The 57,500-nt window shown below is 35.2% G+C and carries 48 protein-coding genes, 5 tRNA genes, 1 other RNA gene, 2 pseudogenes, 2 riboswitches and 2 other annotated features (1 of these 60 running past the window's edge); of the genes and pseudogenes, 44 read left to right on the plus strand and 12 right to left on the minus strand.

All coding sequences use genetic code 11. The features are described 5' to 3' along the window. The first annotated feature begins 100 nt into the window (after nucleotides 1-100). From dnaA to remB, 5 genes are all read left to right on the plus strand, one after another. The gene (gene dnaA, locus TKV_RS00005) at nucleotides 101-1,432 is read left to right on the plus strand and encodes a chromosomal replication initiator protein DnaA (RefSeq protein WP_049684237.1); all 1,332 of its coding nucleotides are present in this window, start codon (nucleotides 101-103) and stop codon (nucleotides 1,430-1,432) included. A gap of 234 nt (nucleotides 1,433-1,666) precedes the next feature. Next, nucleotides 1,667-2,779, plus strand: a complete 1,113-nt coding sequence (dnaN, locus tag TKV_RS00010) for a DNA polymerase III subunit beta (RefSeq protein ID WP_049684238.1) — start codon at nucleotides 1,667-1,669, stop codon at nucleotides 2,777-2,779. Between the two features lie 17 nt (nucleotides 2,780-2,796). After that, entirely contained in the window at nucleotides 2,797-3,003 is a 207-nt protein-coding gene (gene yaaA / locus TKV_RS00015) for a S4 domain-containing protein YaaA (protein WP_049684239.1), read from the plus strand. Nucleotides 3,004-3,013: 10 nt separating this feature from the next. Next, the gene (gene recF / locus TKV_RS00020; RefSeq protein WP_049684240.1) at nucleotides 3,014-4,102 is read left to right on the plus strand and encodes a DNA replication/repair protein RecF; all 1,089 of its coding nucleotides are present in this window, start codon (nucleotides 3,014-3,016) and stop codon (nucleotides 4,100-4,102) included. 11 nt (nucleotides 4,103-4,113) lie between these two features. Further along, entirely contained in the window at nucleotides 4,114-4,371 is a 258-nt protein-coding gene (gene remB, locus TKV_RS00025; RefSeq protein WP_049684241.1) for an extracellular matrix regulator RemB, read from the plus strand. A 19-nt stretch (nucleotides 4,372-4,390) separates the two neighbouring features. Here the strand turns inward: remB and TKV_RS00030 are convergent, their stop codons facing one another. Genes TKV_RS00030 through TKV_RS00040 form a run of 3 tightly spaced genes read right to left on the minus strand, consistent with a single transcriptional unit; the run spans nucleotide 4,391 to nucleotide 6,820 of the window. Next, a complete protein-coding gene (locus TKV_RS00030) occupies nucleotides 4,391-5,122 on the minus strand; it encodes a type 1 glutamine amidotransferase (protein WP_049684242.1) in 732 nt (243 codons plus the stop codon). After that, nucleotides 5,119-6,477, minus strand: a complete 1,359-nt coding sequence (locus TKV_RS00035) for a Mur ligase family protein (RefSeq protein WP_049684243.1) — start codon at nucleotides 6,475-6,477, stop codon at nucleotides 5,119-5,121. Before TKV_RS00035 ends, TKV_RS00030 begins: the two co-directional genes overlap by 4 nt. A 13-nt stretch (nucleotides 6,478-6,490) precedes the next feature. After that, a complete protein-coding gene (locus tag TKV_RS00040) occupies nucleotides 6,491-6,820 on the minus strand; it encodes a tRNA-binding protein (protein WP_049684244.1) in 330 nt (109 codons plus the stop codon). Between the two features lie 217 nt (nucleotides 6,821-7,037). Here TKV_RS00040 and gyrB point away from each other — a divergent pair, with 217 nt between their 5' ends. Beyond that, nucleotides 7,038-8,939 carry a DNA topoisomerase (ATP-hydrolyzing) subunit B gene (gene gyrB, locus TKV_RS00045; protein ID WP_049684245.1) on the plus strand — a complete coding sequence of 634 codons (1,902 nt, stop codon included), beginning with the start codon at nucleotides 7,038-7,040 and terminating at the stop codon, nucleotides 8,937-8,939. A 14-nt stretch (nucleotides 8,940-8,953) separates the two neighbouring features. Further along, nucleotides 8,954-11,380 (plus strand): DNA gyrase subunit A, encoded by a 2,427-nt coding sequence (gene gyrA / locus TKV_RS00050; protein ID WP_049684246.1) that lies wholly within the window; start codon nucleotides 8,954-8,956, stop codon nucleotides 11,378-11,380. Between the two features lie 85 nt (nucleotides 11,381-11,465). On the opposite strand, the gene TKV_RS00055 is transcribed toward gyrA, so the two are convergent. Next, nucleotides 11,466-13,532, minus strand: a complete 2,067-nt coding sequence (locus TKV_RS00055) for a biotin/lipoyl-containing protein (protein ID WP_049684247.1) — start codon at nucleotides 13,530-13,532, stop codon at nucleotides 11,466-11,468. Between the two features lie 19 nt (nucleotides 13,533-13,551). Beyond that, the gene (locus tag TKV_RS00060; protein ID WP_049684248.1) at nucleotides 13,552-15,009 is read right to left on the minus strand and encodes an acetyl-CoA carboxylase biotin carboxylase subunit; all 1,458 of its coding nucleotides are present in this window, start codon (nucleotides 15,007-15,009) and stop codon (nucleotides 13,552-13,554) included. Nucleotides 15,010-15,584: 575 nt separating this feature from the next. Beyond that, nucleotides 15,585-15,823 (plus strand) — a binding site (T-box leader). A 38-nt stretch (nucleotides 15,824-15,861) separates the two neighbouring features. Between TKV_RS00060 and ilvN the strand changes: the two genes are divergently transcribed. The 12 genes from ilvN to ribH all read left to right on the plus strand — a co-directional run bounded on the left by ilvN (nucleotide 15,862) and on the right by ribH (nucleotide 28,388). Beyond that, nucleotides 15,862-16,365, plus strand: a complete 504-nt coding sequence (ilvN, locus tag TKV_RS00065) for an acetolactate synthase small subunit (RefSeq protein ID WP_029687583.1) — start codon at nucleotides 15,862-15,864, stop codon at nucleotides 16,363-16,365. Next, nucleotides 16,365-17,360, plus strand: coding sequence for a ketol-acid reductoisomerase (gene ilvC / locus TKV_RS00070; RefSeq protein ID WP_049684249.1), 996 nt, complete (start codon nucleotides 16,365-16,367; stop codon nucleotides 17,358-17,360). The genes ilvN and ilvC overlap by 1 nt, the downstream gene beginning before the upstream one ends. Before the next feature lie 19 nt (nucleotides 17,361-17,379). After that, the gene (locus TKV_RS00075) at nucleotides 17,380-18,573 is read left to right on the plus strand and encodes a 2-isopropylmalate synthase (protein ID WP_049684250.1); all 1,194 of its coding nucleotides are present in this window, start codon (nucleotides 17,380-17,382) and stop codon (nucleotides 18,571-18,573) included. Next, nucleotides 18,564-19,817, plus strand: coding sequence for a 3-isopropylmalate dehydratase large subunit (leuC, locus tag TKV_RS00080; RefSeq protein ID WP_049684251.1), 1,254 nt, complete (start codon nucleotides 18,564-18,566; stop codon nucleotides 19,815-19,817). The genes TKV_RS00075 and leuC overlap by 10 nt, the downstream gene beginning before the upstream one ends. Continuing rightward, nucleotides 19,817-20,299: a 3-isopropylmalate dehydratase small subunit gene (leuD, locus tag TKV_RS00085; RefSeq protein WP_049684252.1), complete on the plus strand. Its 483-nt coding sequence runs from the start codon at nucleotides 19,817-19,819 to the stop codon at nucleotides 20,297-20,299. The genes leuC and leuD overlap by 1 nt, the downstream gene beginning before the upstream one ends. 2 nt (nucleotides 20,300-20,301) lie before the next feature. Then, entirely contained in the window at nucleotides 20,302-21,369 is a 1,068-nt protein-coding gene (gene leuB, locus TKV_RS00090) for a 3-isopropylmalate dehydrogenase (RefSeq protein WP_049684253.1), read from the plus strand. Nucleotides 21,370-21,374: 5 nt separating this feature from the next. After that, entirely contained in the window at nucleotides 21,375-23,045 is a 1,671-nt protein-coding gene (ilvD, locus tag TKV_RS00095; protein WP_049684254.1) for a dihydroxy-acid dehydratase, read from the plus strand. Then, the gene (ilvB, locus tag TKV_RS00100) at nucleotides 23,042-24,706 is read left to right on the plus strand and encodes a biosynthetic-type acetolactate synthase large subunit (RefSeq protein ID WP_049684255.1); all 1,665 of its coding nucleotides are present in this window, start codon (nucleotides 23,042-23,044) and stop codon (nucleotides 24,704-24,706) included. Before ilvD ends, ilvB begins: the two co-directional genes overlap by 4 nt. Continuing rightward, a riboswitch (FMN riboswitch) is annotated at nucleotides 24,704-24,818 on the plus strand. (Overlaps the previous gene by 3 nt.) A gap of 83 nt (nucleotides 24,819-24,901) precedes the next feature. Next, nucleotides 24,902-25,984 carry a bifunctional diaminohydroxyphosphoribosylaminopyrimidine deaminase/5-amino-6-(5-phosphoribosylamino)uracil reductase RibD gene (gene ribD, locus TKV_RS00105; RefSeq protein WP_049684256.1) on the plus strand — a complete coding sequence of 361 codons (1,083 nt, stop codon included), beginning with the start codon at nucleotides 24,902-24,904 and terminating at the stop codon, nucleotides 25,982-25,984. A 10-nt stretch (nucleotides 25,985-25,994) separates the two neighbouring features. Beyond that, complete coding sequence (locus TKV_RS00110) at nucleotides 25,995-26,618, plus strand: riboflavin synthase (protein ID WP_049684257.1); 624 nt, start codon at nucleotides 25,995-25,997, stop codon at nucleotides 26,616-26,618. A 37-nt stretch (nucleotides 26,619-26,655) separates the two neighbouring features. Beyond that, nucleotides 26,656-27,846, plus strand: coding sequence for a bifunctional 3,4-dihydroxy-2-butanone-4-phosphate synthase/GTP cyclohydrolase II (locus TKV_RS00115; protein WP_049684258.1), 1,191 nt, complete (start codon nucleotides 26,656-26,658; stop codon nucleotides 27,844-27,846). A gap of 77 nt (nucleotides 27,847-27,923) precedes the next feature. Next, nucleotides 27,924-28,388, plus strand: a complete 465-nt coding sequence (gene ribH, locus TKV_RS00120; protein WP_049684259.1) for a 6,7-dimethyl-8-ribityllumazine synthase — start codon at nucleotides 27,924-27,926, stop codon at nucleotides 28,386-28,388. An 18-nt stretch (nucleotides 28,389-28,406) separates the two neighbouring features. Here the strand turns inward: ribH and ytvI are convergent, their stop codons facing one another. After that, a complete protein-coding gene (gene ytvI / locus TKV_RS00125) occupies nucleotides 28,407-29,471 on the minus strand; it encodes a sporulation integral membrane protein YtvI (RefSeq protein WP_049684260.1) in 1,065 nt (354 codons plus the stop codon). A gap of 410 nt (nucleotides 29,472-29,881) precedes the next feature. Between ytvI and lepB the strand changes: the two genes are divergently transcribed. The 4 genes from lepB to TKV_RS00145 all read left to right on the plus strand — a co-directional run bounded on the left by lepB (nucleotide 29,882) and on the right by TKV_RS00145 (nucleotide 32,257). Further along, complete coding sequence (gene lepB / locus TKV_RS00130) at nucleotides 29,882-30,412, plus strand: signal peptidase I (protein ID WP_049684261.1); 531 nt, start codon at nucleotides 29,882-29,884, stop codon at nucleotides 30,410-30,412. Between the two features lie 49 nt (nucleotides 30,413-30,461). Further along, nucleotides 30,462-30,653: a binding site (T-box leader), on the plus strand. A gap of 35 nt (nucleotides 30,654-30,688) precedes the next feature. Further along, nucleotides 30,689-31,960, plus strand: a complete 1,272-nt coding sequence (serS, locus tag TKV_RS00135) for a serine--tRNA ligase (protein ID WP_049684262.1) — start codon at nucleotides 30,689-30,691, stop codon at nucleotides 31,958-31,960. Nucleotides 31,961-32,042: 82 nt separating this feature from the next. Next, nucleotides 32,043-32,131 (plus strand) — tRNA-Ser (locus TKV_RS00140). A 32-nt stretch (nucleotides 32,132-32,163) separates the two neighbouring features. Next, nucleotides 32,164-32,257 (plus strand) — tRNA-Ser (locus tag TKV_RS00145). Nucleotides 32,258-32,283: 26 nt separating this feature from the next. On the opposite strand, the gene TKV_RS00150 is transcribed toward TKV_RS00145, so the two are convergent. Further along, entirely contained in the window at nucleotides 32,284-33,507 is a 1,224-nt protein-coding gene (locus TKV_RS00150) for an LCP family protein (protein ID WP_049684263.1), read from the minus strand. Nucleotides 33,508-33,710: 203 nt separating this feature from the next. On the opposite strand from TKV_RS00150, the gene TKV_RS00155 reads away from it, so the two are divergent. Both TKV_RS00155 and TKV_RS00160 read left to right on the plus strand, forming a co-directional pair. Next, complete coding sequence (locus TKV_RS00155; RefSeq protein WP_049684264.1) at nucleotides 33,711-36,440, plus strand: UPF0182 family membrane protein; 2,730 nt, start codon at nucleotides 33,711-33,713, stop codon at nucleotides 36,438-36,440. Nucleotides 36,441-36,507: 67 nt separating this feature from the next. Beyond that, nucleotides 36,508-36,584 (plus strand) — tRNA-Arg (locus tag TKV_RS00160). Nucleotides 36,585-36,936: 352 nt separating this feature from the next. Here the strand turns inward: TKV_RS00160 and TKV_RS00170 are convergent. Next, the gene (locus TKV_RS00170) at nucleotides 36,937-37,713 is read right to left on the minus strand and encodes an enoyl-CoA hydratase (protein ID WP_049684266.1); all 777 of its coding nucleotides are present in this window, start codon (nucleotides 37,711-37,713) and stop codon (nucleotides 36,937-36,939) included. A gap of 381 nt (nucleotides 37,714-38,094) precedes the next feature. On the opposite strand from TKV_RS00170, the gene TKV_RS00175 reads away from it, so the two are divergent. Then, nucleotides 38,095-38,406, plus strand: coding sequence for a hypothetical protein (locus tag TKV_RS00175; protein WP_236617283.1), 312 nt, complete (start codon nucleotides 38,095-38,097; stop codon nucleotides 38,404-38,406). 60 nt (nucleotides 38,407-38,466) lie between these two features. On the opposite strand, the gene TKV_RS00180 is transcribed toward TKV_RS00175, so the two are convergent. The 3 genes from TKV_RS00180 to TKV_RS00190 form a co-directional block, all read right to left on the minus strand. After that, nucleotides 38,467-39,777: a histone deacetylase family protein gene (locus TKV_RS00180; protein WP_049684268.1), complete on the minus strand. Its 1,311-nt coding sequence runs from the start codon at nucleotides 39,775-39,777 to the stop codon at nucleotides 38,467-38,469. Next, complete coding sequence (locus tag TKV_RS00185) at nucleotides 39,764-41,437, minus strand: hydantoinase/oxoprolinase family protein (protein ID WP_236617447.1); 1,674 nt, start codon at nucleotides 41,435-41,437, stop codon at nucleotides 39,764-39,766. Before TKV_RS00185 ends, TKV_RS00180 begins: the two co-directional genes overlap by 14 nt. 606 nt (nucleotides 41,438-42,043) lie before the next feature. Continuing rightward, nucleotides 42,044-43,552, minus strand: coding sequence for an alkaline phosphatase (locus TKV_RS00190; RefSeq protein ID WP_049684270.1), 1,509 nt, complete (start codon nucleotides 43,550-43,552; stop codon nucleotides 42,044-42,046). A 386-nt stretch (nucleotides 43,553-43,938) separates the two neighbouring features. On the opposite strand from TKV_RS00190, the pseudogene TKV_RS14025 reads away from it, so the two are divergent. The 5 genes and pseudogenes from TKV_RS14025 to TKV_RS00210 all read left to right on the plus strand — a co-directional run. Beyond that, a pseudogene (locus TKV_RS14025) lies at nucleotides 43,939-44,307 on the plus strand (UPF0236 family transposase-like protein); the annotation flags it as partial. Nucleotides 44,308-44,481: 174 nt separating this feature from the next. Next, nucleotides 44,482-44,928 carry a tRNA adenosine(34) deaminase TadA gene (gene tadA, locus TKV_RS00195; RefSeq protein WP_049684271.1) on the plus strand — a complete coding sequence of 149 codons (447 nt, stop codon included), beginning with the start codon at nucleotides 44,482-44,484 and terminating at the stop codon, nucleotides 44,926-44,928. Nucleotides 44,929-44,932: 4 nt separating this feature from the next. Further along, a tRNA-Ser gene (locus TKV_RS00200) sits at nucleotides 44,933-45,023 on the plus strand. 55 nt (nucleotides 45,024-45,078) lie between these two features. After that, nucleotides 45,079-45,172, plus strand: a tRNA-Ser gene (locus TKV_RS00205). A 264-nt stretch (nucleotides 45,173-45,436) separates the two neighbouring features. Beyond that, complete coding sequence (locus TKV_RS00210; RefSeq protein WP_268870109.1) at nucleotides 45,437-45,676, plus strand: transposase; 240 nt, start codon at nucleotides 45,437-45,439, stop codon at nucleotides 45,674-45,676. Nucleotides 45,677-45,720: 44 nt separating this feature from the next. Here TKV_RS00210 and TKV_RS00215 read toward each other — a convergent pair. Further along, nucleotides 45,721-46,868: pseudogene (locus tag TKV_RS00215) on the minus strand (transposase). 258 nt (nucleotides 46,869-47,126) lie between these two features. Between TKV_RS00215 and TKV_RS00220 the strand changes: the two are divergent. The 13 genes from TKV_RS00220 to TKV_RS00275 form a co-directional block, all read left to right on the plus strand. Next, the gene (locus TKV_RS00220; RefSeq protein WP_049684272.1) at nucleotides 47,127-47,726 is read left to right on the plus strand and encodes an MFS transporter; all 600 of its coding nucleotides are present in this window, start codon (nucleotides 47,127-47,129) and stop codon (nucleotides 47,724-47,726) included. An 87-nt stretch (nucleotides 47,727-47,813) separates the two neighbouring features. Then, nucleotides 47,814-49,217, plus strand: a complete 1,404-nt coding sequence (locus tag TKV_RS00225; protein WP_049686150.1) for an ISLre2 family transposase — start codon at nucleotides 47,814-47,816, stop codon at nucleotides 49,215-49,217. A 155-nt stretch (nucleotides 49,218-49,372) separates the two neighbouring features. After that, nucleotides 49,373-49,639: signal recognition particle sRNA large type (ffs, locus tag TKV_RS12175), an RNA gene on the plus strand. A gap of 137 nt (nucleotides 49,640-49,776) precedes the next feature. Beyond that, a complete protein-coding gene (locus TKV_RS00230) occupies nucleotides 49,777-51,672 on the plus strand; it encodes an HD domain-containing phosphohydrolase (RefSeq protein WP_049684273.1) in 1,896 nt (631 codons plus the stop codon). Between the two features lie 265 nt (nucleotides 51,673-51,937). Then, on the plus strand, nucleotides 51,938-53,503 hold the full coding sequence (dnaX, locus tag TKV_RS00235; RefSeq protein ID WP_049684274.1) for a DNA polymerase III subunit gamma/tau: 1,566 nt from the start codon (nucleotides 51,938-51,940) through the stop codon (nucleotides 53,501-53,503). A gap of 78 nt (nucleotides 53,504-53,581) precedes the next feature. Further along, nucleotides 53,582-53,917: a YbaB/EbfC family nucleoid-associated protein gene (locus TKV_RS00240; protein WP_049684275.1), complete on the plus strand. Its 336-nt coding sequence runs from the start codon at nucleotides 53,582-53,584 to the stop codon at nucleotides 53,915-53,917. Nucleotides 53,918-53,926: 9 nt separating this feature from the next. Further along, on the plus strand, nucleotides 53,927-54,526 hold the full coding sequence (gene recR, locus TKV_RS00245; protein ID WP_049684276.1) for a recombination mediator RecR: 600 nt from the start codon (nucleotides 53,927-53,929) through the stop codon (nucleotides 54,524-54,526). A gap of 38 nt (nucleotides 54,527-54,564) precedes the next feature. Next, a riboswitch (Fluoride riboswitch) is annotated at nucleotides 54,565-54,624 on the plus strand. 64 nt (nucleotides 54,625-54,688) lie between these two features. Next, nucleotides 54,689-55,093, plus strand: a complete 405-nt coding sequence (crcB, locus tag TKV_RS00250) for a fluoride efflux transporter CrcB (protein WP_049684277.1) — start codon at nucleotides 54,689-54,691, stop codon at nucleotides 55,091-55,093. Beyond that, a complete protein-coding gene (gene crcB, locus TKV_RS00255) occupies nucleotides 55,090-55,473 on the plus strand; it encodes a fluoride efflux transporter CrcB (protein ID WP_049684278.1) in 384 nt (127 codons plus the stop codon). The genes crcB (TKV_RS00250) and crcB (TKV_RS00255) overlap by 4 nt, the downstream gene beginning before the upstream one ends. A 54-nt stretch (nucleotides 55,474-55,527) precedes the next feature. Next, nucleotides 55,528-56,700 carry an HD-GYP domain-containing protein gene (locus tag TKV_RS00260; RefSeq protein ID WP_049684279.1) on the plus strand — a complete coding sequence of 391 codons (1,173 nt, stop codon included), beginning with the start codon at nucleotides 55,528-55,530 and terminating at the stop codon, nucleotides 56,698-56,700. 49 nt (nucleotides 56,701-56,749) lie between these two features. Beyond that, complete coding sequence (locus TKV_RS00265) at nucleotides 56,750-57,025, plus strand: DUF2508 family protein (protein WP_049684280.1); 276 nt, start codon at nucleotides 56,750-56,752, stop codon at nucleotides 57,023-57,025. A 53-nt stretch (nucleotides 57,026-57,078) separates the two neighbouring features. Then, the gene (locus TKV_RS00270; protein WP_003869941.1) at nucleotides 57,079-57,351 is read left to right on the plus strand and encodes a pro-sigmaK processing inhibitor BofA family protein; all 273 of its coding nucleotides are present in this window, start codon (nucleotides 57,079-57,081) and stop codon (nucleotides 57,349-57,351) included. Nucleotides 57,352-57,432: 81 nt separating this feature from the next. Further along, a protein-coding gene (locus tag TKV_RS00275; RefSeq protein ID WP_049684281.1) for a DUF1657 domain-containing protein crosses the window boundary here: on the plus strand, nucleotides 57,433-57,500 show its 5' portion. It continues 196 nt past the right edge of the window; only the first 68 of its 264 coding nucleotides appear in the window; the start codon lies at nucleotides 57,433-57,435; its stop codon lies off the right edge, out of view.

Here is a 57,500-nt window from a genome sequence, read left to right on the forward strand (position 1 = left end):
ATTAACTTATCAATAATTAACTTATACCAGATAACATACTATGCCACCCTTTTTCGTAAGTTATCCACATTTCTTATTGAATGTCTTAGGAGGTCATACAATGTATGGAGATCATCGTCAAGTATGGGAGAGAATAGTGGAGGTCATCAAAAGTAAACTTACCCCCACCAGTTACAACACTTGGCTAGTTCATATAAAGCCACTAGCAATCATTGATAATGTACTTTTTTTAAGCACTCCAAACAGTTTTACAAAAAATATAATAAATGGAAGATATATAAACATAATTCACGACGCTGCATCAAAAGCCACTAACAAACTCTATAACATAAAAATACTGTCTGAAGACGAAGAAGAATACAGAGAAATCAAGGAATCAGTAGAAAAAGAAATATTAAACGAATCAACAACCCTAAGTACCTTAAATCCTAAATATACTTTTGACACCTTTGTGGTAGGGAACAGTAACAAACTTGCTCACGCCGCTTGTCTTGCAGTAGCACAAGCTCCTGCAAAAGCTTACAATCCCCTATTTATTTACGGCGGTGTAGGACTTGGAAAAACTCACCTAATGCACGCCATAGGCCACTTTATCAACAAACATCACAGTGGTTATAAAATAATGTACGTTACCTCAGAAACGTTTACAAATGAATTGGTAAATTCAATAAAAGACGACAAAAATGAAGAATTTAGAAACAAATACAGAAATATTGACGTACTTCTAATAGACGATATTCAATTTATAGCTAAAAAAGAAAGGACGCAAGAAGAGTTTTTCCATACTTTTAATACGCTTTATGAGGCTAACAAGCAAATAGTTATTTCAAGCGACAGACCTCCAAAAGAAATACCTACTTTAGAAGAAAGGCTGAGGTCAAGATTTGAATGGGGCTTAATAGCTGATATACAACCTCCAGATTATGAGACAAGAATAGCAATACTAAAGAAAAAAGCTCAAACAGAAAATCTCAACATACCTGATGAAGTTTTAGCGTATGTAGCAGAGAAAATCCAATCAAACATAAGGGAATTAGAAGGCGCCTTGATAAGAATTGTAGCTTTTTCAAACTTAACAAAATCGAACATAGACTTAGAACTCACCAAACACGCTTTAAAAGAAATTGTCTCTAACAAAACAAGGCAGATAACTGTCAAGCTCATACAAGAAGAAGTTTGTAAATACTACAATATAAAATTAGAAGATTTCAAGTCTCGCAAAAGAACTAAAAATATAGCATATCCTCGACAAATAGCCATGTATTTAGCAAGAGAATTGACAGATTTATCACTTCCTAAAATAGGAGAAGAGTTTGGAAAAGACCATACCACTGTAATACATGCATATGAAAAAATTTCTAATGAAATAAAACAAGACGAACTCCTTTCTCGTCAAATTGAAGAACTTAAAAAAAGAATCAAAGGTTTTTAACATATAAACGGGGATAACCCTGTTTATATGTTTTAAAATTTTTTGTCTGTGAATAATGTTGATATTTTTTTAAAACTGTCTAAAACTTATCCACAGACACCTTTCGACATTTTATTTGGTTTAGAACCCATTACTCACAAAATAACATTTTCTATTACTATGACTACTAAATTATATCTTTTTATTTTATGCTTGAGCTGCAAGAAATATTCTAAATAACAGGAGTGAAAAAAAATGAAATTTGCGTGTGATAAAAATTCATTATCAGAAGGAGTAAATACTGCTATAAGGGGGGTATCCTCCCGCACAACTCTTCCAATACTTCAAGGTATAAAACTAACAGCTCTAAAAGATTTTGTCAAACTTTCTGGAACAGATTTAGATATAGGAATAGAATGTGAAATTCCTGCAACAATAGAACAAGAAGGAGAAGTAGTTGTACCTGCAAAAATTTTCTCTGAACTGGTAAGGAAATTACCAGAAGGAGAAGTTAGTATAAAAACTAATTCTGAGAATATTGTCGATATTACCTGCGAAAGTATAAATTTTACAATTTCAGGAAGTGATGCAGTCGAATTTCCTGAAATTCCTGAAGTATCAAGAGAAAACTCTTTTAGGTTAACTCAAAATCCTTTAAAAGACATGATAAGGAAAACAATATTTTGTATTGCACAGGAACAAACGAGGCCTATTCTCACAGGAGTTTTATTTGAGGTGTTTCAAAATGAAATAAAAGCAGTTGCTTTAGACGGATTTAGAATGGCAGTTTATTCATATACCAGTGAGGAGAAGTTTTTTGAAGAAGAATCAGAAAAATATTCCATAGTGATACCCGGAAAAACTTTAGAGGAGATATACAGGATTTTAAAAGATGAAGACAGTGAAATAGACATATACCATACTTCCAACCAGGTGCTGTTTCAAATAGAAAACACAAAAGTAATATCAAGGCTTTTAGAAGGAAATTATATAAATTACAATGCAGTTTTGCCAAAAGACCACAAAACGCAGGTAAGAGTTAAAAAAGAGGATTTAATGGAAAGCATTGAAAGAGCATCTCTCATAGCTGAGAGCAAAAATAACCTGGTTAAGTTTGAAATTGGAGATAAATTTATCACTGTTTCTTCTAATTCTGAAAAAGGTAAAATGGTAGAAAAGATTGAAGTAGTAGTAAAAGGAATGTTTCTCGAAATAGCGTTTAATTCAAGGTATTTACTTGAGTCTTTAAGAGCTATTGATGAAGAAGAGATAGAGCTTCATTTTATAAATAGCATAAATCCGTTAATAATAAGACCGATAGGGAGTAAAGATTATCTATACATGATACTTCCTGTAAAGCTTAACTGACAAGAGGTGGCTTATTTATGATAGAAGTTGCTATAACAACTGACTATATCACTTTAGGACAGTTTTTGAAGTATGTGAAGGTGTGTGAAACAGGAGGTCAAGCAAAACAACTTATTTTAGATGGAAAAGTAAAAGTTAATGGAGCTATTGAATTAAAACGAGGGAAAAAGCTCCGCAAAAATGATATAATTGAGGTAGAAGGCAAAATTTACGTTATAAAGTGAGGAATTGAGCTTGTATATAAGGGAGCTTTTTGTTGACAATTTTAGAAATCTGCAAAAGCAAAAAGTAGAATTTTGTGATGGAGTCAACATATTGTACGGATTAAATGCTCAAGGAAAAAGTAATCTTTTAGAGAGCATTAGGATTCTTAGCATGGGAAGGTCTTTCAGAGGAAGCAAGACAACTGAATTGATAAAGTTTGGAGAGGATTATTTTTACATAAGAGCTTTGGTACAGCAAGACAATGAGGACAAAAAAATAGAATTTGCTTACAAAAAAAATGAAAACAAAGTAATAAAGATTAACGGCAATAAACTAAAATCTGCTTCTGAGCTTTTGGGTCATTTTTTGACAGTTATTTTTTCCCCAGAAGATTTAAATATAATAAAAGAAGGGCCTTCCCATCGCAGAAAATACATAGATTCTTGTATTTCCATAGTAAGAAAAAGTTATCTTTACAACATAATCCAATATAATAAAATATTAGCTAACAGAAATAAAGTGTTAAAGAGCATAAAAGAAGGAAAAGGAAGAGAAATTTTAGAAGTTTTTGATGAACAGCTTGTAGACTATGGGTCAAAAATTATTTTGACGAGACAACAATACATAAAGACTATGGAGTCTTACGTTAAAAAAATTTTATCTGAAATATCAAAGGAATCCGTTGACATTGTTTATTTAAATAGCATAGGTCTTAAAGAGATGACTGAGGAAGAAATCATAAAAAATAAATTAAAAGAAAAGCTTGCAAAAAATATAGATTTAGATTTAAAGTACCTTACAACTCAGACAGGACCTCATAGAGAAGATTTTAAAATTTTGATAAACGGATATGACTCGAGAATTTATTCTTCACAAGGGCAACAGAGGACTCTCGCTTTATGTCTTAAACTTACGGAATTTGAAATTTTAAAGAGTGAGACAAATAAACGACCAGTGCTTCTTTTAGACGATGTGATGTCAGAACTAGATGACAAAAGAAAAAGATACGTTTTAGAAAAACTTAAGGGTTTCCAGACCTTTATAACTCATACCAATAAAAATGACCTTAAAGGAGATTGTTATTTTGAGATAAAAAATGGGGTTGTAATTAAGGAATAGGGGGTTTTTGAATGTATATCCATTTAGGTGGTAACGTCGTAGTCCCAGATAAAGACATCATAGCTATTTTTGACATAAGTGTTGTCACTACTTCTGATGCAACAGTTCAATTTTTAAAAATATCAGAAGAAGAAGGGTTTGTGGTGAGGATTTCTGATGAAAAGCCAAAATCTTTTATAATCACAGAGAGAGATAAAAAGAGCATAATTTACATGTCACCAATTTCTACTTTTACTCTCATAAAAAGAACTCAAAAAATAGAAGAATAAAAATAGAGGGATTATACCTCTATTTTTTTATGAATCTTTTTATTATTGATTGTTTAGCTGTTTTTTCTAAAGAGTCATCTAATGGTACTAATTCTATTTTTCCGTATTTTCTTTTCAAAGCGCTTAAAATGAGGTAGTCTGCAAATTCAGGATTTTTAGGTAAGACAGGGCCGTGGAGATATGTTCCATACACATTTTTATACACACAACCCTCTGTTTTGTCTTCTCCGTTGTTTCCACTTCCAATTATTATTTTACCAAGAGGTTTTGCTTTTCCAATATAAGTTTTTCCAGAATGGTTTTCAAAACCCACCATTTTAAAAGCTTTTTCATTTATATTTACTTCGATTACTACATTTCCAATCATCCTTTTGGTACCAGCTACAGTCCACACGTCTAATACACCCACGCCTTTTAATTTATCACCTTTTGCGGTTTGGTAATAATTCCCTAAAAGTTGATATCCGCCGCATATACCTAATACTGTCAAGCCGTCTTCAATAGCTGTTTTGAGATTTTTGCCCTTTTTAATTGTCAGGTCATCGCTTACCATTTTTTGTTCTCTATCAGATCCGCCTCCTAAAAAAAGTATATCTACATCGGCAAAATTTGTGTTTGTGTCTACTGTAATCGGCTTTATTTCGACTTCAATATTTCGCCATTCGCATCTTCTTTTTAATGCCAAAATATTTCCTCTGTCTCCGTATAAATTCAGTATGTCTGGATACATGTGGCCAATGACAAGTTTCATTTTTTAGCCTCCTGCGATTTTAAGTATTTATTTACATCATAAAGGGATGTATAATTGGGAAGTACTGCTATTAATTCTTCCTTAGTTAGTTCAGATATTGTATCAAGAGCTTTATCTACAGAGTTTAAAACTTTTATTTTATTAATATCAAAGTTTGCATATTTCAGTCTTACTGCCATGTCCTCAGCTCTTAAACCAGAGGTTATTATATAGTTCACCTTTGTTTTTGATAAAAATTCTTCTATGTTTACATCCCACAGCCATGACACATCTCTTCCGTCTGCGTAATTGTCGTTTATAAATATAACGAGGTTTAAAGGTTTGTTAAATTCTGACAGCATGTTTAAGGTGCTTTCAAAACCTATTGGATTTTTAATGAGATTTATTATTGCTTTTTTGCCTTTTATATAGGTTTTTTGCAGTCTTCCTTCTATTGGCCAATAATCTTGTATTGCTTCTATTATGCTATCTATGTTTATATTCAATAAAATGCTAGTAGAAATTGCGGCTAACAGGTTGTATACATTATAAAACCCTATTAATTTGCTTTTGATTGGCAATACTGCATTTTTGTAAAACAATTTAAAACTTATCCCCTCTTCGCTTAAAGCTATGTCAGTTGCTTTAAAGTGAAGGTCAGGTCTTTTTTTGCCGCAATTAGGGCAATAATAATCCCCCAGTTGTCCATAATATACTCTTTTATAAATATATTTTGTCCCGCAGACAGGACAGTATTTTTGTTCAAAAGATGTAGAAGTGTTTGAATTATTTAAATTACTCTCTACACCGTAATATATTACTTTTAAACTTAAATTGTCACCTATTGAAGCTGTAAAAGGTTCATCAGCGTTTAATAGAACTATAGAATCTTCAGGCAGTTTTAAAAGGGCTTCTTTTACTTTTTCTACTGTTGTGTCCAATTCTCCATATCTATCTAGCTGGTCTCTAAAAAAATTTGTTATCACTACAATGTTAGGTTTTACTTCTTCAATGATTACAGGCATGTTGGCTTCATCTACTTCGAAAACAGCTGCATTTTTATTTAAATTACCTAAAAAATTGCTATTTTTTATTAAGGCTGTGGCAATTCCAGTTTTCATATTTGCTCCTTCTTTGTTGTGTACAACACTTTTCCCAGAAGTGGTCAAAATATGGGCTATTAATCCAGAAGTTGTAGTTTTGCCATTTGTACCTGTTATTATTACTTTGTTTTCTTTTATAGGTTCAATTAACTTTTTTATTAATTTAGAATCAGATTTAAGAGCTATTTTTCCAGGTAAAGATGTTCCACCTTTTCCTGTCATTTTACAAGATATGTTCACAAGTTTACCTAAGTTAACACTTAAAAATTTCATTTTTTACCACCTTCTAGTAAATTTTATTCCCTATTTTTACTTCTCTTTCTGGCTGAAGCAATACTACATTTCCTTCTTCATCATCTACCCCTAGTACTAAAACTTCGGATACGAAGTCTGCAATTTGTTTGGGTGGAAAATTTACTACACACACTACTAATTTATTGTACAAATCTTCTTTTTTATATAGCTTTGTTATTTGAGCGCTAGACTTTTTAATACCTAATTCACCAAAGTCAATTTTTAACTTGTAAGCAGGTTTTTTTGCTTTAGGGAAGTCTTCAACTTCAATTATCCTTCCTACTCTTATGTCAAGTTTTAAAAAATCTTCATAAGTAGCCATTGCATTCACCTCAATTTAAGTATATTATAATATAGGTACATCTGTTAAGTATATTATATTATAGGCAATAATAAAATAAAAAAACATTTCCTTTCTATTTCCCGGGAAATTTTTGTGGGAAATAATCTTGGTTCTCATCTGTATTTTCTTAAAATTGAGTAAATGCAAAAAGAATGATAAAATAGAATTACTGGATAAATTTGCGGAGGTTGTGAATATGGCAAAGGATGAAACTTATACTGCGAGTCAAATACAAATATTAGAGGGTTTAGAAGCGGTAAGAAAAAGGCCAGGAATGTATATAGGTTCTACTGGTAGCAGAGGACTGCATCATTTAGTATACGAGGTAGTCGATAATAGTATAGATGAAGCATTGGCCGGTTATTGCAAAAATATAGTAGTTACTATACACAAAGATAATTCTATAACGGTTGAAGACGACGGAAGGGGTATTCCTACAGATATTCACCCAAAAGTTGGAAAACCGGCTGTAGAAGTAGCTTTAACAATGTTACATGCAGGTGGAAAATTTAATAATGATGCTTACAAAGTTTCTGGAGGATTGCACGGAGTAGGTGTTTCTGTTGTAAATGCATTATCTGAAAAATTAGAAGTTATTGTAAAACAACATGGGAAAATTTATAGGCAAATATATGAAAGAGGAGTTCCAAAAACGGATTTAGAGGTTATTGGAGAGACAGAAGAGACAGGTACAACTATTACTTTTAAGCCGGATAAGGAAATTTTTGAAGAAACTGTATTCGATTATGATGTATTAGCTCAAAGATTGAGAGAATTAGCGTTTTTAAATAAAGGTATAAATATCAAGCTTATAGACGAAAGAGACGGAAAAGAAGAGGTCTTTAATTACGAAGGTGGAATTATATCTTTTGTGAAATATCTCAATAGAAACAAAGAAGTTCTCCATGATGAGCCTATATACATGGAAGCAAAAAACACTGAATATGAAGTAGAGGTTTGCATGCAGTATAATGACAGTTATACTGAAAACATCTTTAGTTTTGCTAATAATATTGATACTAGAGAAGGTGGTACTCATCTAGTAGGCTTTAAAGCAGCTTTGACTAAAGTCATTAATGATTACGCAAGAAAATACGGGATTATAAAAGATAACGAGAAAAATTTACAGGGTGAAGATGTAAGAGAAGGACTTACAGCTATTGTAAGTGTAAAATTAAAAAATCCACAGTTTGAAGGACAGACTAAAACAAAATTAGGAAATTCTGAAATGAGGTCTATTGTAGAAAATGTAGTAACAGAAAAACTCTCGGCTTTTTTAGAAGAAAATCCCTCAGTTGCAAAAATTATAGTAGAAAAAGCTACTCAAGCAGCAAGAGCAAGGGAAGCTGCGAGAAAAGCCAGAGAGCTTACCAGAAGAAAGTCTGCTCTTGAGAATACTACTTTGCCAGGTAAACTTGCCGACTGCTCGGAGAAAGACCCTTCTAAATGTGAGCTTTTCTTGGTAGAGGGTGACTCTGCAGGAGGTTCTGCTAAATCAGGTAGAAACAGTAGATTCCAAGCGATACTTCCACTCCGAGGAAAAATTTTAAATGTGGAGAAGGCAAGACTTGACAAGATATTGTCTAATGAAGAGATAAGAGCAATGATAACTGCTTTAGGTACTGGCATAGGAGATGAATTTGATATAAGTAAGTTAAGGTACCACAAAGTAGTCATAATGACAGATGCGGACGTAGATGGAAGTCATATTAGGACACTGCTTTTAACATTTTTCTATAGGTTTATGAGACCTTTAATTGAAAATGGAAATGTGTACATTGCTCAACCGCCTTTATATAAAATTACAAAAGGCAAAAAGGTGTATTATGCTTACTCGGATAGAGAATTAGACAGGATTTTAAATGAAATTGGAAGGGAAAATTATACTGTTCAAAGGTATAAAGGTCTTGGAGAAATGAATGCTGACCAGTTGTGGGATACAACTATGGATCCAGAGAAGAGGACGATGCTTAAAGTTACATTAGAGGATGCGATAGCTGCAGATGAAATTTTCACCATTTTAATGGGGGACAAAGTCGAACCAAGAAGGGAATTTATAGAAAAACATGCAAAAACAGTTAGAAATTTAGATATATAAAAGAGGTGAAGTAGATGAGTGAAGAAAAAGAGAAAGTAATCCCAGTAGACATTGAAGATGAAATGAAAAAATCTTATATAGATTATGCGATGAGTGTAATTGTTGGAAGGGCACTGCCAGATGTGAGAGATGGTTTAAAACCAGTTCATAGAAGGATTCTCTATGCTATGAATGAGTTGGGATTAACTCCTGACAAGCCCTATAAAAAGAGCGTTGCAGTTGTTGGTGAAGTGTTAGGGAAATACCATCCTCATGGCGATGCGGCTGTTTATGATACTTTAGTGAGACTAGCACAGGATTTTTCAATGAGAGAAACTTTGATAGATGGGCACGGAAACTTTGGAAGCATAGATGGAGACCCTCCAGCTGCCATGAGGTATACAGAGGCGAGGCTTTCAAAAATTGCCCTTGAAATGCTTACAGATATAAATAAAGAAACAGTAGATTTTGTGCCAAACTTTGACGAGACTTTAAAAGAACCAGTTGTGCTTCCTTCTCGATTTCCTAATCTTTTAGTCAATGGTTCTCAAGGCATTGCTGTAGGTATGGCTACCAACATTCCTCCTCACAATTTAGGAGAAGTCATAGATGGCATTGTCGCTTATATAGACAATCCTTATATTTCAGTAGATGAACTGATGAAATATATAAAGGGACCTGACTTTCCTACAGGAGGAATAATTCTAGGAAGAGACGGTATAAAAGAGACTTATGAGACAGGAAGAGGTAAAATTGTCGTTAGGGCAAAGGCAGAAATTGAAGAACATCACGGTAAGATGAGAATCGTAATTACTGAGATTCCCTATATGGTGCTTAAAGCTAAGTTAATTGAAAAAATAGCTGAGTTAGTCCGTGACAAGCACATAGAAGGGATTTCTGATTTGAGAGATGAATCTGATAGGAATGGAATGAAAATTGTAATAGAACTAAAAAGAGATGTCAATCCAAAGGTGATACTTAATAAACTTTACATGCACACACAAATGCAACAGACTTTTGGAGCTATAATGTTAGCTCTTGTAGATGGAGAGCCAAAAATATTAAATTTAAAGCAGATTATAGAAAAGTATGTAGATCATCAAGCAGATGTTGTAACGAGAAGGACCAAGTTTGACTTAAGAAGAGCGGAAGAAAGAGCCCATATTTTAGAAGGATTAAAAATCGCTCTTGACCACATTGATGAAGTGATAAATATAATAAGAAGTTCGAAGACAGAAGCAATTGCTAAGCAAAATTTAATGGACAAGTTTGGGTTAAGCGAAAAACAAGCACAAGCGATAGTTGACATGAGATTAGGAAGGTTGACTGGGCTTGAAAGGCAAAAAGTAGAAGATGAGCTTAAGGAGTTAATTGAAAAGATAAAAGAATTAAAGGAAATTTTGGCAGATGAAAGAAAAGTGCTGGAAATAATCAAAAAAGAGCTTTTGGAAATAAAAGATAAATATGCTACTCCGAGAAAGACAAGCATTGTGGCAAAAGAAGAAGAGTTAGATTTAGAGGATTTGGTTCAATTGGAAGATGTTGTAGTGACAATGACACACTATGGATATATAAAGAGAATGCCTCTTGATATTTATAAAGCTCAAAAACGTGGAGGGAAAGGCATATTAGGTATATCTACAAGAGAAGATGACTTTGTAGAGGATATATTTATCACTACAACTCATGACAGACTGTTGTTCTTTACAAACAAAGGGAAGGTATATAGTTTAAGGACAATAGACATTCCTGAAACAGGAAGACAAGCAAAAGGCACGGCTATTGTCAATCTCATACAAATAGCTCAAGGAGAGAAAGTCACAGCGGTTATTCCTCTTAAAAAGTCAGAAGATATTAAATATGTTGTTATGTGTACTAAAAGAGGCATAATAAAAAAGACTTCTATAGAAGAATTCAGGTCAATTAAAAGAAATGGTATAATAGCTATTACATTGGAGGAGAATGACGAGCTTATAAATACAAAATTAACAAATGGAGAAAGAGAAATAATTATAGGAACTGCTAAAGGCTATGCTATAAGGTTCAATGAAAAAGACATAAGGCCTATGGGAAGAGTGGCAAAGGGTGTAATAGCTATTTCCTTGAGAGAAGATGATGAAGTGGTAGAAATGGACCTTGTTCACCCGGGTAGCGAAATTTTGGTAGTTACAGAAAAAGGATTTGGAAAAAGAACTGATTTAGAGGAATACAGGCTTCAAACAAGAGCGGGAAAAGGAATAATTGCAATAAGACTTAGTGAAAAAACTGGTAAATTAGTATCTATAAGGTCGGTAAATCCGGAAGATGAGTTTATGATAATTTCTGCAAATGGAATTCTTATAAGAATGAAGGTGTCTGAAATATCTAAGATGCACAGAGACACGAGAGGTGTAACTCTTATGAAGCTGGATGATGGTGACAGGGTTGTTTCTACCGCGAGAATAAACAATGAGGAAACTTAAAAAACCCTAAACTTTAAGGGCTTTTTAAATTAACGACAAACCCCACTTTCTATACATGTAAAAAGTGGGGTTTGATTTATACAGATTATGTGGTTTTCTCCAAAGGCTGAAGTACAAAAAGGAGTTGCCCTTCTCCTACCATCTGGTTTACTTTTACACAGATTTCCGCAATCTGAGCATCAAAAGGTGCAAGGATAGGATTTTCCATCTTCATGGCTTCAATGTTGGCAATTTCCTCTCCTTTACGTACTATGTCTCCCACCTTTAAAGTTCCTCTTTGGGGATTGCCAATTCTCCAGACTGTTCCATTAATAGGTGAGCCTATCTCATTGGGTTTAGTGGCCCTTCTGATTTCTGTTTTCCTAGCTCTTGGGGTTTCCACGTTGAAAACCTTGGTCTTGTTGTTTACCTTCAAAACTACATGGATTACGCCATCTGTCTCATTGCCAATGGATACAAGCTCAATAGTGTAGGGTTTGTCATCAAGCTCAAAATCCACCTTATCACCTGGTTTTTTTAAACCTTCTCTCCATACCTTAGTTGGAAGAACTAAAGGTGCATCTCCGTATTTTTCACGAAATTTAATAAAATCTATGGCATCCTTGGGGTGCATGAGATAAAGGATGAATTCTTCTTCAGTGGCAGGTCTTCCAAGTTCTTCGTCTAATTGTTTTCTCAAGGTGGATAAATCTTCATCAGGAATGCTCTCAAGAGGTGAGGTTTCTTTTCTTTCTTTTATTTTCTCCTGCCATTCATCTCCAAAGGTACTCTGATAAACCCAGTCTGCTGGCCAGCCCACAGGAAGCATTCCATAATGCCCTAAAATGAGATTTTTGAAATCACCAGGTGCGCCTCTAAAAAGGGTAAGAAGCTCTGCCTGCTCTTCAGGCTCCATGGCATTAAAATTCTGATTCTTTTCTTCCACAAATTTTCTTAAAAGCCCTATCACATGCTTAATTCCTGCTTCTCCCTTTTCTTTGGCATATTTGTTAACAATGCCACTGCATGTAACCCAGGTAATCTGGGAACCAGGAGTTACATCAAAATATTTCACAATCTGGTTGTAAAGGGACATGACTTCAAGGATATAGGGCATCAAAAAAAGGAAACCTCCCTTTTCTGCTTGTTCAAAAGAGCTTGGGAAAGCCCCACCTGGCATTTTATGCCTTGTAACCATGTGATCAAAGCCTTTAAAGGGAGACTCTGCCCATTCATAATCCCTGATCCATTCCCTTACTTTCTGAACAGCTTTCTCCGCAGAGGATCTATTTAAGTGAACAGGGATGCCTTCTTCTCTGAGCATGGCTTCCACAGCTAAAATAGGGGAATGCCCGTAAAACCTGACAATGGTATCCTCTTCCACGTCAAGGATTTTGGCACCAGCCCTGGCTGCAGCTAAAAGAACCGGTATTGCAAGCCCATCTGTAATATGTCTGTGATAGTTTATGACAAGCTCGGGATACTTCTGCTTTATGGCATCAATAAGCTCAGTGATACTTTTAACAGTCCCCACTCCTGCCATGTCTTTTATGCAGAGAATGATTTCATCAACTCCTCCACAAAGAGCCACAATTTCATCTACTACCTTTAGATAATATTGAGTATCAAACCAGGGGGCAACTGTGTAGGAGATGGCAGGCTCAAAAAGACGTTCTCTTTTCATCACTACCTCAGCCACAGTCCGCATATTCCTTACATCATTTAAAAAGGAAAAGCACCTCCAGACATCTATGTCCACTACACTTACCACATGTTCAATAATATTTTTTGGATAAGGTCTGTATCCCCATAGATTGGTTTCACGGATAAGAGTCTGCAAAAGAACATTGGGCATAAGTTTTCTTAAAATAGCAATCTCCTCAAAAGGACTCTCTCTTCTATTCATGATACCCACATGCCATCTTGCACCCCCGTGACATTCAGCAGAAAAAAGCCCCATTTCATTGTAATAGGGAGCAAGTGTTTCGAGGTCATATATTCGGAGACGATTTTTATAGTCAGACTGTCCAGCATCACGCATGCCCACAGAAACAAAACAAACCCCAGGAAGTTCTCTTACCTTCTGTACAATTTCCCTGGGACTTATCCCAGGTCTAACAAATATCCATGAATTCTGATTATTTTCAGTTTTCTGGTTATTAAATATTACCATAACACTCCTCCTTTACAGGTTACATCCAACTCTGTGGTCCAAGGGCTGAAACCATAGCAATATACTGGGCAATCTTCAAAGCCTCATCATCAGTGGTTTTTTCCTTAAACATGGAAAGAAGTTCTTCAAAATGCTCTTCAATGAATCTGGTTGAAAACTCACCTTCAATGAATTTGGGATGCCTTATAATACTCAAAAGTAAAGGTGCGTTGGTTTTAATACCCTCAACTCTCAGTCCTCTACTTAAAGCTCTATCCATAACTCTTATAGCATCATATCTATCTGTTCCTGCACTCATAACAAGCGTGATAAGTGAGTCGTAATAAGGTGGAACATCAGCTCCTTCATAAACTCCAGATGCTGCTCTGATTCCAGGTCCCTGAGGTATCTCCAAACGAGTAATGGAACCAAAAGAAGGGCTGAAAGTTCTTGGATCCTCTGCATTAACACGCACTTCCATAGCCCAACGGTTGGGATGAATATCTTCCTGAGTAAAGGGAAGCTTTTTCCCTTCAGCTATATCTATCATCAAACTTACAATATCAAGTCCAGTGATTAGCTCTGTAACACCATGTTCCACCTGCAAACGGGTATTCACTTCAAGGAAATAAAATTGCTGGGTTTTGGAGTCGAAAATAAATTCCACAGTTCCTGCAGAATAATAACCTATTTTACGCATAAGCCTTACAGCTGTAAAACAGATTTCCTGCCTCAGTGAAGGATCAAGTGTAGGAGATGGAGCTTCTTCAATAATTTTCTGATTTCTTCTCTGGATGGTGCATTCTCTTTCAAATAAATGAACCACATTTCCATATTGATCTGCAATTACTTGAACTTCTATATGACGTCCTCTTTCAATATATTTTTCAACTAAGAGAGTATCGTCACCAAAAGCCTTTTTTGCTTCAGAACGAGCTTTTTCAAGAGCAACAGATAATTCTTCTTCACTTTCCACCTTTACCATTCCCTTCCCACCACCACCTGCAGCAGCCTTAATCATAATAGGAAAAGTAATCTCTTCTTCTTTCATCCAGCGTAAAACTTCTTCCGTACTTTTCACGTTAGAAATTCCAGGAATGGTGGGAACGTTTGCTCTTTGAGCAATTTTTTTAGCTCTGGTTTTATCACCCATAAGTTCTATAACTTTAGGAGGTGGACCAATCCAAATAAGGCCTGCATCCTGCACAGCCTGAGCAAATTTAGGATTCTCTGCTAGAAAACCCCATCCAGGATGAATGGCATCTGCCCCGGTTTTAAGAGCTGCGTCAATTATTTTTTCCATGTTGAGATAAGAATCGGTTGGCGGACCTTCACCTATGTGTATAGCTTCATCTGCTAAAAATACATGATACGCCAGTCTGTCAGGAGTACTGTAAACAGCTACCGTTTTAATTTTCTTATCCCTACAGGTATTCATAACTCTTACTGCAGGAACTCCTCTATTGGCTACCAAAATCTTATTTATAAGCCTTTTCATAGTATACCTCCTTTGTTTCCTAAACAAAATTTTCATAAAGAAAAAAGAATATTTTTAAATGACCTTTTCAGAATTAAGGTAATACTGGGTGTTAGCCCAAATAATAATATTGCTAACCAAGGCTTACAACTTAAATTTATGATATCAATAAAATAAAACTGAGTCAATGATAAATTAAACAAAGCCTTTTATTGACCAATTTGAGGAAAAATAATATAATTCCAGAGGTGCTCAAATTGAAGCATTGTATGAACTTGAAAAAAGTAGGGCTTAAGGCTGAGCCATCTATTACTAAGCCATCTTTTTCTAAAAAATATTTTGTATTACGACCAGATCCACAGACCAAATCAAGAATTTTTCCACCTTGGATGGAGAATTAATAAAAAGACATGCAAAAACAATTTTTAACGATAGTTTAAAAAGAGCAATTTTTTTGGAAGGTATTTAAAATTTTTTAGTAAATGTAAACGATGGATTATTTAAAATTTACAAATAATTTAGTTGACTAAAGTAAAATATGCTGTTAAAATAACAAGTAACTTTAACTGGATTTACTTTTTTAACAGCATACAGGATAAAAAGCGATGAAGGTGAGGGGTATGCGTGGAGGCTCAAGAGAGCCGGTGGGTGGTGCAAACCGGTGCCGAGGCGCATATTAGATCGCTCTGGAGCTGTATAGCTGAACGGCATGTAGCTTATTAGGCTATACCGGGATTACCCGTTACAGGTCAAGTTGTAAAACTTGGTGAGGCTATTGCCGTGAGGTAATAGCGAAAACAGGTGGTACCGCGTGGAGAAAATCCCCGCCCTGTGGCTCAGGGCGGGGAATGATTTTTTAGGGGGTGATATGATTTGCACATTATATCTGTCCTTGTGAACAATCATCCAGGAGTCTTGTCAAGAGTAGTAGGTCTATTTTCTAGGAGAGGTTATAACATTGAAAGCCTTGCAGTAGGAACGACAGAAAGAGAAGATGTATCCAGAATAACTTTGACGGTGGAAGGAGATGATTACATCGTCACACAGATGATGAGGCAACTTAATAAGCTTATAGATGTCTTAAAAGTACAAAATATAGGGGCAAGGGACAATGTTTCTCGAGAATTGGTGCTAGTTAAAGTAGGTTACGATTCAAATACGAGAGATGATATAATGCATATTGTAGAAACCTTTAGAGCAAAAGTTATAGACATTTCTATTGACTCATTAATCATAGAACTTACAGGAGATAATGAAAAGATAAACGCTTTTATAAATTTAATAAATAAGTTTGACGTAAAAGAACTTGTAAGGACAGGACTTGTATCTTTAGAAAGAGGTAATAAAACATTAAAAGAATTTGAGGGGGAATTGTAATGGCAAAGATGTATTATGATAAAGATGCAGATTTAAATTTACTTAAAAATAAGAAGATTGCAATAATAGGTTTTGGAAGTCAAGGTCATGCTCATGCACTAAATTTGAGAGATTCTGGACTTGATGTAGTAGTTGGCCTTTACGAGGGAAGTAAATCAAAAGAAAGGGCAGAAAAAGAAGGACTGCGAGTTTATACAGTTGAGGAAGCAGCTAAAGTAGCGGATATCATAATGATGCTGATACCTGATGAAAAGCAAGCAAAAGTGTATAAAGAAAATATCGAAAAGAATCTGACAGAGGGTAAAGCTCTTGCTTTTGCTCATGGCTTTAACATTCATTTTAGACAAATTGTTCCTCCTAAAAATGTGGATGTGTTCATGGTGGCTCCCAAGGGTCCGGGACACCTTGTAAGGAGAGTATACCAAGAAGGAAAAGGGGTTCCGAATCTTGTAGCAGTATATCAGGATTACACAGGGAAAGCTTTTGACGTAGCTTTGGCTTATGCGAAAGGTATAGGCGGTACAAGGGCAGGTGTTATTGAGACCACCTTTAAAGAGGAGACAGAGACAGATCTTTTCGGAGAACAAGCGGTGCTTTGCGGAGGAGTCACCGAACTTATGAAGGCAGGATTTGAAACATTGGTGGAAGCAGGTTATCAGCCAGAAATAGCTTATTTTGAATGTGTACATGAAATGAAACTTATAGTTGACCTCATATACGAAGGCGGTTTTAGTTATATGAGATATTCTATTTCGGATACTGCAGAATTTGGAGACTATATGACAGGTAAGAGGATAATAACAGAAGAAACTCGAAAAGAAATGAAAAAAGTTTTGTCAGAAATACAATCAGGGAAATTTGCAAAAGAGTGGCTTTTAGAAAATCAAGTTGGAAGACCACAGTACAATGCTATGAAAGATAAAGAGGCAAATCATCTTATTGAAAAAGTCGGCAAAGGTTTGAGAGAAATGATGGCTTGGATTAAAAAAGAATGAATAAGGAGGTAGATAGGCGATGGGGGTCAAAAGAGTCATTGTTTTTGACACTACGTTACGAGATGGTGAGCAGACTCCTGGTGTCAACTTTAACATTAACGATAAATTTGAAATAGCAAAACAGTTGGTATCTTTAGGAGTGGATGTTATAGAGGCAGGATTTCCAGCGGCTTCTAATGGAGACTTTGAATCAGTCAAAAATATAGCTGATAAATTGAAAGGTGTTACGGTTGCTGCAATGGCAAGGTCTGTAAAAGAGGATATAGACAGAGCTAGCAGCGCTTTGAAAAATGCTGAAAGGTCGAGATTACACGTTTTTATCGCAACTTCTGATATACATCTTAAATACAAACTTAAGATGTCAAGAGAAGAAATGCTTAAAAGAGCCGTTGAAATGATGAAATACGCAAAAGGAAAATTTGATGAGATTCAATTTTCAGCAGAAGATGCTTCAAGAACTGATTGGGACTTTTTGGTAAAAGTTTTTAGTGAGGTAATTGATGCAGGAGCAAATGTAATAAATGTGCCCGATACTGTAGGTTATGCGATGCCAAGAGAATTTGGAGAGCTTATAAAATACATTCGAAATAATGTTCCCAACATCGATGGAGTAATGATAAGTGCTCATTGTCACAACGATTTGGGGATGGCAGTGGCGAATTCTTTATCTGCCATAGAAAATGGTGCAACTCAGGTAGAAGTAACAGTAAACGGAATAGGAGAGAGGGCGGGAAATGCAGCTATGGAAGAGGTAGTAATGGCTTTAAATACGAGAAAAGACTATTTTGGTCTTGTTCACGGGATAAACACAAAAGAGATATATAACACAAGCAAATTGGTAAGTGAACTTACAGGAATTAAACTCCAACCTAATAAAGCAATTGTAGGTGCTAATGCTTTTAGGCATCAGGCGGGAATTCACCAACATGGAGTTATAAACAACAGAGCTACCTATGAAATAATGAAACCAGAAGATATTGGAATAATCCCAGATACTTTTGCATTAGGCAAGCTTTCAGGAAGAAATGCTTTTGAATTGAAAGTCAGACAATTGGGGTACAATCTTTCACCAGGAGAGTTAAATGATGCTTTTAGAAGGTTTAAAGATTTGGCAGACAGAAAAAAGGTCATTATCGATGAGGATATAAGATTTGTGGTAGAGGAGACATTAGAAGAGTTTAGAAGTTTTAAGGAGGGAGAAGCGTGGGCTTAACATTGACACAAAAGATATTTTCAGCAAAAGTTGGTAGAGAAGTCAAAGCAGGGGAGTTAATAGAAGTAGATGTAGATATGGTGTTAGGTAATGACGTCACTGCTCCTGTTGCTATAAAGGAGTTTGAAAAGATAGGAAAAGAAGTGTTTGATAAGACTAAAATCGCTCTTGTTCCTGACCATTTTGTCCCTAATAAGGACATAAAATCGGCGGAGCAAGTCAATATAGTAAGGAAATTTGCTAAAAAACACGGTATAGTAAATTTCTTTGAAGTAGGGCAAATGGGAATAGAGCACGCACTTTTACCCGAAAAAGGACTTGTGCTTCCTGGAGATGTTGTCATAGGTGCTGATTCCCATACTTGTACCTATGGGGCTCTTACCTGTTTTTCTACAGGAATTGGAAGCACTGACATGGCGGCGGCAATGGCGACAGGCAAGGCGTGGTTTAAAGTACCGGAAGCTATAAAATTTGTGTTAAAAGGCAATTTACAAAAATGGGTAAGTGGAAAAGATGTTATCTTGTATATAATCGGGAAAATAGGAGTTGACGGAGCTTTATACAAATCTATGGAATTTACAGGAAACATAAAAGCTTTGTCAATTGACGATAGATTCACAATTGCCAATATGGCGATTGAAGCAGGGGCTAAAAACGGTATTTTCGATTTTGACGAAATTACCGAAGCATATGTTAAAGGGAGAGCAAAAAGAGAATACAAAGTATTTGAAAGAGATGAAAATGCTGAGTACAGCGAGGTTTATGAGATAAATTTAGATGAAATAAGGCCTCAAGTAGCATTTCCTCATTTACCAGAAAATACTAAAAATATTGATGAGGTTGGAAAAGTGAAAATAGACCAAGTGGTTATTGGTTCTTGCACCAATGGACGTATATCAGACATGGAGATAGCTTATAAGATATTGAAAGGCAAAAAGGTTCATCCTGATGTAAGACTTTTAATTTTTCCTGCAACACAGGAAATATACTTAGAATGTGTTAAAAGAGGTTACATCGAAGAGTTTATAAAAGCAGGTGCGGCAGTTTCTACTCCTACTTGTGGCCCTTGCCTTGGAGGGCATATGGGAATTCTGGCTAAAGGAGAAAGGGCGTTAGCTACTACTAACAGAAATTTTGTAGGAAGAATGGGACATCCTGAGAGTGAAGTATACCTTTCAAGTCCAGCTGTTGCGGCGGCTTCGGCTATTGCAGGATATATCGTAAGTCCAGAGGAGGTAGAGTGATGCAAGGGAAAGCTATAAAATACGGAGACAATATAGATACTGATGTCATAATACCAGCAAGGTATTTAAACACATCAGACCCACAAGAATTAGCACAGCATTGCATGGAAGATTTAGACAAAGAGTTTAAAAACAAAGTTCAAGAAGGAGATATACTGGTTGTAGGTGAAAATTTTGGTAGTGGTTCTTCCAGAGAGCACGCGCCAATCGCTATTAAAGCATCTGGTATATCCTGTATAATTGCAAAATCTTTTGCGAGAATTTTTTACAGAAATGCTATAAATATAGGGCTTCCGATATTAGAGTGTAGAGAAGCGGTGGAGGGCATTGAAGAAGGTGATATTGTTTTGGTTGATACAGATAATGGCAGCATAAAAAATTTGACTAAAGGAACAGAATTTAAAGCTCAACCCTTTCCTGACTTCATAAAAGAAATAATGAAATATGGTGGACTTATAAATTATGTCAGAGAGAAGGTGTGACATTGTTTAAAATTGCTGTTTTGCCTGGTGATGGAATTGGACCTGAAGTCATAGAAGAAGGGTTAAAAGTTTTGTCTGCTATAGAAGACAAGTACAAACTTAAGTTTGATGTAAAAAAGTATCCTTTTGGGGGAGAAGCTATAGATAAATATGGTGTTCCCTATCCAGAAGAGACAAAAAATGCATGTCTTTCCAGCGATGTTGTTCTTTTGGGAGCGGTAGGAGGTCCTAAATGGGATGACCTTGAAGGAGATAAAAGGCCAGAGGCGGGTCTTCTGGCCTTAAGAAAAAGCCTAGGGGTTTATGCAAATCTAAGGCCTGCTGTTCTTTATCCTCCTTTAAAAGAAGCTTCTCCTTTAAAAAACGAGTTATTACAAGAGGGTTTAGATATTCTTGTGGTAAGAGAACTTACTGGTGGTATTTATTTTGGACCAAGGGCTACAATCGCTATAGACTATGGTTTTAAGGCTTATGATACAGAAGTGTACCAGACTTCAGAGATAGAAAGGATAGCGGTTATTGCCTTTGAAGCGGCTTTAAAGAGGAAAAAGAAAGTCACTTCTGTAGACAAGGCAAACATTTTAGATTCTTCAAGATTGTGGAGAAAAACAGTGGAAGAAATAAGTAAAAGATATCCTGAAGTAGAATTAAACCACATGTACGTAGATAATTGTGCTATGCAACTAATTAAAAATCCTTCTCAATTTGATGTAATTCTCACTTCCAATATGTTTGGCGATATATTAAGTGACGAGGCTTCCCAACTTACAGGTTCTATAGGTATGCTTCCTTCTGCTAGCTTAAGAGAAGATAAAGTGGGACTTTATGAACCTATACACGGTTCTGCTCCAGATATTGCTGGAACAAAGAAGGCCAATCCTTTAGCTACAATATTGTCAGTTGCTATGATGCTGGAATATTCTTTTGACCTTATAGATGCTGCTAATGACATAAAGGATGCAGTAAATAAAGTTTTAGAGGCAGGTTATAGGACTTTTGATTTAGGAAAAGGAATAATTTTAAATACTCAGGAGATGGGAGATAAAGTGGTAGAGTATGTAAAGGGGTGAGGAGAATGATAAGCGATAGCATAAAAAAGGGAGTTGAAAAGGCGCCGCATAGGTCACTTTTATATGCTTTAGGCTTGACTTATGAAGAGATAAAAAGGCCTATTATAGGAGTTGCAAACTCAAAAAATGAAATTATACCAGGTCATATGCATTTAGACAAAATAGCTGAAGCTGTAAAAGCAGGCATCAGAATGGCAGGAGGAACCCCTATAGAGTTTTCCACTATTGGTGTTTGTGATGGCATTGCCATGAACCATAAAGGTATGAAATACTCTTTAGGGAGTAGAGAACTTATTGCAGATAGCATTGAAATCATGGCAATGGCCCACGGTTTTGACGGGCTTGTGCTTATACCTAATTGCGACAAAATAGTGCCGGGAATGCTTATGGCAGCAGCACGACTTAATATTCCTGCAATAGTTGTAAGCGGAGGCCCAATGCTTGCAGGAAATTATAATGGAGATACCTGTGATTTGAGCAGTGTTTTTGAGGCGGTAGGGGCTCACAAGGTTGGTAAAATCACTGAGGAAGACCTATACAGGATAGAGCTTAACGCTTGCCCTACCTGTGGTTCCTGCTCTGGTATGTTTACCGCAAATACTATGAATTGCTTGACAGAAGCTTTAGGAATGGGACTTCCAGGAAATGGCACAATTCCAGCTGTTTATTCTGAAAGGATAAGACTTGCAAAACAAGCTGGAATGAAAATCATGGAGCTTGTAGAGAGAGGAATTAAACCTTCCGATATACTTACAAAAGAGGCATTTATAAACGCCTTTAGTTTAGACATGGCTTTAGGTGGTTCTACAAATACAGTATTGCACTTAAAAGCTATAGCTCATGAGGCAGGGGTAGATATACCTTTAAATGAGATTAATGAGATTAGTACAATAGTACCTAATTTATGTAAATTAAGTCCTGCAGGGAAATACCACATAGAGGACCTTTATTTTGCAGGCGGAATTTCAGCTGTTTTAAAAGAGCTGACGAAAGCTGATCTCATAAATACTGAAGTGTTAACAGTTACAGGAAAGACATTGGGAGAGAATATAAAAGACGCGAAAATTTTAAATCATGATGTGATAAGGCCAATAGACAACCCTTACAGCAGTACTGGAGGTCTTGCGATACTGTACGGGAACATTGCAAGAGAAGGAGCTGTTGTAAAAGCATCTGCTGTAGCAAAAGAGATGTTAAGACATGAAGGACCAGCAAAGGTATTTAATTCTGAAGAAGAGGCTATTGAAGCAATATATGGTGGGAAAATACAGAAAGGCGATGTGGTAGTAATAAGATACGAAGGTCCAAAAGGTGGGCCGGGAATGAGAGAAATGTTAAGTCCTACTTCAGCCCTTGCAGGTATGGGACTTGACAAAGATGTCGCTCTTATAACAGACGGTAGATTTTCAGGTGCAACAAGAGGAGCTTCCATAGGACACGTCTCTCCGGAAGCTATGGAAGGAGGAGAAATAGCGATTATTGAAGATGGGGATATTATTGAAATTGATATTCCCGCAAGAAAAATTAATGTGAAATTAACTGATGAGGAGATTAAAGAAAGAATGAAAAGATGGGTAAGACCTGAACCAAAGATAAAAACTGGTTATATGGCAAGATATGCAGAACAGGTGACTTCTGCAAATACAGGTGCAGTTTTTAAGGGGGGAGGTATATGAAGTTAAAAGGAGCGCAAGTAGTTATAGAAGTTTTAAAAGAGATGGGCGTTGATACTATATTTGGCATACCAGGAGGAGCAGTTATTCCCATTTATGATGCTCTTTATGACTCTGATATAAGGCATATTTTAGCTACTCACGAGCAAATGGCAGCCCATATGGCAGATGGTTATGCAAGAGTTACGGGAAGGGTAGGGGTTTGCTTTGCTACCTCTGGCCCCGGTTCTACCAATCTTGTAACGGGTATAGCTAATGCTTATATGGATTCAGTACCTGTTGTGGCGATAACAGGACAGGTTCCTACAAATCTCATAGGGAAAGACGCTTTTCAAGAGGTTGACATAACAGGAATTACAATGCCTATAACTAAACACAACTTTATTGTAAAGTCTCCTGATAAACTGGCAGATACAATAAGGCAGGCATTTGCAATAGCCAAAAGTGGAAGGCCTGGTCCTGTGTTAGTAGATATTCCAAAAGATATACAAAACGCCGATATAGAATATGTAAAAGGAATAGGAGATAGTATTGATATAAAAAACGATATCAATGGAGTAGTTTCGCAAAAAGAATTAGACAAAGCTATAGAGCTTATTTTGCAAAGTAAAAAACCTGTAATCTTTGCAGGAGGAGGAGTGATTTGGGGAGAAGCATCAGAGGAACTTATAGAATTTGCAGAGAAGACCAATATACCTGTTGCTACTTCTTTAATGGGGTTAGGATGCTTTCCAGAAGACCATCCTTTGTCATTAGGTCTTATTGGCATGCATGGAAGCAGATTTGCAAATTTGGCTGTGTATAAATCAGACCTTGTGATAGCAATAGGGACGAGATTTAGCGACAGAGTTGCTGGCAAAGCAGGGGGACTTGCTCCCAATGCTAAAATAATCCATATTGATATAGATCCTGCAGAATTAGGGAAAAATATAGAAGTAGATGTAGCAGTTATAGGCAAAGTTAAAGAAGCATTGAAACTTTTAACGGATAAACTTCCATTCATTGAAAGAAAAGAATGGTTAGAGGAAATTTCTTTCTTGAGAGAAAAGCACGGATTGAAGTATAAAAACGATGAAGTTTTGAGGCCTCAGTGGATAGTAGAAAAAATTCAACAGCTTTCAAACGATGACCTTATAATAGCCACTGAAGTGGGACAAAATCAAATGTGGGCTGCGCAGTATTATAAATTTAAACAGCCCAGGACTTTTGTTACCTCAGGAGGACTAGGGACAATGGGCTTTGGGCTTCCTGCTGCAATAGGTGCACAAGTGGGAAAGCCAGATAAAAGAGTTGTAAACATTGCAGGTGATGGAAGTTTAAGAATGAATATACATGCACTGGAAACTGCTGCTGTATATAATATTCCGGTTATAACGGTACTACTCAACAACCAAACTTTAGGAATGGTAAGACAGTGGCAAAATCTTTTGTATGACAAGAGATTTTCGCAGACAGATTTGAACGCAAATTTGAATTTTGCTAAGCTTGCAAATGACTTTGGAGTAGAAGGAATAAGAGTTACAACAAAGGAAGAATTCGAAAAAGCTTTTAGAAAAGCCTATAGCGAAAATAGACCTTTTATGATAGAATGTATTATAGACAAAGATGAGATGGTGCTTCCTTTTATTCCTGCAGGTGGTACTGTTGAAAATACAATTGGATAAAACCTTCGGGGATCGGTGAAATTCCGTACCGGCGGTATAGCCCGCGAGCCTTTTGGCAGACTCGGTGAAATTCCGAGGCCGACAGTTAAAGTCTGGATGGGAGAAGGAGAAATATTCCCCAGGGAATATATTCTCTGGGGTTTTTTAACCCTGAAGGTTTAACCTTCAGGATTTTTTAGTACAGGAGGGATTAAATTGGAAGAATATATGGAAAGGGCTTTAACACTGGCTGAAAAAGGATGGGGATACACAAACCCTAATCCGCTTGTGGGTGCTGTAATAGTTAAAAATGGCAAAATAATTGGTGAGGGTTATCATGAATATTTTGGAGGCCCACATGCTGAAGTAAATGCATTAAAAAATGCAGTTGAAGATGTTACAGGTTCTACTATGTTTGTAACACTTGAACCTTGTAGCCATTATGGCAAAACGCCTCCTTGTGTTGAAGAAATAATTAAATCTGGCATTAAGAGAGTATATATAGCGATGGAAGACCCAAATCCTAAAGTTAGCGGGAACGGTATAAAAAGGTTAAAAGAGGCGGGAATAGAAGTACATGTGGGGATGATGGAGAAAGAAGCGAGGAAACTCAACGAAATATTTGTTAAATATATTACGACAAAATTTCCCTTTGTGATATTAAAATCTGCTATGAGTATTGATGGTAAGATTGCTTGTTATAATGGAAATTCTAAATGGATTACAAATGAGAAATCAAGAAAATTTGCTCATAAAATAAGAGGACGTGTATCCGCGATTATGGTTGGGGTAAATACAGTAATTAAGGATAACCCAATGCTTACAACAAGGTTGGAGGGGTATAAAAATCCTGTAAGGATTATTGTGGATAGTAGAGGTAGAACGCCATTTGCCTCAAATGTAATAAGAGACAAAGCGGCAAAAACGATAATTGCTACAACAGAACTTATGCCAAACAGTGTAAAAAAGAAACTTGAAGGTATGGATATTGAAGTTATTATATTAAAAAACGACAATGGAAAAGTACCTTTAAAAGAGCTAATGATAAAACTTGGAGAGAGGGGGATTGATAGTGTATTGATTGAAGGCGGTGGGACATTAAATTGGTCTGCACTTAAAGAGGGAATTGTTGATAAAGTTATGTTTTTTATATCACCTAGAATAATAGGAGGAAAAAATGCTTTAACACCTGTAGAAGGTATAGGTTTTTCGGATATAGGAAATTCAATAGAATTAAAAGATGTGGAGATTGATAGAATAGATGATGATATACTAATAACAGCATATGTAAGAAAGTAGGTTATGGCGTATGTTTACTGGAATTATAGAAGAAACAGGAACTGTTAAAAATATTATACATGGTACTTTTACAAAAATTGTTATAAAATGTAGTAAAGTCCTTGAGGGAACAAAAATAGGTGATAGTATAGCAGTTAACGGTGTATGTTTAACTGTTACTAATATGTCAAACGAAAGTTTTGCAGCTGACGTTATGCCTGAAACCTTGAGAGCAAGCAATTTAAAAGATTTAAAAATTGGAAGCATTGTCAATCTGGAAAGAGCACTTCAAGTTGGAAGGAGAATGGGTGGGCATATCGTAACTGGTCATATAGATTGCGTTGGAAAAATCATAGACAAAAGGCAGGAAAAAAATGCTTTTATATTTAAGATAGCTATCAATAAAGAATTTACAAAATACATTGCCCGTAAGGGAAGTATTGCGGTTGATGGTATAAGTTTAACGGTTGTTGAGGATGGATATGATTATTTTACTGTTTCAGTTATTCCACATACAATGCTTAAGACCACATTGGGTTATAAAGGTGTAGGAGATAGTGTAAATATCGAAGTTGATATACTTTCTAAGTATGTAGAAAAACTAATAGGGAAAAAGGATATAAAAGATTTATTAAAAGAAAATGGATTTATATAGATGCTGATGACTTCTCTAAGTTAAGGAGGAAAGACCGATGTTTGATAGGATAGAAGATGCAATAGAAGATATAAAGCAAGGGAAAATGATTATTGTGGTAGATGATGAAAATAGGGAAAATGAAGGCGACTTAGTTATGGCAGCAGAAAAAGTTACAGGAGAACACATTAATTTTATGATAAAATATGGACGGGGTCTTGTATGTGTTCCAATGACAGAAAAAAGACTTAATGACCTTGGCATTTACCAAATGGTTGAGAATAACACTGACCATAAAGAAACTGCTTTTACTGTATCTGTAGATTATAAAGAATGTACCACTGGTATTTCTGCATTTGAAAGAGCACTGACGGTGAAGAAATTAGTAGATGATAATTCAAAGCCAGAAGATTTTACAAAGCCGGGACATATTTTTCCTTTAAGAGCCAAAGATGGTGGCGTCTTAGTAAGAGCAGGACATACAGAAGCAGCTGTAGACCTTGCAGTTCTTGCAGGACTCAAACCCGCTGGAGTAATATGCGAAATCATAAAAGACGATGGAAATATGGCAAGGTTGCCTGACCTTTTGGAGTTTGCAAAAAAATTTGGGTTGAGGATTATATCTATTGAAGATTTAATAGAGTACAGAATGAAAAATGAAATACTTGTGAGAAGGGTAGCACAGGCGAAACTTCCAACAAAACATGGGAATTTTGAAATTGTCGGGTATGAAGAAATATTAACAGGAAAACAGCATGTAGCTCTGATTAAAGGAGACATAAATAGGGACCCTGTACTTGTGAGGATACATTCTGAATGTCTTACAGGGGATATATTGGGGTCATTAAGATGTGACTGTGGTGACCAGCTTCATGCGGCAATGGAAAGAATAGGACAGGAAGGAGGAGTACTAGTCTATCTGAGACAGGAAGGAAGGGGTATAGGACTTTTAAACAAGATTAAGGCGTATCATTTGCAGGATCAAGGGTTTGATACTGTTGAAGCGAATATTAAGCTTGGTTTTCCACCTGATTTAAGAGAATACAGCATAGCTGCACAGATTTTGAAAGATATGGGGGTTAAAAAGATAAGGATTATGACAAATAATCCACAGAAAATTAGGGAATTATCAGAATGTGGACTTGAGGTTGTAGAAAGGGTTTCTATAGAAATTTGTCCAAATCATTATAATGAAAAATACCTCAAAACAAAAAAGGAAAAAATGGGACATCTAATTTTGGAAGTGTAAAATGCTACAAAGAAATAAATTGAATGTGATTATCAAGTATATAATGAAAGATTATTAATAAGGAGAGTGTATAGTTTATGAAAATATATGAAGGAAAACTTATAGCAGAAGGAAAGAAATTTGGAATTGTGGTAAGCAGATTCAATGAATTTATAACGAACAAACTTCTCGAAGGGGCACTTGATGCTTTAAAAAGGCATGGTGCTTTAAATGAAGACATTGAAATTGCGTGGGTACCTGGAGCATTTGAAATACCACTTATAGCTAAAAAGATGGCTGAATCTAAAAGATATGATGCAGTAATTGCACTTGGAGCAGTGATAAGAGGAGAGACACCCCATTTTGATTACGTTGCAAATGAGGTATCAAAAGGTATTGCAAAAGTATCACTTGACACAGATGTTCCGGTTATATTCGGCGTTCTTACCACAGATACAATTGAGCAAGCTATTGTAAGGGCGGGAACAAAAGGTGGGAATAAAGGTTTTGAGGCAGCCGTTACAGCAATAGAGATGGCAAATCTAATGGATGAAATAAAATAAGGGCAAAATGCCCTTATTTTATTTCCAAGGAGGGATAATTTCTGCTTTTTGAAGAGCTTTAAATACTACCACAAATACAGGTCCTATTATAAGTCCTAAAGCACCAAAAAGTTTTACACCTATAAACATAGATAAAAGCGTAACAAGAGGATGAAGTCCTATACTCTCACCTACGATCTTAGGCTCTATCATCTGCCTCACAACTACCACCAAGCCGTACAGTATTAAAAGATATATTCCTACCATGTAGTTTTTCATTATGATGTTATAAAGAGCCCATGGTATCATGACAGCACCAGAACCTAGTACGGGCAATGCATCTACAATGGTTACAAGAAGACCCAATAAAAATGGATAGTCAAAACCTATCATTGCAAGACCTATGGACACCTGTAAAAATGTTATAAGCATTATTGTGGCAGCTGCCCTAAGATAGCCGAAAAATGTCTTTAAAAGGTCTACCTGAATATTTTTTGCATGCTGTGCCCAATGAGATGGAATCTGCCTCTTTATAAAATCCAGTATAAGCTGCTTATCTTTGCTTATAAAAAAAGTAGCAACAAGTGTTATCAAAGTCATAAAAAAGAAATTGGGCAGTTTTGTCGCAAAATTCAAAAGCCATGTAGCGAGATTTTTTGCAAATAATGATATGTAGTTTAATATAGACTGCATATTGCTTTCAATAAGGGATGTGATATTTGGTGGCAATGATATGTAATACATTCTTATTCTGTCAACAAGATTTAAAATTATGTCATTAATAGTATTTGCATAATTTGTGCTTATTTCCGCAAGAGAACTTAGTTCATATATAAGTTGTGTTATTGATATTGCAATAAGTGATCCTATCACACCTATTAATATCAAAAGTAAAATAAAGGATGCTAATCCTCTCGGCACCTTTAATTTTTTCTCTAAGAAATTTACACCAGGATCGATTATCACAGAGAGAAGCAAAGCCACTACAAATGGCATCAAGAAAGGAATAATTTTAAATATGATTAAGTAAAATATAATAAAGACAGCAACAATGAGCAGTGTTTTTTTTATTATATCACCGTATCTCAATAGAAAATTATTCACCGTTTTGACCTCCTTCCTTTTTATTATAATATGAGAATTGATAAAAGTCTATCATTAAGAGTAATTGTTGACTGTAATAAAAAAATCCGCCGAAACGGATTTTTAAAGGGCGGTTTTTATTTTTGCTATTTCTTTTGATTTTTGCGCAAGTTCCTTTCGCGTTATGATTCCTTTTTCTACTAATAAATCTATTAGAGAAAGTAAAGCCAACAAGTTTTTGTACTCTGTATCTTTTATTTCTGCTAAATCTAAAAGATATTATATCTCTCTCATTTTACATCTCTCCCAAATAATTCTTTAATTTTATTATTGACATATATTAGAAAAATATGCAGAAGGGATAAAAAAATTAGAATTTGTTTGAAGTTTATGTTATAATATCACTGTACTTTTAAGTGAGGAGAGTAAATATGAGCAAAGATGTGCGAAGAGAAATATTAAGCTGGATACTGACTATAGCTCTTGCTTTTTTAATTGCAATGTTTATAAGAACTTATGTTTTTGAATTGGTGGATGTACCTACGGGTTCAATGTTAAATACTATTCATGTAAATGATAAATTCATTGTAAACAAATTTATATACAGGTTTGAACCTATAAGAAGAGGAGACATTGTCGTATTTCGCTTTCCCGACGACCCAAAAGTAAATTTTGTAAAGAGAGTTATAGGGATAGGTGGAGATGTGATTGAAATAAAAAATGGAGTTTTAATAAGAAATGGCAAGGTGGTGGAAGAGCCTTATATAAAAGAACCCATGAAAGGAAATTTTGGCCCTTATGTAGTTCCTCCCAATCATTATTTCATGTTGGGAGATAACAGAAACCAGTCTTTAGATAGTAGGTTTTGGAAACATAAATATGTATCTAAAGATCAGATTTTGGGAAAAATAGTTTTTAGAATTTGGCCTCCCGATCGTATAGGTTCTATGGAAGGAAAATAGACTATTGAAATTAATTTGGTTAAGTAGTATAATATTAGCCAAACATAATATTATTGCAATGAAGGGACGAGTAGTAAGTATAAACTTTTAAGAGAGCTGGTGGTGGGTGCGAACCAGTAAGTTTTACTTATGAATTCCATCCCGGAGCTAAGGTGTAATGACCTTCGGGCGACCGTTAAATCATGTGGAGGGCTTATTTTAAGCCGAAAGAGGGTGGCAACGCGGTATTCCCGTCCCTTTGTGGGATGGGAATTATTTTTTAGGGAGGTGTGTTAGATGTTAGATGTGAAGAGAATAAGAAGTAATCCAGAGGCTGTGAAGCAGGCTATTGAGCTTAAAAAAGAAAATGCAAATATTGATGAGTTTTTGGTATTAGATGAAAAAAGGCGAGAAATGCTTACAGAGTTAGAAGCTTTAAAAAATAAAAGGAATGTAGAGTCAGAAAACATTGCTAAACTAAAAAGAGAAGGTAAAGACGCAAGTAGGCTGATAGCTGAAATGAAAGAATTATCTGACAAAATCAAAGAGATGGAGCAACAGCTAAAAGAGGTAGAAGAGAAATTAGAACAAATTTTGTGGACAATCCCCAACATACCCCATGAAAGTGTGCCAATAGGCGACAGCGATGAAGATAATGTTGAAATAAGAAGATGGGGTGAACCGAGAAAATTTGACTTTGAACCAAAGCCTCATTGGGAAATAGGGGAAGAACTGGGTATTTTGGATTTTGAAACTGCTGCGAGAGTGACAGGTTCCAGATTTACTTTTTACAAAGGCCTTGGGGCTCGATTAGAAAGAGCGCTCATAAACTTTATGCTGGACTTACACATTGAAAAACACGGGTATACTGAAGTATTTCCTCCATTTATGGTACATAGAAGGAGCATGTTTGGTACAGGTCAGCTTCCTAAATTTGAAGAAGATGCTTTCAAAGTCTATGATACCGATTATTTCTTAGTACCTACTGCTGAAGTGCCGGTTACCAATATGTACAGAGATACAATAATAGATGGAGATAAACTTCCAATATATCATTGTGCTTATAGCGCATGTTTCAGACAAGAAGCAGGTTCTGCAGGAAGAGATACGAGAGGCCTTATAAGGCAGCACCAGTTCAATAAAGTTGAGCTTGTCAAATTTACAGAACCAGACAAGTCTTACGAAGAATTAGAAAAAATGACTAAAGATGCTGAAGAAGTCTTACAGGCGTTGGGCCTTCCTTACAGAGTAGTAGCTATATGCACAGGAGATTTAGGCTTTACTGCTTCTAAAAAATACGATATAGAAGTGTGGATGCCAAGCTATGGACGATATGTAGAAGTTTCTTCTTGTAGCAATTGTGAAGACTTTCAGGCGAGAAGAGCCAACATAAAATACAGGCCTAAAGATGGAGGAAAAGCACAATATGTCCATACTTTAAATGGTTCTGGAGTTGCTGTAGGAAGGACTTTTGCTGCAATATTAGAAAACTATCAGCAAAAAGATGGTTCAGTTGTCATACCGGAAGTTTTAAGACCTTACATGAGAGTAGATGTTATAAAGAAATAAATGTATTATATTCAAATATTATACTTCTAAAGCATATTGACAACATTGCTGGTGTATGATATACTTTATATCGTCCCAGCAGGGAGAGGTGTCCGAGTGGTTTAAGGAGCTGGTCTTGAAAACCAGTGACTCCTCACGGAGCCGTGGGTTCGAATCCCACCCTCTCCGCCAGAAAGTTAATATTTCTTATGAGCAACCAGCGTGGAGAAGTACCCAAGATGGTGAAGGGGCGGTCCTGCTAAGACTGTAGGTCGGGGATAACCCGGCGCGAGGGTTCGAGTCCCTCCTTCTCCGCCATTTTAATGTGTGGTTGCTCTATTTTATTATTTTTTATCTTTTCCAAGTATTACTGTCACATCTACATTTGCATCAGGTGAGATATCTTTTTCTACATTGGTTATAAAAAGTGTTTTTGCAACTTTTTTAGCTTTTTCTTCATTAGTTTTTGCATATACGTGGGAAGAAGTAAAAGTCATACCAATGACGTTTCCGATTTTCACAACGTCAAAACCCTCATTTTTTAAAACTTCAGCGTACTTTGTGGCAAGCCCTGGTATTCCTGCACCGTTTAACACTTCTACTTTTATGTTTTTGTTTTCTGCAACTGCAAAAGATGTTGTTGAAGTAATCGGGGTGGAGGCGTCAGTGCTAAAAAGCTCTTTTACTATTTCTTGAACTTTTAAGTTGTCTACAAAGAAATAACTGGTATTTCCTTCATACCGGCCTTCTCCAGGAAGTATTCTTGCGTCCATTGCTGAAGGCTTGTTTTTTATAAATTCATAGGCGTACTCTGTAATGTCAGAAGCAGATAAGTCCGTTTTTAAGTATTGACTTAATGTTACTGCAAGAGATGGCAGTTTTGGCAATATTGAATGTTCTGATATTTTTTTTAAAAAAGCGTTGAGGAATTCATGCTGTGCCTTTATCCTGCCAAGGTCGCCCTCCGCATAACCATGCCTGTATCTTACAAACTGAATTGCCTTTTCTCCATCTAATACTTGCCTTCCCTTTTTTAAATTTATGTGAAGAGGGGGATTTGCTCTTTTATCGTCGTATTTCATGTCAAAAGGGACATCAACTTCTACTCCCCCAATTGTATCTATTATTTTTTTAAAGCCATCGTAATTTAAAATTACGTAATTGTCTATTTTGATGTCCAATAAATTTTCTACTGCTTTTTTTAATCCTTGTATTTTTTCCTCAGAAAATGCGGCATTTATTTTTTTCTCTTTTGGGGCGTTAAATCCAGGCCTTGGATAGTATGTATCTCTTGGAATTGATAATACATTTACTTTTTTATTTGCAGGGTCATAGTTTATTACAAAAATAGTATCTGATAAATTGTTTTCATCACTGCCCACAAAAAGAATGTTTTTCCTTTCTATAGCTTGCTCTTTATTTTGAGACTCATTTTTACTAACGGTAGAAGTATTTTTTTTATTTGAAGCAGGGACATGAATATTTTTATAAAATATATAAGTTGCAACACCAATAGAGAGAGCGATACCTATTATAGTAAAAATTATTATTTTTAATATCTTTTTCATGAATTTTCCTCCCGTAATTGCCATATAAATCTTTTGTTTATACAATGAATATATAGCATTTTAAAATATAAAAGTCAATTAATAGAATGTTACAAGTTATTAAATATTTATTAAATTTATCATCCCTTGTTTATTTTAAGACTAAATATCAAGATTGTGATATAATTAATAAAGGAAAAAGTTATAAAAAAGGGGTGCTAGGTTTGAAAAGACCTAATATTTTCTTAATTTCTTCGATTATTTTATTTTTTATAATTATAGGAATTATTGTTGGATTTATAAACCTCATAGTGGATTTTGAGTGGTTTTCTGATTTACATTATCTTGATGTATTTTTTAAAAAATTTTTGACTCAACTTTCAATGGGCATTCCGATTTTCATTCTTGTATTTATGGTGTTGTACTTTTACACAAACAAGATAATAAGAGATTATGTTAACTTTGCACAGGATATAATTGTTAAAAAGAATGTTAATTTATATAGAAAATTGGGTATTGCTATTTCTTTATTAACTGCACTATTTATAACGCTATATACAGCGACGAATTGGTGGAATGATTTGCTGTTTTTTATAAATTATGTAGATTTCAATGAAACCGATCCAATATTCCATAAAGATATTAGCTTCTACATGTTTAAGTTACCGCTGTTTTATGATATTTATAATCTATTAATTGTGTTTATACCTGTAATGATGGTTGTAACGATAGTTGCTTATGGACTAATGTACTTGTCTGACAAAACGAGGTTTTATGAGATTTCAGACAGAGACGGAAATTTGTTTAAAGCCATTTATAATAAAGACATTTTAATAAAGGCATTTAAAGAAGTTGCCCTCTTGGGATTTGTCTTTTTTGTACTCATAGGTATAGGGTATTATTTAAAGGCTTATAAACTTTTGTATTCCACAAAAGGTATAGTTTTTGGAGCAACTTATACTGATATCCACGTTTCACTGCAGTTTTACAAGGCACTTGTAATGGCTTCTTTTGTAGCGGCTGTTTTACTTTTGATAGGATTTTATAGAAAAAATATAAAATATGTAGCGGCTGCTCCTGCTATTATAATAATTTTAGCAGCGGTTATGGCTATTGCTGAAACAGCCGTTCAAAGTTTGATTGTTTCTCCCAATGAATTGAACAAAGAGAAAAAATATATAGGCTATAACATTGAATATACCAAAAAGGCTTTTGGCTTGGACAGAGTAACAGAAAAAAATTATGACATGAAAAAAGAGTTAACCCCTAAAGTTTTGGAAGAAAATAAAGCTACTATTGACAATATAATGATTAATGACTATAGACCGGTTAAGCAAGCTTACAATCAATTACAAGCGATAAGACTTTATTACAAATTTAACGACATTGACATAGATAGATATATAATAAATGGAAAGTACAGACAAGTATTCTTATCAGCGAGGGAAATGGACCACGATAGTTTATCTCCTCAAGCAAAAACTTGGATAAATTTGCATTTAAAGTATACTCATGGCTACGGTGTGGTGATGTCGTTAGTTAATGATGTTACACCCACAGGGCAACCGGATATGATAATCAAAAACATTCCACCTTATACTACTACTGATATAAAAATTGATAGACCTGAAATTTACTTTGGAGAACTTACTAACAATTATGCTATTGTAAATACAAAAACGGGAGAATTTGATTATCCTTCTGGAGACAAAAATGTTCAGACAAATTATAAAGGAACTACAGGTATACCTATGACATTTATAAATAGAATACTTTTTAGCATATATACGAAAGATGCGAGAATTTTATTATCTACGGACATAACAAAAGACAGCAAAATATTAATATACCGCAATATTATAGAAAGAGTTTCTAAAATAGCTCCTTTCTTGCTCTATGATGATGACCCTTACATTGTAATAGATAACGGTAAATTATATTGGATAATAGACGCTTACACTTATTCTGCCAATTATCCATATTCTCAGCCTTATGGGAATATGGGAATCAATTATATAAGAAATTCTGTGAAAGTAGTAGTAGATGCTTATAATGGAGACGTAAAGTACTATATTTCAGATAAAAGTGATCCTTTAATAAAAGTATATAGCAAAATCTTCCCTACATTATTTAGAGATATAAAAGAAATGCCTCATAGTTTGAAACGACATATAAGGTATCCTCAATTTTTATTTGACATTCAAGCAGAGGTTTATAAAAATTATCACATGACTGACCCACAAGTGTTTTACAATAAAGAAGACGCATGGGATATTGCAAAAGAAAAATTTGAAGATAAAATAGAATATCAAGAATCTCAATACTTGATAATGAGACTACCAGGGGAAAGTAAAGAAGAATACATTTTGATGATACCTTATACTCCTGCGACAAAAGCCAACATGGTGGCGTGGATGGCAGCGAGGATGGACGGGGATAATTACGGAAGACTTATTGTGTACAAATTTTCTAAAAACACAATTGTATATGGACCTTTGCAAATAGAAAACATGATTGACCAAGACCCTAATATTTCTAAAGAGTTAAGTTTGTGGAACCAGCAAGGCTCAACAGTCAGCAGAGGGAATCTCCTTTCAATACCAATCGATGACTCCATGCTTTATGTAGAGCCTTTGTATATACAATCGCAAAATCAAAATGCATTGCCAGAAGTAAAGAGGGTTATTGTAGCTTATAAAGACCAGATTGCAATGGAAGATACTTTAAAAAATGCTTTAAATAAACTGTTTAACATAAATACTCAGCTAATACCTCAGCAAAATGTGCCTTCAAATACAGCAAATGATACACAAAAGCAGCTTATAGAGAAGGCTCATGAAACATATCAAAACGCCATGGAAGCAGTTCAAAAAGGAAAATGGGCTGATTTTGGAAAATATATGGAGGAATTAAGGAAGATATTAGATGAATTAAATAAAAGTGTGAAAAAATAATATAAGGGAAATAAAGCAAGCTAATTGCAATTGAAATTAAAATGTGTTATTATATATTATAGCTTAGGCGCCCGTAGCTCAGTTGGATAGAGTGTTTGACTACGAATCAAAAGGTCGGGGGTTCGAATCCCTCCGGGCGCACCAGTATTTATGCGAAGTTGAGGGTATCGGCATTGTATCGATACCCTTTTTGTGTGCTTTGTGTTCTTATACATTTTTTTGGGGGATGGGTCTTGAATATATTTTATTAAGTGAGACTAATCCACTAATTAATACTAAAAGGCCCCCTATTATTAGTACAATCCGAACCCCAAAAACTTTTGTTGCAAAGCCACCAAAAACTAAAGAAATACAAAAATTAGGGTCAAGAAAACCCCTTCTTCAGCCTTTAGGCCGTCAAAGGGTCTTCTTAACCCCAATTTTTAAATCACCTTGTGACAGGTAAGGTACATCTATATATAGATAATCATAACCACTGCTGCCTGTTAAAAAGTAACTAATTATCTGACCACCTGGGTTCACGTTTTTCCAAGAAGGCCATTATTCCTTCTTGGGCATCCGCTGTAGTAGTATTCAAGGAAACAACTTCGGTAGCGTAGTTTAAAGCTTGAAAATCCTCCATGTTGATTTGCTGGTAAAAAGCTTTCTTGCCGACACCAATAGCAGATAAGCTGTAGCGGGCAATCTTACTGGCCAGCTCCTTGGTAGCTGCTTCCAGCTCGCTCGATGGCACTACTTTATTTACCAGACCATAAATTAGAGCATCCTGAGCTGACATAAACTCGCCAGTTAAAAGCATTTCCATGGCTTTTTTTCTTCCAATGTTGCGACTTAAGAAAACCGCAGGCGTTGTACAAAATAGTCCTATTTTCACTCCCGGTGTGGCAAACTGAGCATCTTCCGCTGCCACAGCCAGATCAGCCGCTGCAACCAGCTGACAGCCAGCAGCCGTAGCTATGCCATGAACCTGGGCTATTATCGGCTGAGGAATTTCACGGATGGCCCGCATGGTCAAAAAACATGTTTGAAAAATCTCAAGGACATCCTGGGGAGAACCATCGGCAATTTCCTTTAAATCGTGTCCAGCAGAAAAGATTTTGCCGATGCCTTTCAGTACAACTACCTTAACTTTTTTCTCCTGCCCAATTTTCAGTAAAAGGGCCGTTAATTCTTCCAACAGGGCCCGAGAAAGGGCATTGCGTTTTTCAGGCCGATTGAGGGAAATAAAACCGATTTTTTCTTCTTCCTCATAGAGAAGATATTGAAGACTCATATAGGAACACCATCCCTTAGTATATTAACCCGCATAGGGAATACAGTCAAACTTACTGGTCCACACCTCAAAAACCGGTTTGTCATAGTAAATAGCTGCATTTTTCAGGTTTCTTACCTTCAAAAAGGAGATCTTCATAATCTCGATACAATTCTATAAATTTCCTTATTTTATTAATATAATACCAAAAAAACTTTTTGCTGTCAACAAGTTATTCAATATGGATAGTGTTAAGTAGAAGTTTCCAATTTTTCTTTGTTTATTCATCCTATATAACCATATATGCTATATTATGGAAATTATCATAGGAAAATCTTTTTTCTATTATTTTGGGATATAGGTATACAAAGCTACTGTGATATGCCCGTTGTAAACGGCGGTATGGAAGCGGTCGGAGAAATAAACAAAATAAAAGGAGAAAATATATCCGACAGTGAAATTGATTTAATTATTGAAGCCGTAAAAAATGTGAAACTGTTAGACCATGAAGAATGGAAAAAGAAACACGATAAGGAAAAAGAAAAAGAAATAGAAAAGAGCAAAATGAGCTATCAGGTTGTAACAGGGAAAACCTCGGGCGGTAAAATGTACGTAAGAGTTATCGGCACAAAAGATGATGCCGAAAAAGTTGCAGAAGAATATAAAAAAACAAACTTACTTATTATTTCTTTTTATTTCTCTCGTTCTGTGTAAATTCTAGAAATTCTAAAAGGCTTTTAGCAGATGGCCGTAAAGGTCCTCACATTTTTCATGCTATTTACTCATAAACACATCATTAACCCTATCTTGTAAATATACTTTATAATATTTCCCCGCTGTTATTTGATTATATAAATCATATCCCTCATCAATGCAAGCCTTACATGCATCCCTTGGAATAGAAATGGCAAATATCTCAACGCCCCAATCAGAACGCGATTGAATTGTATTAACACCTGAGCAATTGGGGCATACCTTAAATTTCTGGATTTGTGTTTCATGTATTCCATCAGTATCATAATATATACTTCTGGGCCTCAATATATATTGTTGGTTTTTAATGGTTTCTCTACGAATATCCTCGCGTCTTAGCCAACGGTTGTAAATCTCATCACATAATCTCTTTATATATTCAGTAATCTCTGGCGATTGTTTGAGTTTTTCAGGATCATAGTCTGGTTCTCTTACATGAGAATAGTCAAGCCCTGTCATAGCAAGAATTATACCTAGATTTACATAAGGAAGTGCTCCTTCAATTGAATATCCACCTTCTAACACTGCAATATCGGGATTCAATCTATGGGTTAGCTCTGCATAACCGTGAGCAGTAAACTTCATATTTGTAATAGGATCTGTATAGTGGTTATCTTGACCTGCAGAATTAATAATAAGGTCAGGTTTATATTCTTTTAATATAGGTATCACCAGATTATCAAGTACATAGAGAAAACCTTCTTCGCCCGTTTCTGGTGGCAAAGGTATATTTATGTTATATCCTATGGCTGACGGACCTCCAAATTCATCAATAAAACCCGTACCAGGATAAAGAGTCCTTCCATCCTGATGAAAGGATATGTAGAGAGTATCTTTATCATTCCAATATATATCCTGGGTACCATCACCATGATGGCAGTCTGTATCCACTATGGCTACTTTTTTATTCCCAAATCTTTGTCTTATATTTTCCAGCATAACAGCTTCTATATTAATGATGCAAAAACCCCTATCTCCAAATACCACCCTTTGAGCATGATGTCCCGGCGGCCTTACTATAGCAAAGGCCTTATCTACTTCTTTTTTCATAACTGCTTCGGCAGCTTTTATAGCACCCCCTGCAGATATAAGATGAGATTGGGTTACCCTTGTCATTACATCAGGTACACAAAAATGCACTCTCTCAATATCTTTTTCAGTAGCTATACCAGGATTATAAAATTTTATTCCCTCAAGATCAGCTATTCCTTCTTCGAATACCTGATCTTGAGTATACAAGAGCCTTTCTTCACGCTCTGGGTGTGTAGGGCTTATTGCCCAATCAAAAGCCGGAAAAAATACAAGACCCACTTTGTTTTTAGCCTTCAACATGATTTACACCTCTCATTTCATACAATAATCCAGGCTTTATCTGAGCTCTCACCCTTATATTTTTACCACAAGTATAGAAACCTCTTACCATATTGAAACTCGACTTTTCTGTTATTTCACCCTCAACTTTCTTATCAGAAGCTCCTACGACGGAAGCCATCTCTTTTAAAATTTCCAACGCTTTTTGTTCAGCTTTTTCTATAGTAAAGTCTCTGCCAATTTTCTCATATATCCCCATCTCAGGTACTGAAAGTTTTCCTTCAGCAGTATCAGCTAAAACTGTTACTTCAGCAGTTGGCTTAGCAAGAGCTGCTCCTATTGCATTGGCTATCTCATAGTTTTCTGGAACATAGCAAGGAAGATTAAATTCTTTTTCTAATAAAGGAGCTAAAGCCTTAGCGGGCCCCCCTATGATAGAAATATACTTAGGTTTTAATTTTTTCCCATATAACAGTTCTTTTACTGTATAAACGGGTCGACTGTTAATTTCAACAAGAATGTCATTTACCTCTTGTTTTATTATATCTCCCATTTTTTTGTAAATAAGTTTTGCAGTTGCCTTCGCATCTAGTTGTAATTTTTCTCCCAAATCTTTCATCGCTGAAATTGCCCGTTCTTTATCGCCAAAATCTAGGAGACCTAACACTATCATAGCATCACTAGGGGTAGGTACTAAACCACCTATCGCCATCGGAGGTCCTTCACGGTGAGGCCCTATTTTTATTTCACCATTCTCAACATGTATTGCACTGTCCCCTCCAAGGCCTATAGAAACACTATAAATTGCTCTTACCAATGTATTATAATTAGCTATTTTTATACCAAACGGCTCAAAAAGTGGAACCCCATCCGCCACAAAAGAGATGTCTGTTGTAGTACCGCCAATATCCAAAAGAACCCCATCTTTATTGCCAGGATTAAAAGCGAGAGCTCCCATTAGACTAGCAGCAGGTCCTGACAAAATAGTATTTACCGGATATTTCTGTGCTGCCTCCAAACTTATGGTACCGCCATCGGCTTTCAGGACATTGACAGGAACATTGATATTTTCTTTTTTCATGGTCTCTTTTATACTTTCGCAAAATGTTCTAAAGACGTGATATACTGCAGAATTTAAGTAGGAAGTGTAAACTCTCCGTGGAAAGTTTAGCCTTCCTGAAAGAGTGTGTCCCATAGTCACAGGAGAAAATTTATCCTCCAAAAACTTGCAAATTTTTATTTCATGTATAGGATTTCTGACAGAAAATTTAGCTACAACTGCACATGCTTCTATATTCTTTTCCTTGAATTTTATCACAGCTTCTTGTATTTCCTCCGGTTTAAAGGATTTTATTTCTCTACCGCGATGGTCCACATATCCTGTAATAAAAATATTCTCGCTTCCACATGCCAAAAAAGAAGGTTCCATGCCTGGACCACTTTCTATAATCATGCCAACAGGGGCAGTTTTACCTTCTACAATAGCATTTGTTGATATAGTTGTACTTAAATTTATATGACTAATACTTGAGATATCCTTACCTTTAAGCAGGTGATTTAAAGTTTCCCATATGGATCCAAATAAATTAGTGTGATCAGTAGGAGTCTTAACCGCATCTATAATATTGCCCCTATCAATAATTACGGCATCAACATGGGTTCCTCCCATATCCAATCCCACAATCAATTTTTATACCCCCTATCTCCATATTTTGTGTAACAACTGTCCATGTTTAGCAAAATACATATCATGAAAGAAGGCATTATACATTTATTCACAAGTCTTTGAACTCTTTTTATTAATCTATCTTCCTTTATTTATTTAAGTATTCTGTGAATTTTTGAAGTTCCTTAAAACCTTTAAAATTTTGTATATTACTTTAACATAAGCATTTGTGTTTTGTGAAATTTGTCGAAGTGTCCTATGATAATAAGAAAATACCTTTTTCGTATATCGATGTACAACTACATTATATCACATAGTAAAATAAAATGAACAAATTTCAAGACAAAAACTTCCGAAATTTCTCCAAAAGTATTTACCAGTTATATCTTTCACAAATCTAATGTTTATTATATTTTAACTTATCTTATCAAATACATCTGTCAAATATAGATTAAATAAGTCAAAGAGATGTCAGGAATCTCCTATTTATATTTACTCCCAAGGTATTGCATTGTGTCATTGTTGATGGGATACGTTCTTGCAATACCGTGGTCATGGCCGTTAAAAACAACATCTACATGATATTTATCAAATATAGGTGTAAATGCTTTTTTAATATCCTCATTTGTTCTTGTTGCTTAATGAATAAGTCTGGCCGTCTGTGTCGGACACGCAGCCTTTATGTAAGTGTAAAGTGAGGGCCTCGTTTGATTCCTTCTTACCCCAAAATAACTTTATACGATGAGAAGGATATAAAAAAAGGGAACCGGAAAGGCTCCCCATCTTTATATTTTTATCCAACCCCATAGCCTGCATCATTAATTTAAAGATGTCTGTATTGTCTATGTGCCCTGTAAAGGCCTCAGCATACGGGCCATAAGCCATTATTGGGACATCTGTACCGGTATGGGCCGTGGAAGTCCAGCCGAGTAACGCCCTCCTGCTCACGATATCGGCGCACATGTTTGCTACCGCAGACGGATTTTTATCTTTTTCCTTAAAGGCGTTTAACATCAGTATCATTTCGTCGATTGTGAGGTCTTCAATGCCAAGGTACTGGGAGAAGACCTGCTTTATGTTGTCGGGGGTTAGTTTGGAAGCTATGACGTCTGCGATAGAATTCTTCTGCCGCTTTAGTATTTCGGGCTTGAAGTTATACTGCCCGTAGCCGCCAATGGACAACCCGCCGGTCTCGTGGTCTGCTGTGACTATTACCAGGGTATTCTTGCGGTCTTTTGCGAAATCCAGAGCGATTTTAACTGCTTCGTCGAAAGCTAGAACGTCTCTTGCCACCGCTGCCCCATCGTGGGTGTGGGCTGCATGGTCGATTCGTCCGCCCTCTACCATGAGGAAAAAGCCGTCCTTATCCTTACTTAAAATCTCTATTGCCTTTTTCGTCATATCAGCCAGGCTGGGTTCCCTCTTCGGATCTCTATCCATTTCATAGCTGAGATGGCTCATTTTGAAAAAGCCCAGCAATTTGCCCTCGGTCACTTTAAGCATTTCATCCTTGTTTTCAACGACTGTATAACCCATCTTTTTAGCCTCGGTTATTAGGTTCCGATCGTCTTCTCTCTTACCACCCTGTTCCTTGGGAATAAAGTGCTGCTTTCCGCCTCCGAGGAGAACGTCCACCTTATGATTCAGTATATCCACCGCTATTTTGTTTTCGGCGTTCCTGTCCGCATTGTGAGCCGCAAACACCGCTGGAGTCGCGTGGGTTATCCTTGTGGTCGTCACGAGGCCGGTGGCTTTGCCCTTCTTCTGGGCGATTTCCAGGATAGTCTCAACGGGCTTTTTATTAACATCGACGCTTATGGCGGCATTGTAAGTCTTTACTCCCGTGGCGATGGCGGTGCCGGCCGCCGCCGAGTCGGTCACCCACTTTTCAGCAGGGTCGTTGGGGTAAGTGGAGACGGTACCATTATAGGTGAACCCGTCCATGGTCAGCGCGTTTCCCTTGAAAATGCGCCCTAATGTTAAATGTCCGTAACCCATGCCATCTCCGATGAAAAGGATCACGTTTTTTGCCGGAGGAGCAGCTTCGGCAACCGTGTATATATGAGATGTTGCTGCTAAAAAAGATACCGCTATTACTAAAACAATAAAGAAAGATAAAAATTTTTTCATATTTTTTCCTCCCTCCTTTTGATTTCAATTATTATAATAGCACTTTGGTGTTAAAATTTTATTATATTTATGTTAAATATGTTAAAATATTGTTAAGATAAGGTTAAAATTCCGTACTAGCCCCCTAAAAGATTCTTAGTGTAAAATAAATGTAGGGATCGAGATGGAAAAAAAGACTCCCTCCTCTTGGTAAGAAAATAGAGATGGATTAAAATTAATAGATGTGGAAGAAAACAATACCAATGAGGAGGGAGAAAATGACTAATATTATAGTAGAATTTATAAAACTTTTCGAGCGTGTAAAGGAAGATAGGATAAAAATATTAGAAGGAGAAATAGATTTAGTATACATTCGATGAATGTAAAAGAAGGGTTAGATATATACTGCAGTTAAAGGAGCCATAGTAAGCAAAGCCACAGAAGTTTTATATGAGAAAGCATCAGAGATGGTATTAGGAAAAGAAAAAGTAAGCCGTCAAACAGTCATGAATATCGTGAGAGAATTCAAAGATTAGTAGGAGAGTACATAGAACAAAACTTTGATACAGACAAGATAGAGAAAATATACCTAATAAGGAGATGGAGCACAGTGGATAAAAGAAGGGTTAGAATGGATACCGAATGCTAGTTTTGTGTTGGACAGATTTCATTTACTGAAGAATGTAAGAAAGATAGCAAGAGGGAATGAGAGGACTTTTAAAGAGATAGTAGAAGCAATAGATGGGAAAGACAAAAATAGATTTGAAGAGATTGTCATTGCTAAATTTCTCGATTCTTATTAAAATAATTTTCCCTACAAATTCTTGACACCATCTTATTTTTAGCTGCACTTGACACTTCAATAATTCTCTGATAAAATACCTTTATGCAGAGTACAGATCAAAAACCATAGGTTGATTTTATGTATATGCCTATTTACGGTGGATTGTATGATTAATAAATTCATGGAAGCTGCTATTTTAGAGGCGAAGAAAAGTTACCAACTTGGAGAAGTACCTGTTGGAGCTGTTATTGTAAAAGGTAGACAAATAATTGGAAGAGGATTTAATCAAAAAGAATCTGCAAATGATGCAACAGCCCATGCAGAAATATTAGCTATAAGAGAGGCTTGTAAAACTCTTGGCAGCTGGAGACTGGATGACTGCAGTATGTATGTCACTTTAGAGCCTTGTCCCATGTGTGCTGGAGCTATTTTAGAGGCTCGCATAAAAAGAGTATATATAGGTGCAGAAAGCGATAAATCTGGTGCTGCAGGTACAGTAGTTGATATTTTAAATAACAGCTATTTAGGAAGTAAAACAGAAGTGTATTTTGGAATAATGGAAGAAGAGTGCAAAACTCTTTTAAAAGATTTCTTTGAAAATTTAAGGAGATAAGTGCGGAGAGATGGCTGAGTGGTCGAAAGCGCTCGCCTCGAAAGCGAGTGGGCGAATTTTTCGCCTCGTGAGTTCGAATCTCACTCTCTCCGCCATGAAAATTGAATAAAACGGTGGAGTAATTATATGGGTTGAAGTCCAGTAAAACGTGGAGAGATGACCGAGTGGACGAAGGTGCACGACTGGAAATCGTGTGTACCCTTTAAAAGGGGTACCGAGGGTTCGAATCCCTCTCTCTCCGCCATTTTCATAAATTTTCAAAACGAAAAAATCGTAGGTTACAGCAAATAAACTCTTACAGAAACCGCAAAAACACGACTGAGTGAAAAAAAATTGAATAACCTACAAAGAATCGTGTGTACATATTTCCGACACAACCATCTCCCTAAAAGGAAAAGGAGGAGGTGGTTTTTTGTTGTTTAAATTTGCAATAGAGGAGTTTATAGTTGATATGATTAATTCAAGAGATTATGTTGATGTTGTAGAATAGCTAAAAACATTTCCTAATATAAAAACAGTTTCAAGAGATGGCTCTATGTCATACCGCAATGCAATAAAAGAGGCACATCCTGATACGATACAAGTAAGTGACCGGTTTCATCTTCTTAAAAATCTTGCTCAGTATTGTAAAGACTATATTATGAAAACTTTAAATCAAAAAGTTTCCGTGCCTTTACCTTCTATTCCAATGAAAAATGCTGATAAAGCAGATACAATGAAAGATTCTGCAATTATAAACTATAGATGAGAAAATTTAATAACAAATATTACCATTAGATAGATACACTTTATCTAAGCCAATTTTAGTTGCTCAAAAATCTCATCGATAGGTATATTATTTTTAGCTTGATCATAGTTCCATTGAATACGCTGCTTTTGTACATCTTTACGAACTATAACTATTCCACAACCAAATTGACAATATTTATCACTTGAAACTGTACAATACAGGTATGTCAATGATATAAGACATAATAACCTATCTATTGATTTTGTAGAGCGTACTCGATATGTATTTAAGCCAAGGTTGTTCTTTGTCTGCCTGAAAAAAATCTCTATGGGTCACCTCTGACTGTAGTAATTTAGAATAGTCTCAGTATTTAGTTCAGTATCAGTGCATAAAAATGCATGTAGAGCTTTTTGATTTTTAAAAGCTTTTTCAGGCCAGCATATTAGAACTACAGCATTATCTATCCCATTTAAAGCACCTTCATAACGATATACCCAGTAATTAGAACCTTTCACTGTAACGAGGTGAACTTCGTTCTTATCAATATACTGGGCAAAGTCTTTTATCTGGATGCGAATCCCTTTGGGATATATAATGCGGTTGATTTTAAGCGCACCAATAAGATGATAGCCTTGCTTAAAGTGTGCATTAATTACTTTTTCATTTGCAAACCAGGAATCACAAAGACCATATGCTGGCCCTTTGGGTATCGGGAGTGTTGATACCATAATGTAGTATGGCAATACTATTCTGCCACAAGATATCACCATAGCAAGAAATTGATGGTCCCAAACCTGTTTTCCTTTTAAATGCGATTGATGAAATCCTGTTGCTTGAATAGGATGTTTAGCCTGTAACGAAGGCTTGGTCTTTTCAGCAATAGTATCATCAAATATCACAAACAAAGGACTTTTATGGGTTGAGAAAGTTGATAAATAATACGAATAACTTCTCGCCTTATAGCTCTCCATGCATATTCTATATTCCAAACACCTTGGCTTAAAAATTTGCCAAAGGTAGTTCTATGACAATGTGCAAAGCTTAAATTAACAATATCAGTAACAGTGCCACTGTAACCTTTTTGAACAGCAGCGATAATAAATTCCACAATATGGCGAATAACAGGTTTGGTGAAGTATAGCATAAAATTTAATTTAAAAAGGTACTGGTAAATTGCTGAGTTTTCTGTTATTCTATTATCATGAGACATATGCTCCACTCCTGTTATTGATTTTTTTGTGGTAATTAAAGTTATATCACAGAAGTGAGCATTTGTCTCTATAATTTTATTATGTGGAATTTATTGTAATCGTATTTTCTCATCTATAGTATAATTACTTTTTTGATGTCTACTTTAAACACCTTTTTAAACCTGCAAGCACAGCGATAATTCCAGACATAGTAAAAAAAGATTATTTAATATCTGCAAACTCTTTAAGTGAAACTGCTGCTAATCTGATTAACATAGTTGGAGTTGATATTAGGAGGTATTTTATTTGCTTTATTTAATCCTGTATTCTTATTTGTTGCTAATGGAATTTCCTTTATTTTATCCGGAATTTTTGAAATGTTTATCAATGTAAATTACGAGCAAAATATGAGTTTAAGCGAATCTGAACAGGTTATAAATAGTGTAGAAAATAAAAATCTATTCAGTCAGTTTTTGGATGGCTTACGTGTAATTAAAAGCAATAAATTTTTGCTTTTTTATTGCTATTATAGGCGGAGGTGTTATTTATTTTTAGCACCAATATCTTTATACATACCACTTTACACAAAAAATATTCTGAACCTTTCCAGCACATTTTATGGAATTATTAGCTCGGCGATTACAGTTGGAGGATTATTTGGGTCATTAGCCTTATTAGTATTCGGAAAAAGGGTAAATAAAAAATTTTTTATTGTATCAGGATTTATTTTTCAAGGGATATCTTTAATTATGTTTGGATTAATTCAAAATTTTATAGGTGGATTTGTTTCATTAATGATTTTAGGGATTGCATTAAGTAAAATCCTTTCGTATAATATCTATCCTATTTTTGTACAACATAGTGTAAAATTATCGTAGGATTTTTTAAGTGATAAAAAACAAGAGACAACCCCTGTGATAAAATAGATTATGGAAAACAAAACAATACAGAAAGGGGTGTCTCTTGTGAAAAAAAATATCTTTGAGGATATTATACTACAAAATGCTCTAAATTTCACTAAGGAAGTAGTAGAAATTTTTGGTGATTTATTAAATAAAGGAATGAATATTACAGAGCTTGCAGCAAGGATAAAGGAACTGACGGACAAACTAGGTAGAGAGGCAATAGAAGCAATTATTGAAGAGTTAGATAGGATAATAAAAGAAGATAAGAGAAGGAAAGAAAAATGGGTAGTAGAGAGGAAAGATAAAAAGAGATTAACGACAATCCTTGGGGATATAGAATATGAGAGGACATATTACAAATCCAGAGAGGATGGAAGATATACATACTTGATAGATGATGCATTAGAGATAGGACGGCACGATAGGATAGAGAAGGGAGTAAAAATAAAGTTAGTAGAAAACGCGATAGAAGAATCATATGAGAGAAGTAGTAAAAAAGCATGTCCAGAGGAGTTAAGTAAACAGACGGTATTAAACGCAATAAGGGAAATAGGAGAAGTAGAAGTAAAGAGAGAAATAAAAGAGAAGAAAGAGGTAAGGGTATTATACATAGAAGCAGATGAAGACCATGTGCCTTTGCAAGATGGCAGCAATGAAACACCGCGATTGATATACATACATGAAGGTAAAGAAGAGAAAAATGGTAGAAATGTACTGAGAAATGTGCATTACAAAGCATATGTAGGAGAGAAACCTGAAGACATATGGATAGATGTAGCAAATTACATAGAAGACAATTACAAAGAAGAGAAGATAGAGAAGATATACATAGCAGGAGATGGGGCACCGTGGATAAAAGAGGGATTAAAATGGATATTAAAATCAAGGTTTGTGTTAGACAGATATCATTTAAACAAATACGTATTAAAAGCAACATCAAAAGAGCCAAAGTATAGAGATAAGATATGGAGAGCAATAAATGAAGGGAATAAAGAAGGAGTGAAGAAGGTATTTGATGAGCTAATAAAGGCAGCAGAGGAAGAGAGAGAGAAAGAGAAGATAAAAGAAGCAAGGAAATACATACTAAACAATTGGGAAGGAATAGTGATATACAACAAAGACGAAGATGTAATAGGGTGCAGTGCAGAAGGGCATATAAGCCATGTATTTTCAGCCAGATTAAGCAGGAATCCACTAGGGTGGAGTAGAGAAGGATTAAAGTTAATGGCGAAATTAAGGGTATTCAGCAAGAATGGAGGAGACTTAAGAGAAGCAGAATGGGGTAAGAAAAAGAATATCAATGCTGGGAGTTATAATTTAACGAAGAAGCAAATAAAAGAAGCGGTAAGGAGAGTTAAAACGTCTACAAATGAAAAAATAAACAATATTACGGTTTTGAATATAGGGAAAGTAACGCCAATATATAGGGTTTTAAGAGCATTAAAATATGCACAAGTTATATAAAAAGCATGATAAGTTGAAGTATGAAATTAACTAAGTTTCAGGGGTTGTCTTAAAAAAATCCTACAGTATCTTGACACTATCTTTGTACAATTGGTTATTGCCAATGTATTTTTTATGTGATATACTTAAATTACACACAAGGTAATAATTCTTGGCCGTACTAGATGGGGAGGTAGCGGTGCCCTGTAACCTGCAATCCGCTATAGCAGGGTCGAAGTCCCAGGCTGAGGCCTGACCATTGTAAGGTCTGGCATAAGTAAGTGGTGTTGATGCTTGAGTCCTGCGCAACGGAAATTTGCGAACCCCGTCAGGTCCGGAAGGAAGCAGCGGTAAGCAAACACTTCCGTGTGCCGCAGGGGCGCTTGAGTGGAGCTAACTGCTTATGTAACGCTTATGGTGGCAGGTCGAAGCTGGGTGTACGGCCTTTTATTTTTTCCATTCTTTTAAGAATTTCTTTATGTAGCCCTTCTTAAAAGTTTTCATTTAAGTTTTTGTGCGTTTTATCCGAAAATAATATAGGGAATTTGTTTTCTACAAAAGAAGAAAGTTGGAGGATATTATGTTAAGTGATTATAAGAAAAAACTATTCGTTGTTTTATTTGGTTTATCGATAACCGTTTACATATTGTCTATTGCGCATTTTTTATCAGGATTTGAAAACAAAGTTTTTATCGGTAGCATAATTTTATTAATCTCAATGGGGATGTCTGCTGTTTTGTCTAAAAAGCTATCTCAGCCACTTGAAAAATTAAATGAAGGTGTAAAGAGAATATCTCAGGGGGATTTTAGATATCGCTTAAATATTACCGATTCAAAGGAATTTGTAGAGATTTCAAAAAATTTCAACTCTATGGCAAGGGATTTATCACAAAGTTACGTGAAATTAAAAGAGCAAACAGAAAATTTGATTCGCCAAAATGAAGAATTGCAAGAGTTTAATGCGGAGTTGGAAGCCTCATATGAGCAGTTAGAAGTTCTTACCCATGAGTTAGAAATTTCTGAAAGAAAATATAGATTGTTAGTTGATAATATCAAAGACATTTTGTGGGTGACTGACAAAAATTTTATTATTGAATTTGTCAATTCGAGAATTGTAAGGTATTTGAATTACACACCTCAAGAGTTGTTAGGGAAAAGTCTATTGGAAATTGTTGATGAAGAAAGCAAAGAGACATTAAAAGACATGATGGCAGGAAAAATCAATTTTTCAGAGATTAATTTTAGAAGTAAAGATGGTTTGTTGGTCATAACAGAAACTCACGTAAAAAGGCTTAAAGTTAACGGAGATGTGGTAGGAATACAAGGTATTTCCAGGGATATTACAGAGATGTATCAAGTTAAACAGCAAATAGTTGAAAAAAACAATGAAATTTTGGCTATCAGTGATGTAGGAAGGCTTTTGACATCAGGAAGTGACATGAAAGAAGTGTTAAATAATATTGTGGAAAAGGTTGCAAATATACTCAATTCACCCCTATGTACCATAAGAGAGTATGATAAAGAGTCAAGAAAGTTTGTTTTACTTATAAAAGGCGGGGAGCTTAAAGATTATCTTATTTCAAGTGAAATAGAATTGCCACAGGAAGATGTTAATGATTTGGTGAATTTGAAAGAAATAAAAATAAAGGATGTTGACGAGTTTCCACATGATAAAAATATAACCCCTATTTTTGCTTCCAAAGAAGTCTTTTCTGTGGTTATTGTGCCTTTAGTCTCCCGAAATGAAATGATCGGAATATTGAACGTATGGACTGCTACTAAGACAATAAAAAACATGAGCTTGTTAAGGTCGATTGCGAGTGCAGTTTCCGTTGCAATTGAAAATTCTAAGCTTTATGAAGAAATTAAAAAGTTATATATAAAGACGATAGAGGCTCTTGCTTATGCAGTTGAAGCAAAAGACGTTTACACGAAAGGGCATTCAATGAGAGTGTCTCAATATGCTGCTTTGATAGGAGAATATATGGGGCTTTCAAGAGAAAAAGTAGAACAACTTAGAATTGCTGGGATATTACATGATATAGGAAAGATAGGTATTTCAGATGTTATTCTTTTAAAGGCGGGAAAACTTACAGATGAAGAATATAAGGTAATTAAAAGTCATCCAGAAATATCAAGAAGAATTTTAATGCCCATAGATCTGCCGGAAGAGATATTAGAGGCTGTTTCAAAGCATCATGAAAGGTACGACGGAAAAGGATATCCTTATGGGATCAAAGGTGAAGAAATTCCTATAGAAGCGGCGATACTTGGGGTGGCAGATGCTTTTGATGCCATGACATCAGATAGGTCGTACAGAAAAGGGATGAATATTGAAGAGGCTATAAACGAACTTTTAAAGTATAAAGGCACTCAATTCCATCCTGAGGTGGTAGATGCGTTTATTTCCCTTTATATGAACAAAAAGCAGAGATTAGAAGAGATAAAAAATCAGATTTTTACAAACGTTTCTTAAAAGATATAGAAATATATCTTTCAGACTGTCGACAAAGTTTTTTTAATAAGTCTCCGCTTTTATACGTAAGGTGCATCGCGGAAGCATCTTAGTGTGTCCCCTCTGTCCAAAACGAGCCATAGACACGACTTAGATATGTGAGCCTGCACCCAACATAAAAGCAAGAGACTTTAAATTACTTACAAAAAGGTTTGTCAAGAAACTAAAAAGATATAGAAATATATCTTTTTTTTTGTTACAATTGAATATAACGAGGTGTTAAAGCATGTATCAGTCTTTATATAGAAGGTATAGGCCCAAAAGCTTTAAAGAGGTGGTGGGGCAAGATCATATTGTAAAAACTTTGAAAAATCAGATAAAATTCAATAAAATAGGGCATGCCTATCTTTTTAGCGGTACAAGGGGTACAGGAAAGACTAGTGTAGCTAAGATTTTTGCAAAAGCGATTAATTGTTTAAATAATACAGATGGAGAACCTTGTAATTCTTGCGAAGTTTGCCAATCCATCAATAACAATACTACGATGGATATTTTGGAAATTGATGCTGCTTCTAACAACAGTGTAAATGATGTAAGAGAATTACGGGAATCTGTTATTTATTCTCCTTCTTTGACAAAATATAAAGTATATATAATTGACGAAGTGCATATGCTTTCTACGGGAGCTTTCAATGCTCTTTTAAAAACATTGGAAGAACCTCCTCCTCATGTGATTTTTATTCTTGCTACTACTGAACCTGATAAATTGCCTGATACTATTTTGTCAAGGTGTCAAAGGTTTGACTTTAAGAGAATACCTACGCGGTTAATTGCTCAAAATCTTGATAGAATTTGCAATGACAGTAGAATAAAAATCGAAGAAAAGGGGCTTAAAACTATTGCCCTCTATGGAAATGGTTCTATGAGAGATGCTATAAGTATTTTAGAACAGTGCGCTTCTTACAAGGAAGACCTTATAACTTATGAAGATGTATGTGAGATGTTGGGTGTAGCTAATGATGAAATGTTGTTTTTACTTTTAGAGTATATAAATGCTAAGGATGCTACATCTTCATTGAAACAGTTGGATAAAATTTTATCCTATGGAGTTGATATAGGAAATTTTTTAAAATCTTTAATTTCTATTTTGAGAGACATGGTAATTTATAAAACAGGAGGAGAGGAGTTAGAAGGGATTTTATACAATGACAGTGAAACGATAAAAGGAAAATCCCAAAACTTTGGAACAGCGTTTTTGACTAATGCTTTAGAAAAATTTATAAATTTACAGAGAGAAATTAAATATGCTATTTCTCCGGTAACTCTTTTAGAGGTTACTATTTTGAGATTGATAAAACAGGAAATTTCTTATGATATGATGAGTTTATTGGCCCGTGTAGAACAGCTGGAAGAAAAATTGAAGCAGGGTCAAATATTTATTAAAAACTCTGAACAAGAGGCAAAAAATCAAAAGGAAGAAATAAAAAATTTTAAAAGAGAAAGGGAGGAAGGGCAAAAAAATATCTTGCCTCAGCAAGAAGACATAGATTTGGATAAGGTGTGGAATGAAGTCAAAGAAATAGTGAAAAGAGAAAGGATAGCAGTATATACTTTTATGAAAAAAGGTGTTCCTTATTTAAAAAACGGGGCAATTGTGTTAGAATATCCTGAGGAGTATTCTTTCTTAAAGGATGAGCTAAGTAAAGTAGAAAATAAAACTTTTATTGAAAAGATACTTAAAAAAGTAGCGGGGAAAGAGCTTTCTTTGAAGTTTGAACTAAAAAAAAATGAAGAAGAATTGCTCATAAAACAGGTTAAAGAGCTTTTTGGAGAGGATATAGAAATAATATAAAATTTATTTTTCACAAATACTTTAATGAGGCATATAAATATTTTATAAAGAAAATAAAATTTAGGAGGTTATATTATTATGGCAAAAGGCGGTTTTCCGGGCGGGTTTAACATAAATAATATGATTAAACAAGCCCAGCAAATGCAGGAAGAAATGAAGAAAATGCAAGAAGAATTAGCACAAAAAACTGTAGAAGCTACATCTGGCGGTGGTATGGTAAAGGTAGTGGCTAATGGCAGAAAAGAGCTTGTAAGTATTGAAATAAACCCTGATGTGGTCGATAAAGACGATGTTGAAATGTTAGAAGACCTTGTATTAGCAGCAGTTAATCAGGCTTTAAGAAATGCAGAAGAGATGATCGCTTCTGAAATGGCAAAAATAACTGGAGGGTTAAATATTCCTGGATTGTTTTGAGGTGAAATAATGAACTGTTATTCTGCATCCATAGCTAAGCTTATAGATGAACTGTCAAAATTACCTGGTATAGGAACTAAGACTGCTCAAAGGCTTGCTTTTTTTATAATAAACATGCCTTTGGAAGAGGTAAAAAGTTTATCACAGGCTATTATTGAGGCAAAAGAGAAAATAAGGTATTGTAAAATTTGTTATAACATAACAGACACTGAAATATGTAACATATGTAGCGATAAAGAAAGAGACCATTCGCTTATATGCGTAGTTTCTCATCCTATGGATGTTGTCGCGATGGAAAAAACCCGTGAATATAAAGGTGTATATCACGTACTCCATGGAGTCATTTCACCAATGGAGGGAGTGGGGCCAGAGGATATAAAAATTAAAGAACTTTTGGACAGAGTCAAAAACGGAAATGTCAAAGAAGTCATACTTGCGACAAATCCGGATATAGAAGGAGAAGCGACAGCAATGTACATTGCTAAACTTTTAAAGCCGTTAAGAATAAAGGTTACAAGAATTGCTCATGGTGTGCCAGTAGGCGGTGACCTTGAATACACTGATGTTGTAACTCTTTCAAGGGCTCTTGAAGGCAGAAGGGAATTGTAAAAAGATATTGCATTTTCATTTGTACTTTATTATAATAAACAACGTGAGGCGATGGAGCTCGCCATAAATGCGGAAACGCTGATGGCTCCTATTAGGATGTGATATAAGGCCTAATAGGGGCTTTTTATTGTCCAAAAATCTAAACAGAAAGGGGAAGTTTTCATGGAATACATCTATATAGGGATTGGCGGGTTTTTTGGAGCCGTACTGAGATATTCAATAACAATTTACTTTACAAAGATGTATCACACTGCATTTCCCTTTGAAACTTTTATAATAAACATTTTAGGTTCGTTTTTGTTAAGTTTTATTGCTAATTTTACTATGGATGAGTACAAGGTAAATACTAATTTGAGATTAGGGATAACAACAGGATTTATTGGGGCTTTTACAACATTTTCTACTTTTAGTATGGAAACAATAAATTTATTAAAAGCAGGGAAAGATTATATTGCTCTAAGTTATATGATTTTATCAATATTTGGTGGTCTTTTAATGTCTTATTTAGGATTTGAATTTGCTGACAAAACTTTTGACTTACTAAAGGAGAGGGAGGAAGAACAGTGACAAGTATACTATATGTGGGAATTGGAGGAATTTTTGGAGCAATATTGAGATATGAAATATCGCGGCATATAAAGGAAAACCGAGAGATAGTTATTCCTATCGAAACTTTTATTATAAATGTATTAGGTGCGTTTTTATTAAACTTTTTGTCAAGTCCTAAAATAAATGTAGATTTAAGCTATGATGTTAAACTTTTTTTGACAATAGGATTTCTAGGTGCTTTTACAACATATTCAACTTTTTCACATGAGACAGTAGACTTGATCAAGAACAAAAAATATTTTCATGCATTTATATACATGTCATTGACAATTATATTTGGACTGATAGGGGGAATATTGGGATATTATGTTGGATTTTATCTAGGAAATTTAATTTAGTTAGTGTATAATATATATTAGTTGAAAATAAATATCGGTTAGGAGGAATAAAATGTGAATTTGAATTATAATAATCTGCTGTCCGCTTTATCTTTGGTCCTTGACGTACAAGAGTATAAAAATATGGGACATGCAAGAAAGGTGGCTTATATTTCTCTAAGGATTTCCGAGATGCTGAATTTGGATGAAGAAGAAACAAAAAAAGTATACTATTCTGCTTTTTTACATGATATAGGGAAAGGGGATATATACGAAGACTTTGACACAGATGAATGGTGGAAACACAGTGAAAGAGGAAGTGAGATTGTAAAGAAACTGCCTTTTGGAGAAAATTTTTCGGATATTATAAGATATCATCATGAAAATTACGATGGAAGCGGACATTTTGAGTTGAATGGCGATTCTATCCCTTTAGGAGCTCAGATTGTTTTCATCTCTGACCAATTTGATATACGTTATGCTTCATTAATTGGAATAGAAAACGAATATAACATTCGTTTTAATATTAAAGAATTTATAAAAAGCAATACTAGGAAAATGTTTAATCCCATTGTGTCCAAAGCACTACTTGATCTTACAAACCAAGAAAAATTTTGGTTAGATTATAAATTCTTTGATATAAAAAGTATATTAAAAACGATTGAGCCTAAAGACACACTTTCAATAGGAATTGATGAATTGGAGGATATAGCAGAGGCTTTTGCTCAGATTATCGATAACAGAAGCCGATTTACATATAACCATTCCAGAGGTATTTCAAACTTAGCTTATAAAATGGCTAAAGTGATAGGCTATGATGAAGAGATGACCAGAAAAATAAAAATTGCGGCGTTACTTCATGACCTTGGAAAGTTAGCTGTACCTAATTCTATTCTTGACAAACCGGATAAGCTTACTGAAGAGGAATTTATGGTTATAAAATCTCATACCTATTATACTAAAAAAATACTCAAAGAAATAAGAGAAATAGATGATATAGCAGAGTGGGGTGCAAATCATCACGAAAAATTAGATGGAAGCGGGTATCCTGAAGGATTAAAAGGAGACGAAATTGGCGAAATCGATAGGCATATGGCGGTTTGTGACATGTATCAAGCATTAACAGAAGACAGGCCCTATAGAAAAGGTCTTGAGCCAAAAGAAGCGATAGATATTATTTCAAAATCAGTAAAAAATAACAAAGTAAGTGGGAAATCTTTAGAAATTTTAAAAGAAGTAGTGTTTTAATGTATACTCAACCGTATTTTGGGTCATAATACGGTTGAGGAGGTATATTATGGGAATGTTGTTTGAGTACTTAAAAGAAATAGCTGCGACAAAAAACATATATGATAATTACAGCAATGAGGCTTATCAACTTGTTAATGAGGTAAAACAAACAGTAAAAGAATTAAAAGATGCAGAAATTTATTTTCAGAATGTAACAGACCCTGACCTTGTGGACTACGCCATATACAGATTAGAGAGCTTAAAAAGAAAGTACATATATTTATTGAAAAAAGCAAAAAAAGAGGGAATAAATTTTGATAATTTTTCGTCCCTCCTATCATAATTTGTCCTCCCCCTAAGTATAAATATACCAGTAGACTCTTAGGGGGTTTTTGTATGAATATAAGCATTGAATACAATATAATCATTGCTTACTTAATTGGCTTGTTTTTACTTTATCTTTTAGGATGGTTATTAGTAGTTCCAAGAAAAATTTTGCTAAGAATTATAATAAATGGAATTATTGGCGGCTTAATTTTGTTTATTATCAATTTGATAGGAAAATCTCTTGGATTATATATTGCTATAAATCCTGTGACTGCTCTTGTTGTAGGCTTTTTGGGTATTCCAGGAATTATCCTTTTGATAATTTTGCAGCATATTGTTTGAAATCACTACAAAAATAAACAGTTTAAATAAGCCTCCTTTTTGGAATAATAATTGTGTAAAAAAGATAAAAGGAGGATTATTATGACTGTTAAGAGTGATATGGAAAAAGCTATTGCAGCCGCACAATCGGCTCTCGGAACTTACGCTCA

It is taken from the genome of Thermoanaerobacter kivui (assembly GCF_000763575.1).
In the GTDB taxonomy this organism is placed as follows: Bacteria; Bacillota; Thermoanaerobacteria; order Thermoanaerobacterales; family Thermoanaerobacteraceae; genus Thermoanaerobacter; species Thermoanaerobacter kivui.

Coding starts and splice junctions, on each gene's coding strand:
- dnaA (WP_049684237.1), top strand. CDS start 101: ATGTATGGAGATCATCGTCAAGTATGGGAGAGAATAGTGGAGGTCATC.
- dnaN (WP_049684238.1), top strand. CDS start 1,667: ATGAAATTTGCGTGTGATAAAAATTCATTATCAGAAGGAGTAAATACT.
- yaaA (WP_049684239.1), top strand. CDS start 2,797: ATGATAGAAGTTGCTATAACAACTGACTATATCACTTTAGGACAGTTT.
- remB (WP_049684241.1), top strand. CDS start 4,114: ATGTATATCCATTTAGGTGGTAACGTCGTAGTCCCAGATAAAGACATC.
- TKV_RS00030 (WP_049684242.1), bottom strand. CDS start 5,122: ATGAAACTTGTCATTGGCCACATGTATCCAGACATACTGAATTTATAC.
- TKV_RS00035 (WP_049684243.1), bottom strand. CDS start 6,477: ATGAAATTTTTAAGTGTTAACTTAGGTAAACTTGTGAACATATCTTGT.
- TKV_RS00040 (WP_049684244.1), bottom strand. CDS start 6,820: ATGGCTACTTATGAAGATTTTTTAAAACTTGACATAAGAGTAGGAAGG.
- gyrB (WP_049684245.1), top strand. CDS start 7,038: ATGGCAAAGGATGAAACTTATACTGCGAGTCAAATACAAATATTAGAG.
- gyrA (WP_049684246.1), top strand. CDS start 8,954: ATGAGTGAAGAAAAAGAGAAAGTAATCCCAGTAGACATTGAAGATGAA.
- TKV_RS00055 (WP_049684247.1), bottom strand. CDS start 13,532: ATGGTAATATTTAATAACCAGAAAACTGAAAATAATCAGAATTCATGG.
- TKV_RS00060 (WP_049684248.1), bottom strand. CDS start 15,009: ATGAAAAGGCTTATAAATAAGATTTTGGTAGCCAATAGAGGAGTTCCT.
- ilvC (WP_049684249.1), top strand. CDS start 16,365: ATGGCAAAGATGTATTATGATAAAGATGCAGATTTAAATTTACTTAAA.
- TKV_RS00075 (WP_049684250.1), top strand. CDS start 17,380: ATGGGGGTCAAAAGAGTCATTGTTTTTGACACTACGTTACGAGATGGT.
- leuD (WP_049684252.1), top strand. CDS start 19,817: ATGCAAGGGAAAGCTATAAAATACGGAGACAATATAGATACTGATGTC.
- ilvD (WP_049684254.1), top strand. CDS start 21,375: ATGATAAGCGATAGCATAAAAAAGGGAGTTGAAAAGGCGCCGCATAGG.
- ilvB (WP_049684255.1), top strand. CDS start 23,042: ATGAAGTTAAAAGGAGCGCAAGTAGTTATAGAAGTTTTAAAAGAGATG.
- TKV_RS00110 (WP_049684257.1), top strand. CDS start 25,995: ATGTTTACTGGAATTATAGAAGAAACAGGAACTGTTAAAAATATTATA.
- TKV_RS00115 (WP_049684258.1), top strand. CDS start 26,656: ATGTTTGATAGGATAGAAGATGCAATAGAAGATATAAAGCAAGGGAAA.
- ribH (WP_049684259.1), top strand. CDS start 27,924: ATGAAAATATATGAAGGAAAACTTATAGCAGAAGGAAAGAAATTTGGA.
- lepB (WP_049684261.1), top strand. CDS start 29,882: ATGAGCAAAGATGTGCGAAGAGAAATATTAAGCTGGATACTGACTATA.
- serS (WP_049684262.1), top strand. CDS start 30,689: ATGTTAGATGTGAAGAGAATAAGAAGTAATCCAGAGGCTGTGAAGCAG.
- TKV_RS00150 (WP_049684263.1), bottom strand. CDS start 33,507: ATGAAAAAGATATTAAAAATAATAATTTTTACTATAATAGGTATCGCT.
- TKV_RS00170 (WP_049684266.1), bottom strand. CDS start 37,713: ATGAGTCTTCAATATCTTCTCTATGAGGAAGAAGAAAAAATCGGTTTT.
- TKV_RS00175 (WP_236617283.1), top strand. CDS start 38,095: ATGGAAGCGGTCGGAGAAATAAACAAAATAAAAGGAGAAAATATATCC.
- TKV_RS00180 (WP_049684268.1), bottom strand. CDS start 39,777: ATGTTGAAGGCTAAAAACAAAGTGGGTCTTGTATTTTTTCCGGCTTTT.
- TKV_RS00190 (WP_049684270.1), bottom strand. CDS start 43,552: ATGAAAAAATTTTTATCTTTCTTTATTGTTTTAGTAATAGCGGTATCT.
- tadA (WP_049684271.1), top strand. CDS start 44,482: ATGATTAATAAATTCATGGAAGCTGCTATTTTAGAGGCGAAGAAAAGT.
- TKV_RS00230 (WP_049684273.1), top strand. CDS start 49,777: ATGTTAAGTGATTATAAGAAAAAACTATTCGTTGTTTTATTTGGTTTA.
- dnaX (WP_049684274.1), top strand. CDS start 51,938: ATGTATCAGTCTTTATATAGAAGGTATAGGCCCAAAAGCTTTAAAGAG.
- TKV_RS00240 (WP_049684275.1), top strand. CDS start 53,582: ATGGCAAAAGGCGGTTTTCCGGGCGGGTTTAACATAAATAATATGATT.
- recR (WP_049684276.1), top strand. CDS start 53,927: ATGAACTGTTATTCTGCATCCATAGCTAAGCTTATAGATGAACTGTCA.
- crcB (WP_049684277.1), top strand. CDS start 54,689: ATGGAATACATCTATATAGGGATTGGCGGGTTTTTTGGAGCCGTACTG.
- TKV_RS00265 (WP_049684280.1), top strand. CDS start 56,750: ATGGGAATGTTGTTTGAGTACTTAAAAGAAATAGCTGCGACAAAAAAC.
- TKV_RS00270 (WP_003869941.1), top strand. CDS start 57,079: ATGAATATAAGCATTGAATACAATATAATCATTGCTTACTTAATTGGC.